Raw genomic sequence first — 53,604 nt, 5'->3', positions numbered from 1 at the left:
GCCCGGTCAGCGTGTCGTGTGCAGGGTGAACAAGCGCAGTGTGTAGGGTGGACAAGCGCAGCGCCGTCCACCAGTGGCCTGTGGCGGATGCGCTTCGCTTATCCGCCCTACCGTGCATCCGTGTAGGTTATTTCTGAATCGTGCCTTAGGGGCAAAACCAAAAAAACCGAGCCAGGGCCCGGTCAGCGTGTCGTGTGCAGGGTGAACAAGCGCAGTGTGTAGGGTGGATTAAGCGAAGCGTATCCACCGGGCTTAGACGTGTAGAGTGGATCAAGCGAAGCGTATCCACCGGACACAGGTCCTTGCCGATTGGTGGAAACGCTGCGCTTATTCCACCCTACCACTTCACTCCATCTTATCCAAACCGCTACTCCTGCTCATCCTGCAAAATATTCATTGCTCCATGCAGAACCGCAATCACATCGATCTGATCTGGCTTGATGTGATAGATAACCCTATACGAACCAGAAAAGACCTCTCTGATCTGTTCTACTTCATATTCTGGCACTCTGCGTCCAGACAGCGGAAACTCAGCGATTTGCGAAGACCGCCTTGTAATTCGATCTACCACGCGCAAAGCATAGGTTTGAGAGTTTTGCGCGATATGCGCATAAATCGCATCCAAATGCGCTTCGGCCGTGCTTGTCCAGTGGACTCTCACTCGGGCAATCCGTATTTCTTTCTAATTTCGGCGACATCTTTTGTTCTGCCTGCATGACTATCATCCAGACCTTGTTGAATCGCCTCGTGCACATAGATTTCTTGCATCAAGTCATCCCAGGTTGCATTGCAGGGAAGCTGATCAATCAATTTATGCGCATCGGCCTTGCTGACTATGCTAGACATGATAAACCTCAAGATGGATGACAGAACCAAACCCAGCTTACATTATTCCGGCTGCGATAACTCAATGCTCACCCGGCTCACCTCCAGGATCTCCTCCAGCGGGATCGGCCATAGACGCCTTCAAGTAGCCCCAAGAACCCGATGTTATCCAGCGCGATCAGAGGGCTCGTGTTGCAGATCGTGTCAGGCACGTTCGATATCCTGGGCCAAGTCCTCCGCCGGATAATTGAACAGCGCTACCTCCTGACTGCCAAGCAGCTCAACAAACCCGCGTTTTGAGAGTCCCGCCAACTGCGCAGCCTGGCCTGCCGACAGACGGCCTTGCTCGTATAACCGAGCAGCCAGGGTCAGGGCGAGCTCAGAGGGTGTCAGGTCGATATCATCGGGAAGTTGTAACGCCGCGTTCATCGAGGCCTCCTCAATCATCCTCACGAATCCAGGGAGCAATCAGGCGCCCTAGTTCGAGCTACCCGCCTCCACAGGCCCTCGACGGCATCTCAGACCACGAGGGCGACTTGCGCAAGACGCGAATCTCGGATCCCGTCAACAGCCCATCGGCATGACGGCGCGCATCGACCACGCGCGCGTGATTCCGGCGGATTTGATCCTCGAAGACGGGGTCCGCACCACAGTCACGGCAGATGTAACACTCCAATCCATGCACAACAAGCTCAGCCCCATGGTGCTGGAAGGTATCGGAATAGGTATCCGGCGTCAGCGCACCCTGCTCACACATCGGGCACAAGAGATTTTCGGTACTCATAGGCGTTTCCGGGCGAAGGCGATGTGGACCAGGCTTCCAGACATGCCCTAGCTGCTTTTTGCTCCGCATGTTCGGCCTCGATCTCCCTCGCGAGCGCCCGCATCGCGGGAGTCGGCTTTGTCGACACAATGAAAAGCGGGTAGCTCAGCTGCCGCTGTGCTTCGCTACCTTCCGAACAAACTGCGGCAGCTTCGACAGGTTCTTCCAGGCCAGCGCCGCCACGCCGCCAACGCCGTTCGAGCGCAGCGCCTGATAATCCTCCCACGACTTGCGCAGCACCTTGCCGAGCGAGCGGTTGCTGATGCCGCCCAGGCGCATGCGCACCAGCACCTCGGGCAGATACACCACCCGCCCCTGCCGTTGCATCAGCATGCGCAGCATCAGGTCATAGTCCGCGGCGATGCGATAGCGGGTCTCGAAGACGCCGAACTGCTCATACAGCGAGCGACGCAGAAACAGCGTCGGATGCGGCGGCATCCAGCCCCAGCGCAGCCGTTGCGGTCGATAGTCACCGGCGCGCCAATAGCGGATCACGCGGGCGGTATCCTCCCGCGACACATACACCAGGTCGCCATAGACCGCGTCAACCGCCGGATCGGCAAAGGCGGCGGCCACCCGCGCCAGCACCTCGCGGTCGGCATAGACATCATCGGCATGCAACAGCCCCACCACCTCCCCGGTGGCCTGGGCGATGCCCTTGTTCAGCCCAAAGTAGGTGCCGCCATCCGGTTCGCTGACCAGCACGGCCAGCTGATCGCGCCGACTCTCCAACACCGCCAAGGTGCCATCCGTGCTGCCGCCATCGATGACGATGTGCTCCCGATTGGCATACGACTGGCCTGCCACCGAGTCCAGACAGTCGGCAATCGTCGCCGCGCACTGATAGGTGGTCGTCACCACGGAAATCTTCATGGCAGGATCCATTCCTCGGGGTCAAAACCAAAAAAACCGAGCCAAGGCCCGGTCAGTGTGTCGTGTGTCGGGTGGACAAGCGCAGTGCCACCTGCGGCCGCGGCCGGTACAGCCGAAACCACAGCCGACCGTAGAACTGCACCGGGCGCAGATGGCGCAGCGTGTGCCAGTAGCGCTGCCACGTCGAACGCAGGGCCATCCTGAAACGGCTCAAGCGACGATTCGAAACTCAGTCGCCTTTGCGATCGGGCGCACATGGTTCTTTTCGCGCTTCAAATCGACGATGCCGTAGCGGGACATCGTCTTGAGCGTACGCGAAACATTTCCCGGCTTGCGGTGCGTCATCGCGGCCAGCGCCGCAATCGACTCTGGCTTCTGCTCGTTGATCACCCGCAACAGGGCACGATTGTCATCGCTCAGCACCTCGGCCAACGAGCGTATCGACGTGAACCAGATCTTTGGCTCACCAGGCTTTGGCTTTCGCTCGCCGCGGGCGATCTCGAGCATGCGCTCGCGAATCTTTTCCTGCGGCAGGATTCCGATCACGATCGGCTTCATTTTCGTTTCATCTCCTGCAGCACTCGATCCACATCTGCAAAAAAATCCGTCAGAAGCTGGGCGGCATTACTGAATTCATAGGGCACTCCCTGATCTGAGACGTGCCGATGCCGATGGTCAAATGGCAAGACCTGCCCAGCGACAATTTTCACCCAGAACCCACCCCCTTGATCCAGAATAGCCCCATCAAGGTCCAGTAATGTCTCGATTCCGGGGTCAGTCATAGTATCATCTGCTGATAGGGTTTGCCATCGCACACCCCCTGGGCGATGCCCTTGTTCAGCCCGAAGTAGGTGCCGCCATCCGGCTCGCTGACCAGCACGGCCAGCTGATCACGCCGGCTCTCCAACACCGCCAAGGTGCCATCCGTGCTGCCGCCATCGATGACGATATGCTCCCGATTGGCATACGACTGGCCTGCCACCGAGTCCAGACAATCGGCAATCGTCGCCGCACACTGATAGGTGGTCGTCACCACGGCAATCTTCATGGCAGGATCCATTTCTCAGGGTCAAAAAAAACCGAGCCAAGGCCCGGTCAGTGTGTCGTGTGCAGGGTGAACAAGCGCAGTGTGTCGGATGGACAAGCGCAGCGCCGTCCACCAGCGGCAGCTAGTCCCTCTCGCGCAGTAGCTGATCAAAATAGTCAATCGTCGGCCGCAGCCCCTCGCGCAGCGCCACCTTGGGCGCCCAGCCCAGCCGCTCGCGCGCCAGTGCGATGTCCGGCTGGCGCTGGCGCGGGTCATCCTGCGGCAGCGGCTCATGCACCAGTTCCGAACGCGAGCCGGTCAGCGCCTTCACCGCCTCGGCAAGCTCGATCATGGTGAACTCGCCGGGATTGCCCAGGTTCACCGGGCCGGTCAGATCATCGGGGCTGTCCATCAGCCGCACGAAGCCTTCGATCAGGTCATCCACATAGCAGAAGGAGCGCGTCTGGGTGCCATCGCCGTAGAGCGTGATGGGCGCATTGCGCAGCGCCTGGACGATGAAGTTCGACACCACCCGTCCGTCGTTGGGGTGCATGCGCGGGCCATAGGTGTTGAAGATGCGCGCCACCTTGATGCGCAGGTCGTGCTGGCGGCGGTAATCGAAGAACAGCGTCTCGGCGCAGCGCTTGCCCTCGTCGTAGCAGGAGCGCGGGCCGATGGGGTTGACATTGCCCCAGTAGTGCTCCGGCTGCGGGTGGATTGCCGGGTCGCCATAGACCTCGCTGGTGGAGGCCTGGAAGATCTTCGCCTTCACGCGCTTGGCCAGCCCGAGCATGTTGATGGCCCCATGCACGCTGGTCTTGGTGGTCTGCACCGGATCGAACTGGTAATGGATGGGCGAGGCCGGACAGGCCAGGTTGAAGATCTCGTCCACCTCCACGTAGAGCGGGAAGGTGACGTCATGGCGCATCAGCTCGAAGTAGGGGTTGTCGAGCAGATGCGCGATGTTGTCCTTGGTGCCGGTGAAGAAGTTGTCCAGGCACAGCACGTCGTGGCCGTCGGCGAGCAGGCGCTCGCACAGGTGTGAGCCGAGGAAGCCGGCACCGCCGGTGACCAGGATGCGTTTGCGCAGGGCGTAATTCATGGTTTCTCCATCATTGACGACGCCAGGCCGTCGCCGTTTCTTGCAAAGTGCTCGCAGCGCCCAGGGCAGTGCACAGCCTCACCGCCCCGCATGCCACCCCCAAGCCGTCTCGACAATGCGCGACAAGCTCGAATACCTCGGCTGCCAGTCCAATCGCTGCATGGCCCGCCTGGGATCGGCCACCAGCACAGGCGGATCACCCACCCGGCGTGCTGCCTCGCGCACGGGCACAGGGCGACCACTGACCACCTCGACCGCCTCCACCACCTCGCGCACCGAATACCCCTGCCCAGTCCCAAGGTTGAGCGCACCGCTCGCGCCCCCGGCCAACAGATCCTCCAACGCCTTCACATGCGCAACGGCCAGATCCGTCACATGGATGTAATCCCGCACCGCCGTTCCGTCCGGCGTGTCGTAATCGGTGCCAAAGATCGCCAGGGCCGGCTCACCGCGCTGCGCCGCCTGGATCGCCAGGGGAATCAGATGCGTCTCCGGCGCATGCTCCTCGCCGATCTCGCCATCCGGGTCGGCGCCGGCCGCATTGAAGTAGCGCAGGCTCAGGGAACGCAGTCCGTGCGCCACCTCGAAATCCGCCAGTATGCGCTCGATCATCCACTTGGACGCGCCATAGGGGTTGATCGGCGCCTGTGGCGTCGCTTCATCGATCGGCATCACTGCCGGAACCCCATAGGTCGCGCAGGTGCTGGAAAAGATGCAATGCCGCACCTGGTGATCGCGCAGCGCCTCCAGCAGCGTCAGCGTGCCGGCGACGTTGTTGCGGTAATACTTGCCGGGGTCCTGCACCGACTCGCCCACATAGGCATAGGCCGCAAAGTGCATCACCGCCACGGGCCGATAACGGGCGATCAGCGCATCCAGCCAGGCGCGATCGGCAATGTCGCCCTGCTCCAGCGGCCCCCACTTCACCGCCCACGGATGGCCGTAGACCAGGTTGTCGCAGGCAACCGGCTGATATCCCGCCTGCGCCAAGGCCTTGCAGGCGTGGCTGCCGATGTAACCGGCACCGCCGGTGACCAGGACCGATTTTGTTGGACTGCTTGTCATGCTTGCCGCGGCCCGGTGGCCGAGCCGGGACCTTGGCCAACCTGCAACTCGCGCGTCTTAAGCACGATCAGATACTCGTAGATCGCCAGCAGGCGGCAATAGGTGAATCCAGCACGGCCGTCCAGGAAGCCACGCCGCAAGACATACATGTAGAAGAACCGCAGCGAAGGCCTGAACGGCAGCCGCAACGACAGGGCCTTCAGCGCCCGACGACGGCGGGTACGATCCCGCGACCAGAACCCGCGCCAATCAAGCCCGTGGCCAGCCGACAGGGCTGCAACCGTCTCGCGCGCCTCATCGGTGGCATAGCGGTTGTGTTTGTCGAACCACTCTGTCAGGCCCTTGGAAAACGAGTAATGCAGATAAGGCTCGGTCAGCGTACCCACCCGTTCGGCCGGCAGATCCTCGCGCTGGCCGTGGCCGACCTGCTTGAACCGCAGCCGGTCCCGATGCCCAAGCCGAACCTGATAGGTCGGATACATCCCGGAATAGCGCAACCACTGACCAAAAAACACCGTCTTGGAAGGAATCCGAAAGGCATCGAAACAGCCCTCGGCGATCACTTGCCCGATCTCCGCGTACAACTCGGGCGTCACGATCTCGTCCGCATCCAGATGCAGGATCCACTCGTGCTTGAATTCGATCTGCTCAAGGGCATGGTTACGCTGGCCAGCGAAATGATCGAACCTCCGCTGATAGACCCTCGCCCCAGCCGCCTCCGCGATCGCCAGTGTGCTGTCCGAACTGAAAGAGTCCAGCACCACGATGTCATCGCACCAGTCGACTGCAGCAAGGCAAGCAGGCAGATTGGCCTCTTCGTTGAGGGTCAGCAACAAGATGGAAAAGTTCATTAGGATGACTTGTAGGCCACTGCGATCATCGCTGTCGCCAATGCCGGCACGCGCCCCACCTGCTCGAAGCAGATTGCCACAAACCCGGCCTCATGCAGCAGCTGACACAGGGTGCGCTTGGAATGTGTAACGGGTACATGTTGGCCTGCGCTTCAAACTCTATCGTATGCATCATCAAACACCGCAGGCACGTATTCCCTCTAACTCTGCTCCCAAGGCATTCTCAGCAATTTCCAAGTCATACGCAGATTGCAGATTCATCCAAAACTGCGGCGTGGTGCTGAAAAAGCGCCCCAGCCGTAGCGCGGTATCCGCTGTCATGGCGCGCCTGCCCTTCAGGATGTCGCTGACCCGCGCCTGGGGAATACCGGCGGCCTGGGCCAGTCGGGGAGCAGTGATGCCAGCGCCGTCCAGGTAATCTTGCAGGACGTCGCCCGGGGTTACGGCAGATAGCCTGTCCCCGGTGGCAATGTCAGAAAAATCCATCGTTTTCAAATCTTCAGTACGAATACCCATGATGACACTTCAATGGTAGTCAACCAATTCAACATCGAATGCGTCACCGTCGACCCAGAGAAAACAGATCCGCCACTGCTGGTTGACCCTGAAACTCCACTGGCCTTGACGGTCACCGCCTAACTTTTCCAACCTGTTTGATGGCGGTAGCCGTAGATCTTCAATCCGCACTGCGTCACCGGGGCCATGGATTTGACGGCGTCTCAATGCGTCTCCCACGCATGCAATGGCAGCATCAGCGTCATGGGGTCGGCTGGTGATGGGACAAAACCGTAATGCGTGTAGAACCTGACAGCCTGCTCGTTAAGTGCATGCACCATGAGAGCACGCACGCCGATATCCTCTGCCACGGACAAGGCCCGTTGTACAGCATCCTGCAGCAAGGCGCCTCCGACTTGCCGTCCCTGTAGGCGTTGGTCAACGGCGAGTCGGGCGAGCACCAGAACCGGCACCGGATCCGGCATGTTTCGCCGTCTCTTCCCTGGCGAGTCCTGATGCGACACTGCGCCGGCGGCAAGGGCGTAATAGGCCATGACATGCCCGGTGTCACTCGTCACCACAAAGGTCCGGCTGGCTCCGGATGCCTGGTTGGGCAGCGCCCGGCGTTGTAGCCAGTCATCGAGTGACGATTCACCGCAGGAGAAATCCTCCAGTTGGTGCTCGACCAACAACGGCTGGGGCGGCAAAAGGCCATGCATGGGTCATCGAGAATTGGCAGCCCAAGGCGCCTTGATGGCCATCAGGCGTTCCAGCCCCGGATTGGCTGCGGGCGGGGCGTCGAGCAACGCGAGGAAGTGCTCAAATTTGTCCGCATCCAGACGGAAAAACACTTGGTCGAGCAGCACTGATTGGGCGCGCTCGCAGGCGGCTTCCAGCATAAAGTCCGAGCGGTTTTTACCCAACACTGAAGCAGCCTGATCAATGAGATCTCGCTGCTCGGGAAGGGCTCTGAGGTTGATCGCGGCATCACGCATGACGACAGCCTGTATATCTGATAGATATACCGAGTATCGGCGCGTCTTTGGCTGCTGTCAATCCGGGTGCGCTCGGGAAGAACGCCGCTGAGTGTCGGTAACTCCAGGCCGGAATGACGGAAAGGTTGCTCTCCCTGCAGCGGGCCGAGGCGGCAGCCCCAGCCGGCCGCACGCTGACGCCGCGGGCGAAGGCGTTCGCAGCACAGTCTCGATCACACGGGGCGAGACAGTCAGCTAGAGTGATGTTCAGGGTTTCTGAGCAATCGCAACCATCGACTTTGCCAACGCCGGCACCCGCCCGACGCGCACGAAGCGGATATCCACAAATCCGGCCTCGCGCAGCAGTTCACCCAGGGTGCGCATCGACCAGAACTTGATATGCCCGTGATCCCACAGCGCGGTGAAGTGCGCGTCCATCTTGCCCGTCAGCGCCAGGGCGAGGTTCTTCCAGTAGCCGTGATACGGCGTGGAAATGATCACCACCCCCCCCCGACCCAATAAGTCAAATACTTTTTTCGCATAGTCTCGCGGCGCATAGACATGCTCCACCACCTCGAGACTCAGCACCACGGGAAAGCGCCCGTAGCGTCCCACGAGATCATCATAGGCAGAGCCGTTGTCCAGTTTCAGCTCCGGAAAGGCCGCCTTGGCCTGCGCAATGCCCTCCACAGAGGGATCCACCCCCGTCACCTCCCATCCGCGCTGGCTGAGCACCTGCGCCACGCTGCCATTGCCGCAACCCAGCTCGAACAGGCGCTGCTCGCCCGCTGGAAGCGCCAGGGCATCCAGCGCCTTGAAGACCGTCGGCAGCAGGTAGGCGTGATGATGCCCGGCCTGGGCATCGGCATAGCGATAGCCGGCGCTATGCGCCAAGTTGCGTGGCATGATCCAGCACCTCCGCCGTCCACTGATCCAGGGGCTTGCCGGCCCTGGTGGCGGCTAGAATCACCTTGCGGTGTTGTTCAGGCGACAGCCGGATGGTCAAACGGCCACTGAAAGGCGGATCTGGCGCCTCGCCCCGCTCGGCGCAAAACGCCAGGTAATCGTCCACCGAGGCCTCGAACGCGCGGTGCAATTCATCGACCGTCGCGCCCTGAAAGGTCACCACATCCCGGATATTGACCACCTCGCCGTGGAACAGATTCGCCTCGTCATCGAACTCGACGCGAGACAGATACCCCTTGTATTGCATCATGGCTGGACACCTGCTTCGAGCAAGAAACGGCGCATCGACATCACTGCGCCTTTATCGGTTTCCTTTTGCGGATGAGGGCGATGAAACACCGCCCTCACGCCGTTGAGCGCGATGCGAACCCTTGAGCCCCGCCCCTCGGACACCTCAGCACCGCAGGCTACAAGCAGTTTTTCAACATCGGCCCAAGGTAGGTTCGCCGGGACCGGAGACTCAAACAGCGCCTGCAAGGTTTTCTGGTGCTTGGCGTTCATTGCCGTAGGATCACTATGCGCCAGTGATCTTCGTCAGAATATACCGCCCCAGACACAACGCATCCATATTCGTCCGCGCAAAGCAGTCATAGGCCTGCTCCGGCGTATCCACCACCGGTTCGTTCTCGTTGAAGCTGGTGTTCAGCACCATGCCCACGCCGGTGCGTTGCTGGAACGCGCTGATCAGCGCGTGGTAACGCGGGTTGCTGGCCTGATCCACCGTCTGCAGCCGCCCGGTGCCGTCGACATGGGTCACCGCCGGCAGGCGCTCGCGCCATTCCGGGCGAATCTTCACCACATGCTGCATGAAGGGGCTGTCGATCTCCTGCTCGAAGTAGGTGCTCACCGCCTCCTTCAGCACGCTGGGCGCGAAGGGCCGGAACGACTCGCGCCGCTTGATCTTGGCGTTGATGGTGCCCTTCATCGTCGGGATCGCCGGGTTGGCCAAGATGGAGCGGTTGCCCAGCGCGCGCGGTCCCCACTCGCTGCGGCCCTGGTACCAGCCGGTCACCAGGCCATCGGCGATCAGGCCGGCGGCGGTCTCCACCAGATCCTGCTCATCGGCGCAGACCTTGACCAGATAACCACTCGCCTCGGCCACCTGGCGCATGCGCGCATCGGCATACTCCGGCCCCCAGAAGGCATGCTGCATGTGGAAGCGCTCGCTGCGACCCAGCACGTTGTGCCACACCCAGTAGGCCGCGCCCAGGCAGGTGCCGTCGTCCGAGGCCGCCGCCTGCAGGTAATGCTGGGTGAACGGCGTCTCGCGATGGATGCGCGCATTGGCCACGCCGTTCAGTGCGCAGCCGCCGGCCATGGCCAGTTGCGCGCTCGGCACCCGGCCTTGCAGCCGGGTCAGGCAATGCACCGCGGCCTCCTCGAAGCGCACCTGGGTGGAGCGGGCGATGTCCTTCTCGCGCTGGGTCAGCGGATCGGCGCGCTTGCGCGGCGCGCCCAGCGCGTCGATCAGCCGATCGGTATAGAACCGCCCCATGACGATGCGCTGGTCATCGTCCACCGCGCCGCTCTCGCCACCCTCGTGCATACCGAAGAACTCGGTATTCAGCCGGTACCAGTGCCTGTCATCAAAGGTGACCAACTGCCGCATCACCTCGCCGTACTGGTCCTCGCCATAGGGTGCGAGGCCCATCACCTTGTACTCTTCGCCAAAGTCATCGAACCCGATGAACTGGCACAGCGCGGTGTAGAAGAAGCCCAGGCTGTGCGGCAGGGTGACCTTGTCCAGCACCTCGATGCGCGGGCCCTCGCAGCGCGCCGCCATCATGCTGGCGAAATCACCCGACGCGTCGTAGGAGAAGCCGGCGGTCAGCGACTCGAAGGGCGACAGGTAGTAAGCGCTGGCGATGTGCGCCAGATGATGCTCGACGCCGATGATCTCGAAGGACACCTGCGCCGGGTCCTCGCCGCAGACAGCGGCCAGTTGCTCCAGCGTGCTCTGGGTGCGGCGGTTGCGCCCCAGGTGCTCCACCACCGCACCGGCCGCCTTCAGCGGGTGCTGTGCCACATAGGCCATCTTCGCCGCCCGGTTGGCCGAAGGATCGCGTGCCAGCGCGACATGGGTCACATCGCGCAGTCGCAGGCCCGCGTCCGCCAGCAGGCGACGAATGGCGTTCTCCGGAAAGGCCGGGCTGTGCTTGCGCCGCTCGCCCAGGCGCTCTTCCGCCACGGCACCGACCAGCTGGCCATCGACCAGCAGGCAGGCGGCGGAGTCGGCGTGGAAGGCATTAAAGCCCAAAATCACCGTCATTGTTTACTCCTTACCCCATGAGAGGGCGATATTGCACTCCTGCTCATCCTTGCCATGTCGTTCTCCGGTTGCCTGAGCGTCGACTTCAGCGCTCACGCCATGTCGCATTGACAGAACCCCGCATGATCAATTTAATACGCTTCTTGAGCATAGCAACGGCCTCTTTGGGGGATAACGGCCACATCCTGATCCAGTAAACGACCCAGAGCAAAAACGGGCAATCGATTGCCTTGACATCCAATTGCATCTTCCTGCGTTCATGCAGGATCTGCCGTTGCCATTTTGTTGGAATCGTATGGTCCGGCATCACATGCGCGATGTCGCGCAGCAACAAATCCCACCGACGGATACGGTCTTCTATCCAGTCACGACCACTCACCCCCCCCGGAGGCAGAAGCCGTACTGGTGCCGTAATAAAAAACCGGCTCCGGCATGAAAATCAGTCCGTCAAGGAGGGCCGCACGGCGTGCAAAAACGGGGTCATCAGCAATCAATCGTGACTGGGGTACGACCTCTCTGAACGCCTCATAGAGGGTACGCGAAACCACATATCCTGCGGAAAACACAACTGTCTTTCCATAGACCGGATCGCCTGGGGGAAAAAGCCCGACGTTAACGTCAGCCAGCACAGGCTCACCAGCCTTACCCGAAGACTCATACCAACGCAATGCGTTTGTGGCAAGGATGGAAGGTTTGTCCGGAAGGTTCCGCCAGAACTCAGCTATTTTCTCCAGACGCTGGGGCATTGAAAAATCGTCTCCATCCGTCTGCACAAATAACTCACCCTCGGCATAGCTCATCGCCGTTAGACGATTACCAACGATGCCCTGATTGTATCTTGATCGATACAAACGTATTCGGATCGAGCCAGCGTAGACTTTTAGGTAGTCCAGGGCCGCCGCCACAGTGCTGTCTGGAGATGCGTCATCGGAAATGACAATCTCGAAGTCTTTGTATGTTTGCGCTAGAAGCGATTCGATTGCCCGAACAACCGTGCCTTCAAACCGATACGTGGAAAGACAAACCGTTATGAAGGGCGCTTTCCCTAAGCCTTCGCTGTTTCTAATACCTGAGTCATAAACGAGTTCCGAGCTCATGCGCATAACCTCAGATATTGACAGGCGATCTGACGTCCATACCACTCTTTTCAAAAAAGAAGACATGGGTGTTACCGACCTTGGCGACATATTGAGCCAAGCGCAGCCGATTCTGCCGCCCCCACTGCTCGACGTCCTCGCGCGTATGAAATGAGGCCCGCGGCGTGATGATGTAGTCGTAAAAGAAGTGTCTGGCACCTTTCCAAGTCCGTCGCCCTCGGGACTTGATGAGGTGGACCAGATAATAGATCGGCAACAGGGTCGCGTGGATCAGCCAACGCCCCCAGCGTCGTCGCTCAAGCCAGCGGATGGGGATGCCCAGGTAGGTGTAAAAGTAGTAGTAATAGCCGTGGCGGCGGTAGACGCCGAGATAGAGATAGCCGCCCGGCTTGAGGATGCGCGCATTCTCCTCGAACGACCGCCTGGCATCCGGTGTGTGATGGATGACGCCATCGGAGATGACCGCATCGAAGCTGGCGTCGGCAAAGGGGAGCGACAGGTTGGTCGCTGCGGCGTAGTGTGCCGCCGGTGCGCGCCGTCGGGCCAATCGCAGCGAGCCCAGGCTCAGATCCACCGCCCAGACCTGGTGGCCGAGCCTTGTTAGATAGAGCGTCGCCCGGCCTGGACCGCAACCGATCTCCGCCACGCGATCTCCCGGTGACAAGCGCTCGCGGACGAATTCGCGAAAAGACCCCGGCTGGATCTCCTCGATCCGGGCCTCGTCCTCCGTAGTGAGAAAATCGAACGGATACTGATCGTAATGGCTGGCGGTCTGCGCTTGAAGTTTGGTCTGCCCGGAATGCGCCGTCGGCTCAGTCATGCCTTGCCCCTTGCCAAGTCGTAGAGAACGGCCAGGGTCGACTCGGCCGCTGTGTCCCAGGAAAATAAATGGCTGCGCGCCAGCGCGGCCCACGCGCGCGCCTCGTAGCCAGCGCGATCATCCATCAGCCCCGCAATCTGCTCGGCCAAGCCGCTGGCGTCATCCGCGCCAAACACGAGACCAGCATCACCCGCGACCTCACGATTGCCGGGGGTATCCGCCACCAACAGCGGCAGTCCCCTGGCCATGGCCTCGACCATCGGGAAGCCGAAGGATTCGCTGAGCGACGGGAATACGAACAGATCCAGGGTGCCGTAGACCTCGGCCACGCTGCCCTGGGGAAGATTGCCGCAGTTATCGATGCAGTCCCCGATGCCCAACGCCAGCGCCTTGGCCAGCAGGGCCGCTGCCTGCGGGTCCGACTCGTCCAGGGTCAAGACCAACGCCAGCGCGCGGCCTGTCGCCCGCAGTCGCGCCACGGCCTCGAACAGGACGCTAAAGTGCTTCTGTACCCCGGGCTTGGTGACATAGCCGAGACGCCAAGTCCGTTCACCCGGCCAAGACCGCGGTGTGTCGACCGGCTCCATCAGGCCTGGTCCGTGGGGGATGACGCGAATACGCTGGAGTGGCACCTCGGCCTGTTCGGCAATGGCCGTCGCCAGCGCCCGAGTCTGCACGGTCAACAGGGTCGCGGAACGCACCGAGCGATGGACCCAGCGTGTCTTTCCGCGCCAGGCCGCCCGCGCCGGCCAGCCATTCAGGCTCGATTCCATCAGCCGCTTGAAGGTCGTGGAGAAATGCCCGGCATGCTGCTCCAGCAGTAGCGTGGGGCAGGCCAGGGGCCGATCCGGCAAATAGTTGGTTTGGGAGAACAACACGTCGGGTCGCAACCGCCGGATAAGCCAAGGCAAGGCGATGTTGTACCAGTAGAGCAGATGAGCAGGCGTCCGCTCGGCCCAGTCGAAGGTCAACGTCCGCACCCGCTCATGCCGCGGCAATCGCGCTGCGACTGCAGGATGCACCACCACCTGCCACTCCACGCTGGGGTCCCGCTCCAGCATGGCGGCAAGCAACCGCACCAGCAACACCAAAGATCCGCCGTCCTTGATCGACACGGCATTGATCAAGACCCTCATCGCCGCCACGCCCGCGCGCGCTGCACCCAGCCCAGATAATCCCAGTCGCCGCGCACGATCGCCTTGAAATCGTCCAGCGTGTAGTCGCGGGCGACATTGATGCGTGGAAAGGCCAGCGGATCATCGCCCGCCCGCAATGGTGCATGATGACCCGCCGCGGCGTACCGATAGCCCGCCGCGTCAACCCGCGAGCGCAGCGCAGGCGAATGACGGCCCCAAGTGTAGGAGAAATGCCGGCAGTCGGCGACGCCCAGCCGTTGCTGGAGGGTCTGACGCGAGACGAGCAATTCTCGGTCCACCGCCTCTGGGGCCAGACAGGTCAGGTCCAGATGCTCTACACCATGGGAGCCGATGGTCCAGCCCTGCGAGGCCAGCTGCTCGACATCTGCCCAGTTCATGAAGGTCTCGGCTGGATAATGACCAAGCGCTGCGTCCGAGTCGCGGCGTTCTCCATCCATGATCCAGCCCGTATTAAGATAGGCCGTCGCCGTCAGACCGAGATCCTTCAGAACCGGCAGAGCCTGATCAGCCAGGCAGGCATAACCATCGTCGAAGGTAATGGCGATCGATAATGCTGATGCAGGCGACCCGTCCAAGACCTGATCAAGCGTCCCGACGGCCGCATTCGCCGCAAGCCAGGCCAGCTGGGCGCGAAAATCCTCAACGGAAATCGCCCATGGCGAGGTGCCAATGGCGTGATACAGCAGCACACAACGTCTTGGGCCGGTGGAGCGCCAGATCGGGGCCAACAACTTGCCAAGCATTCTTTTTGCAGTGATTGTGTCGTTCATCTTCGTCGGTCCATGATCAAGACCGCCAAGTTCATCGCTGCTTGCGCATCTACTTATCGCACTTCCGGCCAATCAGCACATACATCCGAGCGAGCAGATAGGCAAAGGGCAATCGAGACAGCCACAAATCCATGCCAGGATTGTGGCTGATGTTCATTGAATAGCCTTCCACCACCGAGACATCCTCAGGCAACATGCGCCTGACCTCGTGGGGAGTCAAACGTCGATAGGGTATATCCCCTTCGCACCAAGATCCAACCACATCCTTTTTCAAGCGATTTTTCAAGTTCGCATTGAAAAAGCTCAAATAGAACCATCCTCCCGGCTCCAATGCGCGCAAGACTCGACGTAAAAATCGCTGTTGTTCCGCCGGGCCGCCCAGGTGCTGCAGAAAGTCGCCCATCAGCAACAGAGAGCAGCTTTCAGTTCTGATATAAAAATCGTTCAGGTCCGCCTGCACAAAGCCCACGTGATCAGACGCCCCAACCTGAGTGGCATTGTAATCACAGGAGGCCTTGGAAAAATCCACGCCCTATACCGTCCTGCCGTGGTTTGCAAGCAGCCCGGTGTAGGGTCCGGGACCACAACCCAGATCCAGGGCCACACGGCCACCGTTGGCAGTGCGAGCCTGTTGAAGAAACCGGTTGACCCGCGCAATCTGGACAGGAAGCTTAATATGATTCAGATAGCCTGAGGCCTGCCTGTCGCGGACGCCCTTCTCGGGGATCTGCTCCAAGTGATCGAGATCTCCATAAACGAGACAACGCCCCGAAAAAGGATAGCAATGGCCCTGAGCACAACAAAGGGCTTCACTCGACGCAGACCATTCGAGCGGTGCCTGGCATTGCCGGCATTGTAGGACGGTATACGCAGAGCGAACAGGCTCAATCATTACTTTGTGTCCATGGGACGATACCCAGATTGATGAGCCACAGCGAGAGGAGGCGACCCCCTAGACGCACGAGCCACCCGATAGCGCCAATCGAAGACTTTGCCCAATCCGACACCGACACCGACCAAGGCCCAAAAGTAGGCGAACTCAACAGACCCGGGTGCGACCCACCAGCCCTCGAAAACCGATTGAACGAGCATGCCGCCAAGCATCCCGATGACCAAGGCGAACAAGACTTTTTCCTGCCGTGAATGAATCCGGCGAAATGTTTTCAAAAGCCGCCGGGAGAGCGTGATCAGAAAAATTACATAGAGAAACAAGCCAACCAATCCCATTTCTTCCATGATCGCGAGCTGTGAATTGCCCTTTTCTCGCCCGTAGCCAACGGCGCTCAGGCCACCGCCAAATGAGGTATCACCAATGGTGACACCATACCCCCCACCGAACCAACCGCCCTCCATGGCTAAGGAATAAGACTCCTCCCATACCGCCTCGCGCGTATACAATGCACCCACTTCCGGGTTGGCACCCTTGTAAATGTAACGGTGTTGTAGATTTTCAATTAGACCAGGCGTTAGGACAACGACGAACAAGCCAGACAGAAGAGCCAGGGAGGCCATCATGATACGGCGACGCAACGGGAAGGCCAGGAGCGTTATAGTCAGTGTGGCCAAAAATGCTAACAGTGAAGCACGGGAGTTAGACTGTAGCAGAGAGATAAGCACGCTGCCCAGCAAAACCATCCAAGCACGCCGCTTCCAGATTGTATTCGCTCGGTATAGCCGCCAGATCAGGATAGGAGCGGCCATCGCCATCAGTATACCCAGCGCATTCGGATTCCCTGTCAGGCCTTGGTACAACTCCAATTCACCCATACGCACAATACCGTCTGGGTCCGTCGTCCCCGCCAGGGTCGCTAAGAGCGCCACCGCGACAAACGGCAATAGATAATCCAGCGCGTGCTCCACACCTGTGACCCGCACCCACAACTGTCCGCCAATAAAGAAAGCACCCGCTACGAGCACGTAAACAAAGGCCTTCATGAGGGTCAATAACGGGACGCCAGACCAGAAGTAGGTCAGCAACGCCCAGCCCATGGACAAGAGCAGCACCCGGCCCACATCGGAGCGAAAGGCGATGCCAATATTGCTCCTCAGCAGGATTTGGCCCATCAACAGCGCCGCCAGAAACCAGCGGTTCGTGCCCGTGAAGACTTGATTGACATACTGGATCGTGGGTCCAACAAACCCAAGCAGCGCCAAGGGAAATAAAAGGCTGCTCCAAGGGAGTTTCCGAAAGAACCTCATGGCGACAAGGCCTCGCGCCATGCGGCAATCACGCGCGCAGCCTCTTCTTCCAGGGTCCAGCCAGCGATTTTTTCCAAGGCTTGCCGACTCATTGTCTCGCGGAGCGCATGATCGCGTGCAAGCCGAGATAGCGCGCTTGCCAAAGCCGAGGCGTCTTCGGCCGGCACAACCAAGCCGGTCCGTCCCGCTTCAACCAGATCCTCTCCGCAGCCGGCCCGATCTGTCACAATCACCGGCAGCCCGGCCGCCATCGCTTCGTTGACCACCAGACCCCACGGCTCGAAGCGTGACGGCAATACAAACGCATCGGCCACCGCATAGGCATCCAACAGCGACTCGCCTTGCAGCCGACCCGGCGCCTGAATTGCCTGATCAGTTGCCGCCGCGCCTGACACCAACTCACGCAATGCGCCGTCCCCGATAATCAGTAATGCCACATCGTCGTGCTGAGCCTTCACCTGCCCAAATGCCGCCAGCAGGAGATCGATGCCTTTCTCTGGCTCGAGCCGACCGACAAAGAGGAAGACCTTCGCTGAACCAGAGAGGCCGAGCCGCGTACGGATACGTGCGCGTCCAGCGGCGGAGATGCCGGTCACATGACGACTGATCGCGGTCACATCGACGGTCATCTGCGCGATCTGTATCCGTTCCAATGGCACACCGTAGTGCCGCAGATACTTGGCCTGGCGCTGCCCGCCCGGCAAGAACACCGTCGGAAGTCGAAACAACAACGGGTGGCCTAGCCGTTTGAGCCGGGTCAGCCACGATAGCGAGTCCACCATCATCTGCGTATCCGATTCCACGGCTACCACAGTCCCCTGCAGACGCGAAAGTAACATCGTCGCTAAGAGCAGCGGGTGGCCCCAGCCGGCAAGATGGACGAGGTCATATCCACCCATTACCAATTCTCGCCGAAGTCGCCCGATAGCAGCGGAGCGGCGGGCCGGGAGCAGAGTACAACTGGCCTCATCCGGCGAAAACATCCACGGCTGAGAGACACCTTTAGCTATGAAATAGACCCTTAACTCAATGTCAGGATATTGTTCACGCAGCACACGAATAAGATCCAAGATGTATGCCGCAGGTTCGATATAAACCGCTAATACGCGTAGACAGCCGACGCCCGCAGTCATGAGTCCTTACCTGACCGCTGCATCTGCATCAGTCGATAAGCAATTTCCCTTGAAGAACGATCCCAAGAAAACTTCTTTGTAAACTCAATCTGCCTGAAATGGTCCCGGAGATGGAGCTGAGAACGATAACTGGACGCCAAAATATCGGCGATCGCCCGAGGGTCTCGCGGATCGATAGTAATGGTAAAACCTCCTCCAACCTCACCCAAAGCCGAGTGATCAGGTGCTAGACAGGTCACACCACAAGCCATTGCTTCCGCGAGTTGCATACCAAACCCCTCGTGTAACGAAAGTTCCAAATAATAGTCGGCCGCAACATACAAATCACGTAGCCGCTCGCGCTCGTCGGAGCGTATGAACGGGATCAATACATAGTCGTCTTCGGCGTAGAGACCATGCGCTGTCAGTTCAGCAATCAAATCAGTGACATATCTTCCACCCGGGCTGATCCCGGCAATTGCAAAACAAGCGGGAAATCCAGATCTTCTTGCTTCAAAGATGACTGACGGCAAGATTTTATAATTTTCTCTTGGATCACCACAGGCAAATGTCAATACATAATCCCTGCAATTGTATTGTTGCAATACATGTTGGACTGCTTGATGACGGTTACCGGTATAAAATACCTCATCCACTCCGCAATATGTAATCGAAGTCCTCGCTTCAGATAGCCCGTAACGATCAATGGATTCGTTTCTAGTAAAACAAGAATTGCAAAAAACGAATTCACTATTCTGCAACCCCTTAACCCGGAAATATTCCTTGAAGGCGTCGACAAGCGCACGCGCCCAGCCTCTGCGAGTCCCTTGGACGGCAAAAATAAACTCATTGATATCGTGACAAACCGTTAACGTTTGCGTGGAATATCTCTTTCCTACGGTATCGCCAAACCGTAAGAATAGGTCCGGTCTGCATTCACGCAACAAGCGTGGCATGGTCCATAGGCCAAGCTGGAGATCGGATTGAGGGGGAATCTGAAGTATAGAGGACCTTTCTGAATCGCTTGAGACATTGCACGCCCCCCTAAAACACACCAATTGGATAGACCACGATTGTGGCAACAAATCGTCCAGCCTTGTCACAACCTCCGAGACGAATCGCCCCACCCCTTTCGCTACTGGGGAGAGGGCTGTGGCATCTACTAATAACTTCACCATATTCAACGCGGGCTTGTCACAGAAATCGCTTGAGAATTCGCTTAACAGGTCCGGGGATAAGCCTGGCCAGAATATGCGACTTGACGGCCTTCGGGGTCGCATTTGATATGTCAGCAAGTGCGCGTAAAGGAAAGCAGCCCAGGTAAGAATTATCCCTGACCGCCTCTTCGAAAACCCGACGATAACGCTCACCATGGTTTCTTAAAGAGTAGTGCTGTGCGACGCTTTCCCGAGCGGCCCGTGCAATCGATTTCCTTAATGCCAAGTCTTGGCCAGCCTGAATTATCATTCCGGCAAATCCATTAATGTCCCTCTTATTAACCAGAAAACCATTCACTGAAGACTGAATGATCCGGTCCGTGACATCCGGCAACCTAGAAACAACACAAGTTAAGCCCACGGCCATCGCCTCGACCAGCGAAAGCCCGAAACCTTCGTGGTTCGACGGCATTACCATGATATCGTATTGACTAAGTAAGTCCGGAATCTCCGCGGGGCTCACGCACCCTTTATAATGGATCACTTCATCAACTGCAGACGCCTTGAGTTGATCATAAAAACGAGTTTCATAGCCCCAATGAAAATAGCCATAAACGTCCCAAACAAAATCAAAACCCGCGGCCTTAATTTGGCTTGCTATTTTTGGAATCTTATCAGCACCCTTGGTATAGTCTTCGACTCGACCGATATAAACGATTTTGATTTTATCTTGCGGATTTGTAAACGTGGTCTTAACCTTAAAAAGGTCTACATCAATCGCATTCGTCACCAGCGAGATCTTCCAATGATCCTTAGCCGCGATCTTTTTTCTAAGCCGATTTTCCACCTGCCAGCTTACCGCGACAAATCGACTCACGCGCTGTTGATTGGCTAAGGCGATCTTTAGGGCTGAGGGTGTCACGCTATGGACTGAGACGACAACACGAATATCCTTACGGAGATAGGGTACGATGGCCGCCCAGTTCGGTGACCCGAAATGCGAAAAGACGGCACAGTCAGGGTCACTGTTAATCGCCTCCACCATGCCCCTAAAAGTCACTTCTAGCGGGGGCTCTTCTTGATCTTCAGTAATGAAGAGAGGATCGAATTCATAATACTCCGGTACAGCGATCTGACGCCACGGGTGTACTGGCTGCACCTGCAAGCCGGTCTGCCTCAACGCCTTCAACAACGACAACGCCGCCGTCCCCATACCATCTTGCATGATCGCGTTAAAGCCAAGATAAATTTTCACAACATTCACCTATCAGCAAATAGAATCAACGGTGTCCGACCCGCTCTCACAGGTAAGCCTGCAATAATGGCTTCAACTGGCGCTGGTAAAGCGCAGCAGATGCTGGTTTGAGAAAAGCGAGTTTGAAGAACCGAAGCACCTGACGGCTCAGTTTGGAGGTATGACGGTAGATTGCGCCACTCCAATCCGGGCGCTGCGTACCGACCTTGTGGTCAGCCAGCTTCTGTTGCCGACGGTCCTGTTTCTTCAGGACTTTTTGATCCTCATCGCTGTCCAGGCGGCGAGCCAGCAGCAGACGCACCAGCAGCGTGGTGATGATTGCCAGATCCGCCTGATTGGCGATCGCGACCGGCGACTTGCCCCAGGCCTTGCCGGCGGCGAAATCGTTCTTCCACTGATCATGCGATTTTTCCTGTTCCCATCGCCGGCCATAGAGGAAGGCGACCACCCCCGGCTGCAGGCTGAAATCATTGGTCAGCAGTTCGATCCGTTCGCCTGCCGGGGTGCGATAGCGGATTCGGCGCCAAAGCGCCTTGGAACTGGTGAGAGAGATGGCGAGATCCTGCTCGACGACGTCGTTGATGGGATCCGGCTCGATCGGACGACCCTCGGTGGAATCGATGACGAGATTGGATTTCATGCGCGTGATCAGGGTCGCGCCGAGGGCGCGCTTCTTGGCATCCCAGAAAGCGGCGGCGATAAAGCCGCGATCGGCAACCCAGAGCGTTCGCCGTTCGCGCGTAAGGGCGTCAGGACGTTCCTCGTAGGCGCGCAAGCACGTCAGTTCGTGCTGGCTACGCGTGTCGGTGATGACATCGTCGATGACCCCGATGCGCAGATTCTGGAACGCCAGCAGCAAGTGCCCCTTGGGATTGTCCTCGCCACCATCGCGCGGGATGCACCGCCGGAAATGGGCGCTCTCGGGTTGATAGACCCCATCGACGGCGCGCACGGGTCGATCACCGAGGCCGGGGATTTGGGCCAGGCGATCGGGCAGTGTCTGTGCGGCCTGCAGACGCAAGGCGCCGACCACCTGCCGCAGTTGCGCTTGGCGTTCGCGAGAGGCGGGGGCGTCGGACCAGGTGGATCGGGCCAGTGGTGGGCGATCGACGGCTTCGATATCCAGGTGCAAGGTTTGCTGAACCTGCTCGCGCAGGACCTGCGTGCCCTGCAGGTGGCGCAACACGCCGAGGCTGATGAAGGCCTCCATGCTGAGCACGCGCCCAAAGGCCGTCGATGGCCGGATGCGGGTGAGTGCGCGTTGCACCGGCGAGAGCAGATCGCCAAAAACGGTGTTATTGGTGAGGGTGTGCATGAGGCTGGTGAGTCGGTTTTTATTGAGCATGATCGCATTTATCATTGAGTAGGCCTATGAAAACGGCGCCCCATCCAGGCCATCAAGTCAAGCGATCAATGTTATTCTCTTGCGCTAAATCAATATTGAAAAACCAAGCCATGTGGGCGCTTCACAACCCCGGAAACCACGTTAACGCTTTGGTGCCGAAATCGATTCCAATGTGATGAGAGGCACTCTGCAGCCCCAATGCCGTTGTTGAGGATGCGACAAAACAGCTTAGTGTTGGTCGTTGACCCGGATACCGTTGGCTTCCTATAGGATGAGGCATGACCCGCGCTAAAATAAATATTGCAACAATTCGATATCCCGCTCATAAAAATCATATACAATTTTTTTTGTTTCTTTTGTATAGTAGTCTCGATAATGCGCGTGCTGCCCTACGTTCATCTTACGTAACTCATGCTCACACCCAAGCTTTTTTTCGATCAGACAGAAATCACGCTCAATTTTCTCAAATCGCCCAATGAAGTCAACTTTGATGTCACCTTCCGCATCAGCAATAAAATATGTCTGTGGCCTGAAATGAATCCATTCGCGAACGCTGTCAGTCCGCAGGCCATCATGCACAAATTCTTCGAAATTTTGATAATCCGACAGATGATCTACTGCCCAATTCGCATCTAATTGATTAACCCCGCCACGTTTTAAAAAAAAGTATGTTGACACCAGGCGATCCCAAGGGTTGCGAACAAATGTAAACTTGAAAAACTTGCGAAATTTCCGTGGGCTTGCTCTCTCATACTCAAAATAAGGTACATGTCTTGACGGCTGTTGGAACAAGGTTTGAGAAATACTGCTGCCAGCCGCCTTTGGAATGTGAATAAAGATGCATTGACAGGCATTCGCATGATGCGCATAGACCCCTCGGCCGCGAATATCCATCAATCGGTAGCGAAGCCACATTTCGCTCTCACGAATCAACCGACTTGCCATCTTCATAGACTTGCCTACGCTCCAATATGCGAAAGAACACCTCTTTCCCATTTCTGCGAAAGGCTACTCCACTCCCAGTCCTGCGCCATCGCTACTCCCTTATCACCCATGCGCCGGCGCAATTCGACATCCCCTAGCAAGTTAATCAACCGATCCATCAATTCCTCGTCGTTCCAGACGACATAACCGTTTTCTCCATCAACAACAGAGGGAGCCTCATAAAAGCCGAACAGAACCACCGGCAGACCACAAGCAGCTGCCTCTTGGGTGACCTTGGGAACACCTTCTGACTTGGATGGCAAGACAAAAATATCTGCCTTGCGAAACTCTTCAGCCAGCGCCTGCGGCGAAAGCGGGCCTGCGAAGTGGAGATTATGCAGCCCCAGTTCCCTTACCTTAGCTCTCATTTGCTCGAGCATGTCACCTGCCCCAAACCAACGGAATGCTGCTTCAGGGAATTTTTGCGCCAACTGCAAGAATGTGTCCGGGCGTTTTCCGGGATAAACGGTACCCGCCGTCACGACCACAGGCCGGTGATCGCACCTTTCGCTTGTCGATGGACGATAGTTGGCCGTGTCGACACCGAGCGGCAGAACCGAGAACTTGTCGCCATAACGCAAGCTCCCCATACGCGCCAGAAAAGGACTGATGGCAATGACATGATCGGCCGCGTGCAGGATTCCGTCCACCCGTCGCAATGTTTTAGGCGACACCCGCTGGCAGTAGACTGGATGGCCAGCAGCCTCTGTGTAAAAGCTCTCGCGATCTTCATCGCCGACATGAAAAAATATAGAGCCATCGTATCCAAGTTGTAGTGCATTGGTCTTATCGCCATAGCGGGAACGTCCTATTTTTGCCAAAAACGAGCTAATGGCAATAATCTGATCGGCGGCGGTTAATACATAGTCAACACGACGAAGGATTTGTTTTGGAACCTTATGACAAGTTACAGGATGTCCGGCGACAGCCGTATATTCCATATCCCTTGACGCATCTCCTACTAAACCTTCAAGCGTCGCCACAATTTTTGTTCGCTTACGAAACAGTTTCGTAAATTTAATACCCCAGTAATCCGCCACATCGACACCGGGATAAAAGATCAGGTCATACTTCTTGATGTATGCTAAAAACAGTCTCAATCGCCAGAAGCGCCACGGCCACAGCTTGACCAACCGAAGACGCGTCGATGGCCTAAATAGAGGATCGTCATGATAACATACCGTTATATGGACATTTTTGCTTCTCCAGCGAGATATCATGCTTTTCGCATTTAAGTTTTGCGCGTTATTAGCCCAAACGTCAACCGTTCTAGGTATCAGAATCCTGACCATAGGGGGTTTCTCAATAACTGAATAGTGTTTGCGGGTGACTTTGATTGCCTTGGGCTTTCAGCGTGCGAATAATGGCGCCCCGCGCTGCCGATGATCTCAAAGCTTTGTCAATTTGCACCTTGTCATTTGGCCAGTTTAACGTCCGTGTTACTAGCGGGTAGATCAAGTCGCGCACTGCGTCATCGTCGTTAGGAACCAGCATCACGGGAATCAAGCCATAATTCAGTGCATCCACCATTGCGGTTGAGAACCATGAAACAACGATTGCCGGTCGAACTCTTGTGAAAACTTTGGCAATGGGTTCATTGCGATCATCGATCGTCAGCCGAAATCTTGGTGACAACGACGACCAGTAATCGCTTTGTTCTTTTGGGTGACGTCTCACGAGAATTGTCATTCCAGCAGCATCAGCCCACTCAAGAAAAGGAATCACAATGTTCATTTGCGAGACAGACCCGTAGATTGACGCCACTAAGACGACACGATCACGAGTATTTTCAATTGGCTTCGCGATAGGCAGTGCTGACCGTATAACCGATCGCGGCAATGCCTTTTGTAGATATGAGGCTTCGTCTGCTGTCAGTGCACGGACCCTGGTAAAATCCGGAAAAACCCCGCTTAGACGCATCAGCCCATGTTGATAGAAATCAGATATCACTCCCGCATCGACGGCGGCGAATGCAAGGGTGTCAGGGCTGATAAGACATACCTCGGGCGCTCGCCCCAAAGCCTTGGTATAGCACTCAAACCACGTCCTGAAGAAACAATATCGCGCTACCCGCATAGTAAGATGAGTTAAAAACTCCACGCGGTATTCATGGGCGTCTAGCGGCAGCGTCGGCCACTCATTCTTGAGGCGTCCCAATGACTGAAGCACTGTTCGAAATACGTCTTTGAGGCGCATCTCGTGATCAACATTAAAGCTTTCAAGTCGCTGTTGATCCGCGCGAAAAACCCCCCTTCTATCTTCTGCAAAAATTCTGAATAACTCCTCTTCCATCCCTGCACCAAAGCCAACAAAAATATGCGGCTCAACATCTTTAGAGCAATATGTGTCGGGCTTCTGATATGCACGCCACATCTTAGCGGCTTCATAAAAAGCAACCCCTAATATTGCCAACCATTCGATCTTAACCTTCTGCGAGGCTCGTAGAATAAAGCTAAGGATGCGCCCTCGAGACCCTCGTGTTATCCGCTTTCCATGGTCGATCGACTGGTATAGCGCCGAATCAGCGAATGCCCAACGGATGTCGTTTGGCAGTGTTTGCGCCCATTGAACTAACTTTGATAGTCGTTTGACCATTGACTCCTTATACATGCGATCTCATCATCAGTGAAAAACTGCCACAGCATCCTTTGTGAAAAGGATACACACGACGCCGAGGTTCCCTTATATATGCTAAAGGCGATGGCTGATGTTCAGCTTAGCAGCGGCGTCTTAACACGTTCGCGATCACGCGTCCTCTAAGGCCCATGGGTACATAGATCTCGCCCGGCAGATCGACCTCCCGTCCCCCCATCTTCTTCTTGAACTGATAGGTTCCGGGATTACGCTCTGGATCGATACCTTCCAAATCGTAAAGCCGACAGCCTTGTGACAAGGCCCATTCGACCGCCGCCCATTGCACCGCCTCTCCAACGCGCTGCTTGGAGAAGGCACGGTCAGCCGCTCCCCAAAGATAGTGCATAGTCGTACCGCACCGCAAAACGAAGACACCAGCGGCAGGCGTACCCCGGAATCGCGCAATGAAAAGCCGGGCTTCAACCGCACCCTCCAACCCACCCTGAAGCAACGCAAGCATCTGGCCAGAAGATGCGGGCAAACGAAATCTCTTCGCTTCGCTCACTCGCTTGCAAAGGTCAAAGAATGCGTTCACCGTCTCTGTATCAGACTCGGTGTCTACGCTAACGCCCACACGCAGAGCACGGCCAACCCCATAGCGCCATTGCTTGTCAAGGCGCTGCCACAGCGCGTCACGACCCTGAGTCAGATCAATCCAGATCGTGCGGTGTCGCGAAGCACTTAAGACCGCACCCGCTCGTCTCAAGTGCGCCAGATAAGCGGAAGATTTCTCGAACCAGGGTGACATGGCCATCAGGCAAAACCCACGCTGCCCAAGCACGTCGCGCAGCTCGTCTAAAGCGGCCTCCAACTCTTCCACCGACTGTAAAACCGGTCCACGCGGGATCCAGGCAACTTTCCCCACACCAAACAATCGCCGCTCTTCAACCCGAGCGATCCAGTCTGGTCCTGCTTCACGTGTGTCGTGTAAGTACAAACTCTCGCGGCCGTGAGTATGATGTGACAATGCATCTCCCCACAACCTAGACTGCAATGGATGACCATAAAGCCTCGGCAATAGATCATCCCAACGACGAGGATGAGTACTCAAATCTGAACTAATGCCAAACATATCTTTCTAGCGCTTGATGAGGTCATGCACAGATGCGCCAAGTCTGCACTGTATGCGACGCAGCGGTGACCGAACATAGGCTTCAAGCGGCTGTTGCCAACGCTGTGCGAACCAACGGCGCCTTGCGGTCTCGCCCCAGCAAAGATCCTGGATCTGCTTCGGCAATTCAATCGCATTCGCACTTGGCCAGTTCGCCCAAGTTTGCTAACCCAACAAATCACAATTCCAGCGACATTGACTATTTTTTTGCCGCCATTTCTCTGCTTTTGCCCACATCAATTCCGAAGTTATCCAGAATTTCAATTTTTTCTCTAATTGTTCGAGCGGACAGCACTGGATGCAAGACACCTGTATCAATTTTTTCATGCAGCGTTCTCGGCCGCGATACGATTCTTTCCGGCAAAATGGTCGCCGACACATCAATGCCCGGACCACTGCCATGTTTGTACCCGTTTTTGTCAGGCACCCAATTGAATCCGGCATCAAGAAAGATCTGGTTCAGAGAATTCTGGTCGTGACCAAGATGATCACACATCTTGATGTATTGATCATAGACTCCCTTTGTTCGGGTATTTGATCGGCATAAATAGAACCCGAGGCACATTACAAAACCCCATCTATCCAATGCATTCTTGGGTGCGCCATCGGCAATTGATGTGACAAAGTCCGCGTCTTGTGATAACACAATTTGCCTAACATCTTTGAGCCAAATCGCATCAGCATCGCTATGCAAATAACTCACTCCTGCATCAAGCACTTTTCGCCGCACTTTTAATGTTTCAGTCCAGATCAGGCGGCGCGCACTCTTCTGAAAAGCAAAAATCGGAAGATACCAGTATCGAATACCCATCAACCGCGCACGTTCCGCTGTAAGCGGATCCAGCGCAATCAGCAGAATATTTTCTATGCCCAGACGGAGCATATTTCTATGCCAGATCTCGAAAATTGGGAAGTAATTATATGCCACCTGGGTCACTATCAAGTGATCATCACATATGATAGGCGAAATTAACTTCTCAAAATCACGTTGCTCTGAAAATTCATTAGATAATACAATAGCTGCAGCCAGCTTTTCGCCAGCCACATCATCTTCACCGGCGGCCAAATAGGCCTCACCCTCCTTCAAGTAGGTTTCCTTCAGAGGCTCTATCAATTTTGCATCTACCCTCCCCCAAGAATTCGGTAGGATACGATTTAGCATGGATAGCCGAGCATTGTCATCCAAATCCAGAGCTCGTTGAAAGGCCATGACACCCGACTTCAAATTCTGTTTTCGGAAAGCAGCTTTTGCACGAATTTTTTGATATTTCGAGAGAGCAAGTCGTACGAGTTTTTTCATTTTCATGAACATTTTTGTTCTGGCATGAGTGAATTTTAGTTATATTCAGGGCCAACTCGGAATGCGGCTTAATCCAGTGTCCACTGTTGCTGGGCAAGATCAGTTCGACGAACCGGTCCCCAGAAGGCTAATTTCCCGATATTCTAACTGGAAGCTCAACCTATACGTGAATAAACCGGCTTATGCCCTTCACCTTTCTCTATAATGAGCAGTGAATCATGGACATGTATACCATCGCAATATGAGCTGATCTCAGGGTGTATCTTTGCTTTACCGTGGTACCAGTGGTGCATATCGTGGATCAGCTGCAAGGTATAGCGAAAGAGATTTTTAGATGAGTGATAACCACCTGCATAAGGTGGCCAGTAAGCTGTATGCAAATCTTCAACTAGGTAAACTCCATTTTTGCTCAGCAACGGGAATAGGGTCTCTAACGATTTCCGAATGTGCTTCATATTGTGACTTCCGTCATCAATAATAATGTCCACCCCCCCCCATTTCATCCACAACAGCACGCAAAAATTTTTCATCAGCTTGGGAGCCAATCCTTACACTAGCTGACATACCATCAAAAGAAGCACACTCAGGACTAATATCAACTCCAAAAATCACCGCCGATTCGCCGAAGTATCGTCTCCACATTTGTAACCCGCCGCCGTTGGCGACACCCAACTCTAGCACCCGAGGAGATTTACCTGTAAACCTTGATAAATAACGATCATACACCGGTATGTAGTGATGCCACTTATTAATAGCACCTGAATTTCCTGATATGAATATTTCTAACAAATCACCATCATAAAGATACTTTTTCCGTATGTCATCTTTAATATCTTTCACGCAAGAAGATTCAAATTGAAAATCACCCAAAAACTTCGAAACAGGGACATAAGGGCTTTGAAATTTTTTTCGCAAAAAACCCAATACGCTATTTCCACCAAAAAACTTTATTAAATTCTTCAAATGCATACCACAAGCCTTCTTTCATTATCTGTATAGTTAAGCTATTATAAAGTTTTCATTTGCATCAGCAATGAAATCTGTCTGCGGCCTGAAATGAACCCAATCATAGATGCCGTCAGCCCGTAGGCCCTCATGTACGAATTCATCGAAAGATCGATAGTTCGACAAATGATTTGCCGCCTAGTCCGCATCCAATGAATTCACACCGCCACGTTTCAAAAAAGTATGTAGATGTAGTGCGCCTGACAACTTGGGTTAACGCTACAGAATGATTGGAATAATTATCGGCATCAATGCAATACCGATCGCCACAGCACCTAGCTTGAATGCTACCCGAGTAGCATCAACGGGATGACTCCAATAAAACCAAAACCGAGACCAAGCCCTCGGCTCCACGGAGACGTGGATCTCAGCGCTTTCATTGCCCAGACCCAACTGCTGGCAGGCCCGACCTGGAAGCAGGCATTGGTTTTGCGTCAAGCCCTCGATGCTCACCCCACGGAACAGCAGGCGAACCGATCGCGTCGCTTCGCCAGGGCGACGATACGACACCCGTACGATACCCCGCCGCCAAGGCTGTCCGCGGTCATCAGCACCAAAGCGACGGCCAAATAGTCGAGCGTACAGCCCCGGTTGCAAGCCAATCTGATCAGGATCCAGGCAGAGGTGATCGTCTTTATCGATCTGCATTGTGTGTAGCGTGATCATGAGGGTTACCGAATTTGGGCGTTATTCGTCGCGCGGGTCCGATGCATATAGTCGCATCAGTTCCAGGTTCCACTCCATGAAACCGCTGACATCGACCTGCATAGCGATAAGCTCGCGTAACGCTCGCGCAGAAAACTCGATGGCACCGATAAACAGAATTCTCATTGCGCAGGCAGATCGTAAAACTGTTTTTTTAACAGGCTTCCAAAGGACCGTTGCTCCAACACCTTGACGATGGCTTCACTAGCACCCCCATTGCCATAGGGATTTTGCACCCCTGGCAGTTGCGCCTGAAATGAGTTTGAGAACAGGCGGGCGAGTGCATTGCCTATCGCGGCACGTTCCGGCGCACAGTCGATCACGCTTTCGGCTCGCAAACGCCCACGCTGGCGATCGCCGATATTGACGGTGCCTTTCCTGAAGCTCGGCACCTCGGCCAGGCCACTGGAGGAATTACCCACCACGCCATCGACATGCTGAATACAGGAGAGATACCGCAACTGACCCAGTGAGGTGTAGGCCCGTGCATTTGGGTGACGCACGCAGAAATCCTGGATCTGACGGAAAAGCACCCTTCCCTCGGTGTCCGCATTGGGCATGGTGAAGATCAGGCCGGTATCGTCCAGTTCCGCCAGTGCCGCGAGGAGTTCATCCATCTGCGCGGCACTGGTATTGTGCTCCAGCGTCACCGGATGAAAGGTGATCAACAGATTGCGCGGCGCCAGCTTGAAATCCAGCGCGGTCTCCAGTGCTTCGCGTGTCAGCAGCTTCAGACGCAAGATGTTGTCGATACCCAACCCGCCGACCAGAAAGACGCGCTCTGGTTGCTCGCCCAGTTGAATGACCCGCTGGCGGTATTCCTCGGCGGCGACGAAATGCAGATGCGACATCTTGGTGATGCTATGCCGGATGGCTTCGTCGAAGGCGCCCTCTGTCGTTTCGCCACCATGCAAATGGGCGATGGGGAGGCGCGCGATCATGCCCGCGGCGGCCGCAGCGAAGATCTCATAGCGATCGCCCAGCACCAGGAGCAGGTCGGGCTGTAGTTGGGCAAGGGCGTCGGCGAAGCCGATCATCCCCAGGCCCATGGACTTGGTCACGCCGACGGCTGTGTCGGAGCTGAGCAGCATCTCAACCTTGCGGTCGACCTGGAAGCCGTCAGCCTCGATCGCCTCCACCGTGAGGCCAAACTCGGGTGAGAGATGCATGCCGGTGGCGATGAGCTGCAGCTCCAGCACGGGCGACTGGCGGATGCCTTCCATCACCCAGCGCAGCAGACCATATTCGGCGCGGGTGCCGGTGACGACGCAGATACGTTTAGGCTGCATCAGGGTCAGTGACAACGATAGCGGGAGAGGCTATCGCTAATCCATCACAACTGATATTTTCAGCAGGCATCATTCGGTCTGAGTCTGGGATTGAAAATAACGTTCAATTGCTTCAAGCATGCGTCTCGCATCCTCGACATCTCTGTTGGCGTCTTCTGCACTCACCAACCCGATCAAATCGTAATCGCCACTTTGTCGGTCCTCGAACAGTCGCGTCAGGATTGCGGTGAACTCGATAGGAAAAATGCCTGTCCGCACAAAATCCTTATTGAATCTTCCAATCGACTGAGCGTGAGAAGAAAATGCATTGCCTTGCGAAAGATGCAAGGCGCTAATGGCATGAAAGGCATGCGTAGTAGGCGCGCGATGCCGCGTCATCCCAGGCACCTTTTGCAGCGAGCATTTCCGCGACGCGAAGCTTTTCCGCGGCTTTATGCAGTACGGCATCGATTTGTGGCATCACAACAGCCGTCCCTCACGCTCGATGTTGAGGGCCAGCGGTGTACCTTGCCGCTGCTCCCACTCGGCTTCGCTCCTGACAATGGATGTTACCAAGGCCTCGTAGCGATCAATCAAGTCCACTTCGATGTCGAGAATTGCCGCGAGGATTTCCGGGGAGCGCGTATCAACGATCACCAACATGTCATAGTCGGAATTCACATGAGCGTCGCCTCGCGCACGCGAGCCAAATAGTCGCAGTTCCTTCAGGTGCGCACCCAGCCTCTTGCGGACTTCAAGTGCGAACACGGATGGTATGGCTTCAGGGCCCGTTTGGTGGGACATCATCATCTATTCTTCAGTTGAATCAAGCTGGTATCCTACTTTAAGACTTTCGTCTGGAAAACGTTGTGCAAATTTCGCCTCTCATGTGTCTTTACCTCAAAGCTCGATCAACTCATCAAGCGTGTAGTCCCGCCCGGCAACCCGCCCCATCACTTCATCCCAGCGCATCGGCGAGAGGCCGGTACCAGGGCGCTTGGCGGTGACGTTTTCCGGCGTGAAGGGCTCGCCGGCGCGGATCGGCTTTGCGGCAACCAGGGACTTGCGGGCGATGGGCTTGTTCTTGGCCTCGCTCGGGCTCAGGCGCTTGATGCCGTCGCCGAGCGCCTGCTCGATGTTGCGGATGGCGCGCACCATGGCGGTGAACTCGTCGGGCTCCAGGCTGGCCTTGTGGTCGGGGCCGGGCAGGTTGCGATCGAGGGTCAGGTGCTTTTCGATCACGGTCGCGCCCAAGGCCACGGCGGCGATGGGGACCTCGATGCCGGGGGTGTGGTCGGAGTAGCCGACGGCGACCTTGAAGGCCTCGCGGATGCTGCACATGGCGCGCAGGTTCACGTCCGGCATGGGCGTGGGGTATTCCGTATTGCAGTGCAGCACGGTGATGCGCGCGCGCGGGGTGCCGGCGGTCTCCAGGGCGTCGAGCGCGGCCTCGATCTCACCAAGCGTGGCCATGCCGGTGGAAAGGATCACGGGCTTACCGAAGGCGCCGACATGGCGCAGATACGGCAGGTTGGTGATCTCGCCGGAGGGGATCTTGAAGCGCTCGGCGCCGAGCGAAGCGAGATAGTCCAGGCTTGGAATGTCAAAGCCGGTGGAGAAGAAGCCGATGCCAACCTTTTCACATTCTTTAACCAGATACTCATGGTCGTTATCGCTCAACTCGAGTTTCTTCACCATTTCGTACTGTGACTCATCAGAAACGGTGGAGTCGACTTGATATCTAGCTTTTGGGGCATGCCGAGCTAAACAAAGTTCAGTCCGAAAAGTTTGGAATTTTACAAGTTGAGCACCCGCTTTCGCGGCTTGTGATATCAGTTCCGAAGCAAGATCCATCTGCCCATTATGGTTTACGCCAGCCTCTGCTATTATTAGGGTTGATAGCATTTTATTTCCTTTCTACGATTTTTGCTGGCACACCATAAGCTAGTGCTTTGTTCGGAACATTTTTGTTAGCAAAGCTGTTAGCTGATAAGGTGGCAGATTCACCTATAGTAACGCCAGGAGCCACCGTTGAGTGAGTACCAAGGAATGAGAAACTCTTACACTCAGCCTTACCGTTGAGTGTGGCATAAGGGGAAAGAGTAACGAAGTCTTCGATCTTTGCCTCGTGACCTAAGGAAGCAAATAAGTTCAATATCGAAAAGGAACCTATTTTTGCCATAGGACATACAATTGCATTAGGCAAGATCAAGTTCCCCTCGCCTAGGACTGCTGCGCGATCAACAATTGCAGAATTATGAATTAAGTTTGGGAACTCCAAACGAGACTTTTTCTTTAGGTTGGCTACTATTTTTTGTCTTAACTCGGAATTGCCAATTGCCATGTAGGCAAACCCTGATCGGCCAACAAGATCAGAATCTCTGCAACAAGATATTTCTGCCACAGGCGAAAGTAATGGCTCTCGGTCCCCAACAACAAAACTCACTGATGAAATGTCTACAGAAGAAGACAACCAACTAAAAATTTCAGCTGCGAAGCCGGATGAACCAATAATAAATCTATCTATCGATCGCTCATTAATGTTCACTTTACTACGCCTCCGACGTAGAACGTAGAACCTGTTACCAAGTCAGAGGTATTCATAACATTAATGATGATTTCTACTACATCATCTACCGTGATTTCTTTGTTTAAGACCTGTTTTTGGAGCATGTACGCCTTTTGCGCTTCGGACAGATGCGCGGTCATATTAGTTGCTATTAGCGCCGGAGCAATGCTATTGACCTTGATCTTGAAGCGAGCTAGCTCTTTTGCCATTGATTGCGTAACATGCGTTAAGGCTGATTTAGAAGCGCAATAAATAGTTTCGCCGGGTATGTCTATATCTGCAGCTATGCTAGTTATATTAATAATCGACGACCCCTTGCTTCGGGCTAGTGCTTTCAGCATCAATTTGCTTAGATAAACAGGAGCCACACAATTCACCTTAAATGCATCTGTAGCAACGTCGGGATCCATTGCGGGTACCAACATGCTTGGCATTACACCTGCTGCATTTACGAGCGCAAATACTCGTTCTTTCAAAACTCCGCTCTCAGTGATGCGACTTAATGTTTGCGAAAAATCCCTTAGGTCTGTAACGATATGCTCATAGTCTTCCGATTTTATAACTCCTGGGTGGTTTTGCTTGTCAATGCCATAAGTAAGATAGCTGCCTTCAGAAATCAATCTGTTACACAAACCTAAGCCAATGCCAGAAGCAGAACCAGTTACGACAACGATCTTTTGTTCTTTAGACATAATCCTTACCAACATTCGCGTTCAATGTTTCCTACGAGAAACTATGGCGATATTTTCTATAGAGCGGTATTTCCCATAATCGCAACGCCCATAAAGGGAGGGGTTCATAACAACCCCGCGCTAGTCGGCAGATTGATGATCCGCCGTGCCAGCGACGCCGCTTCAGGCAGCAGCGTGCGCAGGCAAATCCCAAGAGGCAATGCCCTCACCGCTGTCATAGGAGTCAACAAGCGGGCTTGGTCGGTCATAGTGTCCTGAAGCGGCATTGCTTGAGGATCTGGCTGCCGACGCCGCGCGTGATCTTGCGCAATCGGGTGCCTGCTTGGTCGGAGCCAACCAGTTCGGCATGGGCAGGATTCTGGTCGGTCGGATCAGCAAAGACGTTCAGTCGCAGCGACTGCGCGTCTTCAGGCGGCGAGCAGGCCAGGATATCGGCAACACGCGCTTCGGCCAAGGCCTCCAAGCGCCTGTCAGGTCGTTCCAAGTCTGCGCGCCAGCGTTCGACGATCGCTGCCTCGGGCAACACCGCTGGGCGGCTCAGCGAGAAGCAGTTGCCATTGCCAAAGGCGCTCGGCGTGGCGCGCTGCTTTTCGGCATCCCAAAAGGGCTCGTGCAGGGCGCGTAAAACCAGTTCCTTATCGGCTACCCGTGGACGCGCTAGCCGCGGATCTACTGGGTTGTCTTCAGCATCCGTCATGCCGGCGCGGATTCTTCAACGCGACCGGGCGAGCACATCCGATACCGCCCTCGCTTCAATCGGCAGCTCGATCTCATCTCCGGTCGATGCCATGAAGCAGGTAAAGTGGTCCCTTGCGATCTCCAGTTCCACGACTTCGCCCTGTGCGTCTGGCCAATTGACCAGTACCTGTCCATCTCGGGACAAGAAGAGCGCAACGTCCAGGCCCGACCAGTCGGCAAGGTCCAGCAAGCGCTCCAGTCCCAGCAGGCTGTCATCGGCCAGTGCGCGCCCCTGACCCTGATCCCAGCCATCGGGGTAGGTCGCGAGTCGCTGCAGTCGCCGCGCGGCCTGTGCCCCGAGTTTAGCAGCGGTTTTCGCGGCGGCGCGCTCCAGAAGCTGGTGCGAAGCGGTTCGATCGCGACGTGTGATCGGTTGGGGGTCGAGCAGTAGGTAGGTCTGACCAGCGCTCGCGGTCCACCGCAGCTGGGCGGGAGTGGCGACCTGACGTAACCGCGCTTCGGCAAAGCCCGCGATCGTTCGGTCCGGCTCAGCATAGGCTAGCCAGGCGCAGCCGGAGGACGCGAATTCCTGCACCGCGGGTCTGCTCACTGGATGATTCATCACTTTTCCTCCTGTTCGTACGCTTGCGGCTGCATCAGGTCCGCAATTGGCACGGAAAGTTCCATGAACACCGCATGGGTTATCGAGCGCGCTCGGCCAAGCGCGCGCATGATGGCCTCCGCGTCTGGCTCGACTGATTCGGTTTGAGAGACTCTCATGTCCATGATCAGCGCCGCCTCATCGCCCGCAAGCCCTTCCGCGAATTGAATCCGCATCGTCCCATCGGCGAGGGGCACGCTAAGCTGCACCAGCGTACCCGGTTCTGCGGTTGGCTTGGCATGCCGAGTAATGGCGGGCGGGATGCCGACCGCCACCCCAAGGGTTGTCCGAAGAAACCGCATCGGCGTTTGCCCATCGAGCAATGGCTCGCGGAAGGCGTCGATGTAGCGCAGGGCCACCTGGACGGGGGCGGTCGCCTCAGGTTCGGGCCTGACCGCCAACAGGGCCTCGACGCCCTTGCGAGCCGTTGGCGCGAACTCCGTCCAGGAGAGATACGGTGGGGTCGCGTTGGCCGTGAAGAGCCGTGGCCCGAGTTGAAACAGGGTATTCTGAGGCGCGCCGGATTTTTGCTTGACCCGTAACGTCGGCGCATCCAGCGGCAACGGGAATCCAGGCGGCACCAAGCGCTCGACATGCTCGTAGCCCAACGCACCCATGCGGGCAGTCCACTGCAGAAACATGTCTTCAGCGGGACCGTTCGCCCCGGGCGGGATGACCGGAATGCCGGCCTGTGCCCGTCCGGACCAGCGCAATTCCGCGATCATCTCGATCAGCGGCGGATTCCGAAAGACTGTTGTCATTGCATCGGCCTCGACATGGACTCATGGACACTCGCCAGTCCAACCAGGCACCGAACTCGTCTCATTTTACGCCAACCCCGCGCTGCTCGGGAGATTGATGATCCGGCGCACCAACGACTCCGCGACCGGCAGTGGCGCGCGCGGGCAGTCACGATAGGGTGCTAGACGATGCATCAGCGTCCAGGCTGGGCGGGTCATGAGGCCGGCGTCGTTGGTGACTGTCAGAACCGCATCGCGCTGATCGGCCACCGCCTCGTCCAGAATCAGCGTCTGCAGCCAATAGTTGCTCTCACAGCCCGGCGGTTCCTGTATCAGTCGCACCGACTCCAGGCGCGCGAAGGCGTCCAGATAGCGCACAGTCAGACGGCGCTTGGAGGCCAGGAAGTCGGGCAACTGCTCCAACTGAGCGCAGCCGAGTGCGGCATTGAGGTTGGGCATGCGGAAATTGTAGCCGATCTCGTCATGCACATATTCCCAGCGGTGCTGGCGCTTGGCCGTAGTCGTCAGGTGCTTGGCGTGGTCGGCAAGGCGTTCATCGTCCGTCAGGATGGCGCCACCCCCACCCGTGGTGATGGTCTTGTTGCCGTTGAAGCTCAGGATGCCCAGGCGGCCGAAGGTGCCAGTGTGGCGGCCATGATAGCGGCTGCCGAGGGATTCGGCGGCGTCCTCGACCAGGGTCAGCCGGTAGTCATGGGCAAGCGACAGCAGTCCATCCAGGTCGCACGGGTGACCGAAGGTATGCATCGGCACCAGCGCGCTTAGGCGTCGACCTGTGTGGCGGTGACGATAGCCACCGCCAGCAGGTTCCGCGATGCCCTTCAGCCAGTCACGCAAGGGTGCGGGATCAAGCCCCAAGGTCGCTTCAGCGCTATCAGCAAAGTGCGGCACCGCACCGAGGTAGTGGACGGCATTCGCGGTCGCCACAAAGCTGAGGGCGGGTATGAGGACCTCGTCGCCGGATTGCACACCGGCCAGTCGCAGCGCAACCTGCAGGGCTGCCGTGCCATTGACCACCGCAACCGCGCGCCGTGCGCCAGTGTAGTCAGCCAGTTGCTGCTCGAAGCGATCGACATAGGCGCCGACCGAGGAGACGAAGGTGGAGGCGATGCAGTCCTGCACATAGCGCTGTTCGTTGCCTTGAAAGCGCGGCTCGTGCAAAGGTGCCGGACCATCGCCCAGTACCGTCCGCAAGGCATCCACGATGGCGGCGGGCAGTGGGCTCATAGATTGTACTGATCTACCTTGTAGCGCCCGAGATTGGCTGGATTCGCGAACCACTGCGCCGTCTTCGCCAGCCCGCGGCGAAAGCCGTCCAGGCCGCCATAGTTGGGCGTCCAGCCGAGCAGTTCGCGCGCCCTGGTGTTATCCGCCCAGAGCCGCTCGACCTCGCTCTTGTCCGGGCGCAGGCGTTGCTCGTCGGTCAGGATCTCGATGTTGGCATCCATCACCTCGGCGATGGTGCGGGCGGTGTCGCCGATGCTGATCTCGAAATTGCTGCCGAGGTTGATGACCTCGCCGATGCCGGCGTCGCCCTCCAGTGCCTTGATGAAGCCTTGTACTGTGTCGGCGACGAAGTTGAAGTCGCGTGTCGGATGCACGGCGCCCAGCTTGATCCGCCGCTGGCCGCTGGCGATCTGGGTGATGATGGTCGGAATGACCGCGCGCGCCGACTGCCGGGGGCCGTAGGTGTTGAACGGGCGCAGCGTAACGACCGGTGTGCCGAAGGACAGGTAGAACGATTGGGCAATCTGGTCGGCGCCGATCTTGCTGGCGGAATAAGGCGACTGACCCTGCAGCGGGTGAGCCTCGGTAATGGGCACGAAGCGCGCGGTGCCATAGACCTCGCTTGTTGAGGTATGCACGACTTTGCGGACACCCAGATCCCGCGCTGCCTGCACCACATTCAAGGTCCCTTTGATGTTGGTATCAACGTAGGTGTCCGGTGAGTGATAGGAATAAGGAATCGCGATCAGTGCGGCCAGATGGAGCACGGCATCACAGCCGGCCATTGCGGTGCGCACACCGTGGGGGTCGCGGATGTCGCCGGCAAAGACCTCGAAGTGGCCGCGGACATCATCGGCACAATGATCGAGCCAGCCCCAGCTGTTGAAGGAATTGTAAAGGACGAAGGCCTTGACATCATGCCCCGCTCGGACAAGTGCTTCGGTCAGGTGTGAGCCAATGAAGCCGTCGGCGCCGGTGACAAGAATCATTTAAAATACCTGCTGCGATTTTCTCTAGAATTCGACTTGCTTCTGCGGATTTGGCGGCCATCTAAATAAACGATCGTGTTATCAGGTATTTCTACATTATTGAGAATTACGCCTGCTCCTACAATACAATTTTTTCCAACCACGGAACGTCCGATTACCTTACTGCCAGCATACAGAATGCACCCCCCCCCGAGCGAGGGGTATTCTAAATTTGGGTTGCCGCCAACTGTAACCCCTTGATAAATAACAAGCCAATCACCATAGCTTGCATTCCCGAGAATAGAACCGAGAGGATGCACAAACAAAAAATGCTGGGGAAGGCGTCTTGACGGGTATATGTCAATGTTGAACTTCAACCTGGTAAAGTAATAAATTTTTTCAGCAAGGCTCACAAACCCTTCTTGAAACAGAAGCTTCTGCAAAAATATGAAAAAATGGATGCACTGATCAACATTATAAACAGATATGTCGCTATATTTATTATTAATAGAGTTATGATTTTCGAGAAAACACTCAAAAGCATTAACTTTAACCTGCTCAAGCAGCATTACTTCTTCTTCATCAAGTTCAACCTCAGAACCAAGCCTGGCCAGCAGTATCTCGCTGAATTCAGCCCGTTTCACAATGACCACCCATCATCAACAATGATGTTCTGCCCCGTAATAAATCTCGAGTGCTCCGAGATAAGAAAAAGGAGCGTACCTACGACATCCTCGCTCTCAAGCATCCCTTTGTCATTACAGGAAGCCCGGTATTGATCCAGGAATGTTTTCGGCTGATTATCGAGAATGCCACCCGGACTGATGCAATTCACCCGAATGTGGTTACCCTTGTAGTACTTGGCCAAATAGCGGGTCATCGCGATCAGCCCGGCCTTGATGGCGCTGTACTCGATTGGCGAGACCATCTTTGTGCCTGCATAGTGCTCGAACTTAGGTGCCGCAACACCCTGGATCGAAGAGACATGAATCAGGTTGCCATGCCCTTGTTGCTTGAAATGACGCAGCATCCGCTGCGAGAACAGGATAGCGCCACCGAGATGTCTGGACAGATCTTCCGACAGAAATTCTGGCTGAAGGTCTTCAAACGCCGTTCCCCAACCCTTTGAGCGTGGATACGCTGAATGAATGGCTGCGTCCACCCTGCCAAACCGCGCGACGGCCTCGGCAATGCATCGATCCGCTTCCTCGGGCTGCCCCGCATCGGCAAGCGAAGACAGGACACACTCGGCCGGCAAATCTGCTTGCAGTGCATCGAGCCCTTCCGCGTTGACATCAACAAGCGCGACTGATCCGCCGTGCGCGATGACACCGCGCGCAGCACTCGCGCCAATCCTCCCAGCCGCGCCCGTGATCAGGACGACTTTATCTTTCAGCATGCATCTTCTCCAGCGTGACGCGCTCTCGCATCAAAAACTCGGCAACCTTGAAGTCGAATTCCGTGTCGATATCGATGGCGCGTTCTTGTGGAACCACAACGCCTCGTACGCGACCCTGCCAGAGGCTGTCATGGGACATGATGAATTCTGGCCGCATGACATAGGCGAGCGTCGTCAGATCGAAGGCCTGAGGCGCGTCCTGGCGCCGCACGATTCGGCCCCCACTATTCACCAGGACACTGAGTTGGCCTTCAGCATTCGCCTTCACCATGTTGAACCAGGGGCTACGGGCGGCCGGCGTCATGGTGACGACCGCGTCGGTATCGGCATCCAGTGCCGCCATGCATGCTCGGATGTCTTGCGCTAGGCGCATGGGTGCCGTTGCCGGCAGGCTGACAAAGCCATCGAAGTCACCCACCGTTTTTCGAACCCACTCGACCGCATGCTGCCAAGCAAGCCATTCGGGACTGTCGTCTTGGGCGATTTCCGACGGTCGCATAATGACGGTGGCACCATAGTCTTCGGCAACCGCTGCAATTTCGGCGGCATCAGTGGAGACAAAACGCTGTTCGATCTCCGGAATCTGCTTGGCGATGCTGAGTGCGTGGCCGAGCAGCGGCTTGTCGGCGAGTGGCCGGATGTTTTTGCCAGGCACGCCCTTGGAGCCGCCGCGTGCGAACACGAAGGCAAAGGTTCTCATAAATTGATAACGCGGCCTTGTCGTTGTGATTGTCTTGCGGCTTCGACCAGGGTCAGCGCAGCGATCCCGTCGGCGAGTGTGACCTTGGGTGCATCATCTTGCTCGATACAAGCGAGAAAATGCATGAGTTGCGTTCTGAACATGGCATCCCGCTCCAGCTCGAACGGCCACTGCACGGATTCTTCACACACATGCTGCAAGCGAACGGTCTTCTTGACACCATCCCAGACAAGATCACCATCCGCACCATGCGCGATGCACTGCCTGATTGCCTCTCGCCGAAGGAAATCCAGATGAATGGTGACGGTCAAGCCTGCCCGGGTGGTTAGCATTAAGTCAGCGGTATCTTCGACTGCTATACCCAGTGTGCCGCTGTTCGTCAGCGAGGCGTCAATGCTGTCGAATGGACCAAACAACCAGTGGGCGTAATCCAACTCATGACTCAGTTCCAGCAGCACACCGCCCCCCAATTCGGCACGTGCTGATGCCGTCTTGCGGTAATCCTGCTCGGGGCGCCAGTCGGGTAGGTAGGAGCCGCAGTCAATGGTGACTCCAACAAGCCTCCCTACCCGCTCTTCGCGCAGTTGCTGATGAAACCAGCGCAAGTCTGGCGAGTGGCGCAGGACGTAGCCGACCAGCACAGGGACCTGTCGTTGTTCGGCCAATTCCGCCAGTTCTGCCACGCCCTCCAGATTGTGCGACAAGGGCTTTTCGATCAGCAACGGGATGCCAGTACGCAACAATTCAAGCGCCTGCGGGACATGATAGGGGGCAGGACTGGCAATGATCGCTGCATCGATGCCCATGGCCATGGCTTCGTCTATCGAGGTGACGGACTCCGCAGCGAGTGCCTCCTCGGGCCAGCGTCCGCCGTGACCGGAGCGCACCAGGATGACGTCGATGTCAGGACGCAACTGCTTCAGCAGCCGAAGATGGCGCCGACCGATGCTGCCCAAGCCAACGAGCGCGACGCGTCTGACGCTCCGCGAGTTCACTGCCACTCTCCATGCGCCCGCTCGAGCGTCTCTGGCAAGCCCACGTCCAACCAGTACTCATGGATGGGGAATGCGCTGACGCGATGCTGCGCCCGAACGGCCTGATCGAGCAGTTGCGGCATGTCGAAGAAACAGTCGTTCGGGATCAGTTTCAGCAACTCCGGATCGAGCAGATAGATGCCAGCATTGACGTAGTGGCTGAGCACCGGCTTTTCCTCGAGTGTGAGCACGCGCAGATCATCCAGGCGCACGACGCCATAGGGAATCTGCGTGGTGTGCTCGCGCACGCAGAGGGTTGCTGCTGCCTCGTGCTCTGCATGGAACCGCAACAGGTGCTTGAAATCGACTCGCGTCAGCACGTCACCATTGAGCACCAGCAGTGGTTCGGTTGGCGATTGGGGGAGAAGGCTCAGAGCGCCGGCCGTGCCCAGTGGCTTGTCCTCTTCCAGGTACCGAATCCGTGCTTCCCAGTGCGCCCCGTCCTGGAAATAGTCTTGAATCTGCTCTTTCAGATAATTAACGGCAAGATAAAACTCCCGAAAACCGGCCTCGATGCATTGCTCAAGAATGATTTCCAGCAGCGGCTTGCCGCCGACGCGCAACATGGGCTTGGGGCAATCCTGTGTCAGTGGCCGCAGACGCTTGCCCTCGCCACCGGCCATGATGACGACGGGGTTGGAAAGGGTCTTGGGTTTGATCAGTTCATCAAGCCTGAACAGGCGAGTCACACGTCCTTGCTCGTCCAGCGCCGGGATCTGATGCAATGACGCTTTACGCATCAAGGTCAGTGCTTCCATATCGGTCGCTGTCGCCGGCAACGAGCGAAAATTGCGGAACATGATGCGTTCTACCGGTGTGTCGAGATCCTCGCCGCGCAACAATGCCCGCCGGATATCGCCATCCGTGATGGTACCCAATAAGCGGTGTTGCTCATCGGTGACCAAGGCAATCTGCACGGCTTCTCGATCGATAACGGCGATGGCCTCGCGTAACCCTGACTTGGGCGTCAGTTCAAGTGCGATGACAGACCCGGACTTCATAGGAACGATTGACTCTGCAATTTCATGATTTGCGCCGCCGAAATACCGGCAGCCGAGCCTGCGCATTCCAACCCAACAGTTCTGGACTAACAGATGTTGGCTTCAATGATCGCACCACGGCATGTGAGTTACAGTAACCAAGCAGTTCCATTCCGCGACATAGGGGTGATTGCGTACCGCACACGCGATGAAACAATCGGCACTAGAGTGCTTGCATTGCGATGAGCTTGCCGAAGCGCGACTCGTCGCAATCCCGCAGCCCTTCGTAACTGCCCTGCTCTATGAGGCTGCCTTGGTCGAAGACGTAGACCCGATCGACATTGCGGATAGTCGAGAGGCGATGGGCGATGATCACGACCGTAATCTGCCCTTTCAGCGCATCGATGCTCTGCTGAATTGCACGCTCGGATTCCGAGTCCAGCGCACTGGTGGCCTCATCCAGAATCAGCAGGTTGGGCCGACGGAACAGCTCGCGGGCGATGAACAGCCGCTGGCGCTGCCCGCCAGAGAGGCGCAAGCCCCGGTCGCCGACCAAGGTGTCGTAGCCGTCGGGCAGGGTCTCGATGAAATGGGCGATGTGCGCCTGGCGTGCAGCCTCGTGGATACCCCGCTCGAGCAGCGCGTCCTGTCGGTGATCGCCCGCCCAGAGGCTGATGTTGTTAGCGATGCTGTCGTCGAAGACGACCGTCTCTTGCGACACATAGCCGATCTGCTGGCGCCAACTGGCCAACTGGATGGCATCGCCCGGTACCCCGTCGATCAGCACCTGCCCCTCGCGTGGCTTGAGCATCAGCGTGAGCAGGTCGACCAGGGTGGATTTGCCGGCGCCGGACTCGCCGACGAAGGCCACCGAGTGGCGCACCGGGATCTCGAGGCTGATGTCCTTGAGCACGTCGCCCAGCTGCGGGTCGTAGCTGTAGTGGAGATTCTGCAGGCGGATGCCTTGGCTGAGGGGGCCGATCGGGCGCGTGCCGTCGGGTTCCTGATGCTGGCGCTGGGTGGCGAATTCCTGATGCACCAGCTCGATGCTGCCGATCTGTTCCAGGGTACCCTGCCAGCTGCCCTGGATGGCGAGCATGGCGTTGAGACCACGGTAGAACAGCAGGATGGAGACCAGGATGGGCGCCAGCGGCTGTTGCAGATAGATCAGTTGCACCAGCACGATGGCCATGATGAAGACCACGGCGATGGGCTCGCGCACGGCATCGGTAAAGGCCTGGGCGATACCGGTTCGGATCTGATAGCCTGTCAACCGGCCAATCGAGGCGTTGATACTTTGACCAAGTTTGGTGTTTTGTCCCGTTGCGGTGAGGTACTTGAAACCGTGCAGGGTTTGAATGAGTTGTTTGGCCAGGTGGCCGGTCTCGGTCGCGGTCTTTCGGGACAGGGTGCGCACGTAGCTGTTGATCCAGCGGAACAAGGCCAGCAATACCATGCCGATGGTTAAGGCCATGAGGCCGAAGCGCCAGGCAACCATGAAGGCGAGCGTAATGTAGACGGTTGCACTGATGATTTGGGTGCCCAGACCGCTGAAGCTGTTGAATGACAGCAGGGCCCGATTGATCTGGTCGTTGATCAGGTTGATGAAATGGCCGGTGTCGCGGCTGGCGTAATAGCCATAGTTCATCTTGCTGTAGGCGTTGAACAGCCGGGCCTTGAGCTGGCGCAGCAGTTGCCCGCGCAGGTAGGCGTTGAAGCCGAGCGCGCCGAAGGTGAGCGCGCCCTTGACGATGAAGGCGACGGTGATGACCAGGAGCACCGCGACGGTGGCGTTTTGCAGGTCGAAGGCCGCGAGGGCGTTGTTGAGAAAGGCGCTGATGCCGCTGAGCTCTGCCGGGGCGGTCTCGGCGCCGTTGGCGTCGAGGGTCTGTAACAGCGGCAGCAGCATCAGGATACCGACGCCCTCGGCCAGCCCCGCGACCAGGGTGAGCGCGAAGATGAGGTACATACGCGCGCCCAGATAGGTCTGGAAGATGCGCAGGTAATGCGGGATGTCGCGGGCGGTACTGCTCATGCTCAGGAGAGATCTCGTTAACTCATCACACGCTGCGGTCATAACCGATCAAATGCCGGTCAAACGACCAGATGTAGACGCGGCGGTGCGGATTTTGCGCACATAAACGCTGCCAATCCTGGATGATCGACAGATCGCCCAGGCCACTGCCGCGGCTTGCATGTTCTGGAAAGTCCTGGAGCCAGACCAGAAAATCGGGTTCATCCAGAAAGCGAAGTGGCTTGAAAGGCGATTTTCCCTCAAGCGCCAAGCGCACTTGCTCGACAAAACGCTCAGCACATTGACGGCGCTGCTGGCCATCGCCATTCTGGCCGATATGGTTGCCCGTCTCCAGCACGGTGGCCATGGGCAAAAAGAGTTCTTCGCTGTTGCTGGCAATCCGTTCGCGAAGTTGCGCAAGCGTTTCCTGATGTCGCTTGGCCTTGATCGGCACATTCAGGATTTCCACGAACACAGTCGTGTCGACCAGACAGATGGCGCTCATTTGGCGGATGCTGTGTCTTGCGTCAGCGCATCCAGCCAGGACAGCGCGGCCTCTCGGCGTTGTGCCGGGGAGGTTTCATCCTTGAGAAACCGCTCCAGAACCCGTCGCGTCATCAATTGCCCCAGCGGACCCTGAGCTACCAGTTCGCTGTAACGCTCCAGGTCTGCCAGACGGATCAGGCGGCTGTCGCCAAGTTGCGGGTCGCGGTAGCAGCACAGCACATCGGCCAGGCCGGCATCCGGCAGGGCGTCCAGCAGCGCGGGATTGTGCGAGGTCATCAGCACACGTAGCCGGCGTTGGCTGGCCAGGTCGCGGATTTGTCTCACCAGCAGGTCTGCGCGACTGGGATGGACGCCGTTATCGACCTCTTCGATGATCAATAGCGCACCCTCGGGGGCTGACAGCAAGGCGGCGCCGACGGCCAGCACCCGCAATGTGCCATCCGAGAGCAATGGCGCATCGACGAGGCGGCTTTTTTCGCCGAATGTCTCTTCGAGTTGCACCATGACGTCTTGTCGCTGCGTCTCGATGAACCGGATGTCGGTAATATCCTGCTCGGGCAGCGAGCGGATGAAATCGAGCAATGCCTGCTTGCTGTCTTTCTGTTGACAGAGCTGATAGAGCACCGCCGAAAGATTGCTGCCGTCTTCCTTGAGTTGCCGATCGCCCGCGTATTCGTAATCGCGCATCTGTGCAGGCCGCGGGTCGAGAAAGACGATGGCGCGCAGCGTTTCGCGCAAGACGCGGCTGACGGCTGGTATCCATTGTTGCGCTTCGGAGTGCGCCTGCTGAAAGCGACCGGGGGTTTCCAGTTGATAAAAGACCGCCTGGCGATTGGAGCAAGGGATGTGTGGCTTGGTTCGTCCGCGTCGGAAATTATTGTAGGCGACGCTGATCTCATCACTGTGCGCATTGGGTTCGTTATCGACTCGATACAGCGGTACTTTTTGTTCGGGGTTGGTGATTTGCTCGCCGGTCACGACAAGCTGGTCATTCAATTGACCGATGCTGATGGAAAAATCGCACCAGCCTTGCGGGGCATCAGCCAAATGCGCTTCGAGTTGGAACGGCGCTGTGGCATCCCGGAACAGGTCTCGCGCCTGCCCCCGGACGACCGCATCACCGCCCTGGATATCGCGCTCGATATCGTCCAGGCGCTTGCCTTTGGCCAACCAGTTGAGCAGCCGAATGCCTTCGATCGCGTTGCTCTTTCCCGAGGCATTGGGGCCGATCAGAAAGGTCAGCGGAGCCAGCGTCAGCTTTGCCTGCCGATAACTCTTGAAATTGGTCAGTTGAATGGATGTCAGCATGAAACGGGCCTGCAATGATGGTGCACAGGTCGGCGGAGCCAATCGACCGCTGGCGCTGTACGCTTTTCGACCATCTCAGGTTTTCCGGATCCCGGAGATGACATCAGCGGCCTGCTCCCGTGTCAACTGCGGCCCCATCGGCAGACTCAGCACCTCGCCCGCCATCCGCGTTGCGATGGGATAGCGGCCATCATCATACCCGGCATCGGCGTAACAGGGCTGCCGGTGCGGCGGGATGGGGTAATGGATCAGGCTGCCGATGCCGGCCTCGGTCAATTGGCGCTGTAGGGCGTCGCGTTGCGGGTGTCGGATCACGAACAGGTGCCAGACGGGTTCGGCCCACTCGGGCACGACCGGCAGGGTCAGCGGGCTGTCGGCCAGGCCTTGCAGGTAGGCTTCGGCCAAGGCGCGGCGGCGGTCGTTCCAGGCATCCAGGTGGCGCAGCTTGACACCGAGAAAGGCGGCCTGCAGCGGGTCGAGCCGGCTGTTGCAGCCCTGCGCCTGGTTGACATATTTCTCGCGCGAGCCGTAGTTGCGCAGCAGCCGCAGGCGTTCGGCCAGGTCGGCGTTGTTGGTGGTGACGGCGCCGCCATCGCCGAAGGCGCCGAGGTTCTTGCCCGGATAGAAGCTCCAGGCGACGGCATCGCCGTGCGCGCCGATGCGCTGGCCTTTGTAGCGCGCGCCATGGGCCTGGGCGGCGTCTTCGATGACCTTGAGCCCGTGGCGGCGGGCGATGGCGAGGATGGGGTCCAGGTCCGCCGGCTGGCCGTAGAGGTGCACCGGGAGGATGGCGCGGGTGCGCGGGGTGATGGCCGCTTCGATGCGCGCCGGGTCGATGTTGTAGGTGGCTTCGATGGGCTCCACCGGCACCGGGGTGGCGCCGACTTGGGAGACGGCGAGCCAGGTGGCGATGAAGGTGTGCGAGGGCACGATGACCTCGTCGCCGGGGCCGATGTCGCAGGCGCGCAAGGCCAGTTGCAGGGCATCGAGCCCGCTGGCAACGCCGACGCCGTGGGCGGCCTGACAGTAGGCGGCAAAGTCGGCCTCGAAGCGCTCGACTTCCTCGCCGAGGATGTACCAGCCGGAGTTGAGGACGCGGTCGGTGGCTTGCTCGATCTCAGCGGTCAATTCCTGTGTTGCCGCCTTGAGATCGAGAAAGGGAACCTGCGTTGGTTGTTTCTGATGCGACTGGATGAATCTGTCGGCGGTCAGTGCGATCTCGGGATACTGATCCAGCATGCCGGCATCGCGTGTGATGACCTTGGCGTCGATGGCCTTGGCAGATGCAATGATGAGCGAATCTTCGATGTCGTTGTCATCGATCTCCAGATAAGCGGGCGTTTTGGCGAGCGCGACCTGATTTAAGACGTCTTTGATGAAAAACAGGGTCAGTTGCTGGCGTTCTGCTGCCGTTGCTTGCGGGTAGCTTTGCTTGAAGGCTCTACTTTTGAGGAACTCAAGGTTATCCAGGCTCGAGGAGGAGATAAAAGGCCGATAGCTAGCGGATTGCGTAGCCAGATTAAATGCGGGTTTTGATGATGGGAAGCGCTTTAAACGCTCGGCATCGTAACAGTCGAGAATGATGTTGATGTCAAGAAGAATGTTTTGCACTGAGGTAGGCCCCATAGTCTTCTTGTAACACCGCGTCGTCATCCTCTAGCGGATTGGGCGAGGTGGTGATGATGAGCTCGCGCCAGTGCTGATCGATATAGCCATCGGCAAAAAAAGGTGTTTGTTCTTGATGCGGCTTTGCGGTTTGGTCGTTTGCCACTGAATCTTCAACCCATGCGACCACCTTGACGTGCTTCGACTCCATTGCATGGTATTGACTGGGTAGCTTGATGGCCCCGTCCTGAATGTTGGCTTCAAATTCGATTGCTTGCATGCGTCATCCCCTGTGTTGTGACACCTTCAGCTGTTGGCGCTCGTAGCGCCTCACGCACCGCCCCAACGGGCGCGCATGAATTCGGCGTAGTCGCGGTAGTAGTCGTCCTCGTCGTAGCGGTTGGAGGCGAGCACCATGCAGACCGAGCCGGAGGAGAAGTTGTCCAGCTCGCGCAACATCATAGGGCAGACGTAGAGGCCGCTGTAGGAGCGATTGAGGTGGTAGCGGACCTTGTCCTTGCCGTCGTCAAGAACGATGTCGAAGCTGCCGGACATGGCGATGATGAGTTGCTGCAACGCCTTGTGCGCATGCCCGCCCCGCTCTGCCCCGCCCGGCACGTCGTACAGGTAGTAGACACGCTGGATGTCGAAGGGGATGTGGTTGCCGCCTTCGATGAAGGTGAGGTTGCCCTGGTGCTCGATGATGAAGTAGGCCTGGTCGGTCGCGGTTGCATAGCGCTGTAGCCAGGATCGCTGGGCATCGAGGTCTGGCGCGGTGGTGCTCAGATAACGCGATTTTTTCTCGTCGGTACGCAGCGAAAGGATAAAGGTGGCATCTTCCGGCATCGCGTCTCTGAAGATCAGCGTCTTACCGATCACCTGTCGCGCCTTGAGGATCCGTGGAGCCGGAGTCATGACCCGGCTCCAGCGTGCCGATGATCCGTGCCGGATTGCCCACCACGGTGGCCCCGGCCAGCACCGACCGGGTGACCACCGCACCGGCGCCGACCATCGCCCGCTCGCCAATGGTCAGGCCAGGCAGGATCACCGCCCCCCCCCCGATGGAGGCCCCGCGCTTGACGATGGTCGTGGCGAAGCGGTCCGGGTACTGCTTGCTGCGCGGGAAGCGGTCATTGGTGAAGGTGACGTTCGGCCCGATGAAGACATCGTCTTCGATGCGCAGGCCATCCCACAACTGCACGCCGGATTTGACCGTGACCCGGTCGCCGATGACCACGTCGTTCTCGATGAGGCAGTGCGCGCAGATGTTGCAGTCGGCGCCGATCCGGGCGCCGGGGAGGATGACGACAAACTGCCAGATGCGGCTGCCCTCGCCGATCCGGTGGGTCTGGACGTCTGAGAGCGGATGGATGGAATGCGTCATGTGGACAAGGGAAACAGGTTAAGCGTTCACACTCTTTTCAGCTGGCTCGCCGCTGGCGGGGTCGACGTCGAAGCCAGGACAGTGGAATGGCGAGCACTTTCGCGGCAAGGACGCGATTCAGTGGTGGGCGAGCCAGGCCTCGAGGTCGGCGGGGCCGGTGACGCTGGTTTATGCGTGGACAATGTTTTCGGCCGGTTCCTGATAGCGCCCGCGCGTGTCGACGATGAGCGGCGCGTGGCGCTTGATGAGCGCGTAGTCGAAGCGATCGTGGTCGGTGGCGAGCAGCACGCAGTCGGCGGCGGCCAGGGTCTCGGGCGTGAGCGGCACGGATGCCAGGTCGAAGTCGTGCCGGCGCATCTTGAGGAAGCGCGGCACGTGCGGGTCGGAGTAGCTGATCTCGGCACCCTTGGCCTGCAGCAGTTCCATGAGCGCGATGGACGGCGATTCGCGGCGGTCGTCGACGTTCTTCTCAACCCCAAAGCCGAAGGGCTTGGTGGCGGCGGCGCGGATGACCTCGTGGATGTCGATGTCCATGCGGTCGCAGACGATCTTGAGCTCGTTGACCAGGCCGATGTTGACGGCGCGGTGGATGTTTTCCAGCAGCTTGGTCATCTCGGCGGCGCGGGTGGAGCTGAGTGTCACTACCTGGTCGATGACCTGGCCGTAGAGGGCCTGGCCGGCGCGGGTGCAGGCGGGGGTGAGGCCGCCGAGCACCTTGGGGATGGTGCGGGTGCTGTAATTGGGGTTGCCGGGGTCTTCGCGCTCGGGGGAGAAGACCAGGAAGAGGTCCTGGCCGAGGGTGAGGCCGCTTTTTTCCAGCCGGGGCTTGAGCGCCTCGTCGGTGGTGCCGGGCCAGGTGGTGCTCTCCAGCGAGACGATCTGGCCGGGGCGCAGGTGCGGGACGATGGCCTCGGTTGTAAGCAAGATCAAACCGGCTTTCCAGCGCATGATGGTAGCGCTGCGCCTGTTCAAGCCCGAAATCTTGGGCGCCTGCAATGTAAATCTGAATCAGATCTTCTTCAGCGGATTTGCTGAGAACGTACTTCACGTTTGACCTGCAATACGCCCCAAGGCTTCGGCCTGAATCTCGGCCATGCTGCGCGTGCCCTCGCCGCCTTCAAGCGCTTCGTCGATGAGGCCTTGCAGCTGCGCGATTTTCGCTGCGTTCACAATGACGGCCTACCGACAAATCACGTCACTGCGAGGGCCTAAGGCCCGCGGCAGTCCACTGCCAAAGGCAGCTCGCCTCAGTGGCTCCACTCTTCAACCGCAAGGCCCGGCACACGATAAAACTCACGCGCGTTATTGGTGATCACAACCGTATCTTCCGCAAGCGCATGCGCTGCAATCATTAGATCCATATTGCCGATCGGTTGCCCTTGTTTTTCTAGCGTATAGCGCACTGCAGCGTAGTGATTGGACGCCTCAACAGGCCAAGGACGCACTTCAAATCCCGCAAGCCACGTCTCAATCACTGTTTCGAATTTATCTGAGCCGAGTTTCGTCGCACCAAAACGAAGTTCGGCAGCCACAATGGCTGAAATCCATACTTCGCTCGCTCTCAGCGCAGAAAACCGATCAATCATGCTCTCGGGCCTCTTTCGCAAGATGTAACTGCATATGTTGGTATCAAGCGTACGCAGCATTTCTTAAGACCAGTCACGATCCTGCGGCAGCGGATCCTCGCGTTTCGCTAGAAACTCTTCCGGGAGCGATTCAGTGGAGGCGTAAAACCCACGCAACCATTCTCCAAGATTCTGCGTCGGTTCCGTTCGGGGCTTGATCAGGTAGGCATCACCCACTTGCTCGATCAGGACTTCGCTCGCGGCAATGCGCAATTTTGCTGGCCAGCGAATGGCTTGACTGCGCCCACTCATAAATAACTTCGCTAACGTCGACATCGCGCACCTCCAAAATTGATTCCCAGCTTGGCAGAAACAAATGTAATATTACATTGTAATACTACATCTGGGGCAGCTTTGTTGACAAGAGAAACCTCATCATGCCGACTTCCGAGAGGATGGTCTTGCCCAGATCCGCGCTGTGGCGGTTCAAGAACCAGCTATACGGCTGGTGCAGATAGCCCTCGACCAGCCGCTTGCCGATGCTGTATTCGCGCATCAGGGTGAAGCGCAGCTGCGCGTATGTGGTCAGCGCCTTGAAGGCCAGCGAGCTGACCAAGAGCACAAAGACGCCGATGCCGAGCACGAAGAGAAACTGCTCGGGGGTCTCAACGCCGAAGTTGCTTGCGGCGGCGTAGGCGGTGTTGAGGACCGCGTTGGTTTCCACCAGCCCAGGGTCCGCCAGCACCGCCATAAACGGCATGATCGACGCCACGCCGAGCATGTCCAGTAGCGCCATCACCAGGATCATGCCGAGCAACAGCCCCGCGCGCTTACGCTCGTGGGGGGGTTAAGAGGTCGAGGATTTTCTTGAGGGTATTCAAGGGATTCTAATTTGGCTTCTTGACGTGCGTCGGCGCAATTTTTCCGCCAGGGCCTGCTTGGCGCCAGCATCAGGTGCTGTCGTTGGGGTTGCCGGGCCAAGCTTCGCGGGTGTTGAGTGTGTTGATGACGTCCATTGGGTGTTGTCTCCTGACGCGGCGGCTAGCGCTGCTGCGGCAGCGGGTCTTTTGCCGGTGATTGCGTTTGGGCCTGCTGCTCGCGGGTCAGTTGTTCGATGAAGGCTTGCAGCTCGGCGTGTTCCTGGCGCTTTTGGGCGATGAGCGCGTTGAGGACCCTGAGCTTGGCCTGGGCGCCTTCGGGCGTGAGCAGGTAGAGGTAGCGCTGCTTGGTCTTGCTGCGGGTGAAGTTTTCCATCTTCACCCAGCCCTTCTCGATCACCGCGCGCAGGCAGTAGTTGGTGCTGCTGAGGCTCAAGCCCACCAGCTTGGCCAGCTCGCGCTGGCTGGCGCCGGGGTGTTGTTCCAGGTGGCGCAGGAGGCGGTATTGGTGTTCGTCTTTGATCATTACGGCGGGGGCGAGGTTTCAGGCACGCTACCGCCCTGCCTGGTCACTTGCCGGCATGGGCTGTGTGGGATTCGGATTGTGTCGCTCTGGCGTTCGCGGCCGAAACGAAAGGCGTGTATTAGAACATCCGGGTGTCAGGTTTTGCAAGGACTGGTCGTGCCTTTCGTGTGGACGCTGTCGGCGGCGGCCAGGGTAGCGGGCGTGAGCGCATTCAGGCCTGAGCAGAGGGCATTCATGCGCGTGACCACGGGAGCGCATTCGGGGCGGGGTGACGCTGTCGGGGGCGTGCATCGCCAGGGATGGCGATGCTCGAGCGTCCCATGGATGGGCTCGCAGCGTCCCCCGCACAGCGGCACACCGCCCCGAAGGCGCGGGTGTTGGCGACGGAGCTTGCCGCCAAGCGTTTCAGTGTTGGCGAACAGTGCGTCAGTGGCGGGCGAGCCAGGCCTCGAGGTCAGCGGGGCCGGTGAAGTCCAGCAGGTCTTCGCCGAGGGTTTCGATCTGATCGACCGGGAGCGATTCGATGCGCTGCCGATACGCGTCCGGCACTGACCCGACACGGCGGTTCAGTAGTCGGAGTACCAAGTGAGTCTCGCCCTGCTGGCGACCCTGTTCGGTGAATCTGGCGGCGAATCCGGTCGCCAGACCGAAGGCGCGGGAGTGGGCTGCTGAGGTTGCCGCCAACCGTTTCAGTGTTGGCGAAGCGCCTGGATTTCTGCCAGCGTGAGCCCTGAAACCGTCGCGATCTGCTCGTCGCTGAGCAGGTTCATGGACAGCAGATTTCTCGCGACCTCTTCACGGCCTTCTTCACGGCCTTCTTCACGGCCTTCTCGCTTCGCCTCGTTGATGAGCGAGACCTCGTCGTGCAAGGCGCGCTCGCGCACAAACGCCAGGCGACGCGCCTCCTCATCCGCGCTGAGTTCGCGGATCCGATTCATGGCTTGCTTGACCGGCTCGTGCGT

General features: G+C 57.5%; 69 protein-coding genes and 1 pseudogene. All 70 read right to left on the bottom strand.

Going from position 1 to position 53,604, the window contains the following annotated elements:
* Positions 1-367: 367 nt before the first annotated feature.
* Positions 368-661 (bottom strand): type II toxin-antitoxin system RelE/ParE family toxin, encoded by a 294-nt coding sequence (locus tag F2Q65_RS14280; RefSeq protein ID WP_150094082.1) that lies wholly within the window; start codon positions 659-661, stop codon positions 368-370.
* Positions 658-846 carry a hypothetical protein gene (locus F2Q65_RS14275; RefSeq protein WP_150094081.1) on the bottom strand — a complete coding sequence of 63 codons (189 nt, stop codon included), beginning with the start codon at positions 844-846 and terminating at the stop codon, positions 658-660. The genes F2Q65_RS14280 and F2Q65_RS14275 overlap by 4 nt, the downstream gene beginning before the upstream one ends.
* Positions 847-1,029: 183 nt before the next feature.
* Entirely contained in the window at positions 1,030-1,272 is a 243-nt protein-coding gene (locus F2Q65_RS14270) for a UPF0175 family protein (RefSeq protein ID WP_211354046.1), read from the bottom strand.
* Positions 1,273-1,312: 40 nt separating this feature from the next.
* Complete coding sequence (locus F2Q65_RS14265; protein ID WP_246156236.1) at positions 1,313-1,582, bottom strand: hypothetical protein; 270 nt, start codon at positions 1,580-1,582, stop codon at positions 1,313-1,315.
* Positions 1,583-1,753: 171 nt separating this feature from the next.
* The gene (locus F2Q65_RS14260; RefSeq protein ID WP_150094079.1) at positions 1,754-2,521 is read right to left on the bottom strand and encodes a glycosyltransferase family 2 protein; all 768 of its coding nucleotides are present in this window, start codon (positions 2,519-2,521) and stop codon (positions 1,754-1,756) included.
* A gap of 52 nt (positions 2,522-2,573) precedes the next feature.
* Positions 2,574-2,720, bottom strand: coding sequence for a hypothetical protein (locus F2Q65_RS19520; RefSeq protein ID WP_170265742.1), 147 nt, complete (start codon positions 2,718-2,720; stop codon positions 2,574-2,576).
* Between the two features lie 11 nt (positions 2,721-2,731).
* Positions 2,732-3,079, bottom strand: a complete 348-nt coding sequence (locus F2Q65_RS14255) for an HVO_A0114 family putative DNA-binding protein (RefSeq protein WP_150094078.1) — start codon at positions 3,077-3,079, stop codon at positions 2,732-2,734.
* Positions 3,076-3,303: a hypothetical protein gene (locus F2Q65_RS14250; protein WP_150094077.1), complete on the bottom strand. Its 228-nt coding sequence runs from the start codon at positions 3,301-3,303 to the stop codon at positions 3,076-3,078. The genes F2Q65_RS14255 and F2Q65_RS14250 overlap by 4 nt, the downstream gene beginning before the upstream one ends.
* Positions 3,300-3,569 (bottom strand): glycosyltransferase, encoded by a 270-nt coding sequence (locus F2Q65_RS14245; protein ID WP_150094076.1) that lies wholly within the window; start codon positions 3,567-3,569, stop codon positions 3,300-3,302. Before F2Q65_RS14245 ends, F2Q65_RS14250 begins: the two co-directional genes overlap by 4 nt.
* A 121-nt stretch (positions 3,570-3,690) precedes the next feature.
* Positions 3,691-4,650, bottom strand: a complete 960-nt coding sequence (locus F2Q65_RS14240; RefSeq protein WP_150094075.1) for a UDP-glucuronic acid decarboxylase family protein — start codon at positions 4,648-4,650, stop codon at positions 3,691-3,693.
* A 78-nt stretch (positions 4,651-4,728) separates the two neighbouring features.
* Positions 4,729-5,715 (bottom strand): UDP-glucose 4-epimerase GalE, encoded by a 987-nt coding sequence (gene galE, locus F2Q65_RS14235; RefSeq protein ID WP_150094074.1) that lies wholly within the window; start codon positions 5,713-5,715, stop codon positions 4,729-4,731.
* A complete protein-coding gene (locus tag F2Q65_RS14230) occupies positions 5,712-6,551 on the bottom strand; it encodes a glycosyltransferase family 2 protein (RefSeq protein ID WP_170265740.1) in 840 nt (279 codons plus the stop codon). The genes galE and F2Q65_RS14230 overlap by 4 nt, the downstream gene beginning before the upstream one ends.
* A gap of 189 nt (positions 6,552-6,740) precedes the next feature.
* Positions 6,741-7,082: a HigA family addiction module antitoxin gene (locus F2Q65_RS14225; protein WP_150094072.1), complete on the bottom strand. Its 342-nt coding sequence runs from the start codon at positions 7,080-7,082 to the stop codon at positions 6,741-6,743.
* 9 nt (positions 7,083-7,091) lie between these two features.
* Entirely contained in the window at positions 7,092-7,253 is a 162-nt protein-coding gene (locus tag F2Q65_RS14220; RefSeq protein ID WP_425473418.1) for a type II toxin-antitoxin system RelE/ParE family toxin, read from the bottom strand.
* A 32-nt stretch (positions 7,254-7,285) separates the two neighbouring features.
* Positions 7,286-7,750: a GNAT family N-acetyltransferase gene (locus tag F2Q65_RS14215; RefSeq protein WP_246156235.1), complete on the bottom strand. Its 465-nt coding sequence runs from the start codon at positions 7,748-7,750 to the stop codon at positions 7,286-7,288.
* A 33-nt stretch (positions 7,751-7,783) separates the two neighbouring features.
* Positions 7,784-8,056: a type II toxin-antitoxin system TacA family antitoxin gene (locus F2Q65_RS14210; protein ID WP_150094070.1), complete on the bottom strand. Its 273-nt coding sequence runs from the start codon at positions 8,054-8,056 to the stop codon at positions 7,784-7,786.
* 246 nt (positions 8,057-8,302) lie between these two features.
* Positions 8,303-8,929, bottom strand: a complete 627-nt coding sequence (locus F2Q65_RS14205) for a class I SAM-dependent methyltransferase (RefSeq protein ID WP_246156234.1) — start codon at positions 8,927-8,929, stop codon at positions 8,303-8,305.
* The gene (locus F2Q65_RS14200; protein ID WP_150094068.1) at positions 8,919-9,251 is read right to left on the bottom strand and encodes a type II toxin-antitoxin system HicB family antitoxin; all 333 of its coding nucleotides are present in this window, start codon (positions 9,249-9,251) and stop codon (positions 8,919-8,921) included. Before F2Q65_RS14200 ends, F2Q65_RS14205 begins: the two co-directional genes overlap by 11 nt.
* Positions 9,248-9,502: a type II toxin-antitoxin system HicA family toxin gene (locus F2Q65_RS14195; RefSeq protein WP_150094067.1), complete on the bottom strand. Its 255-nt coding sequence runs from the start codon at positions 9,500-9,502 to the stop codon at positions 9,248-9,250. Before F2Q65_RS14195 ends, F2Q65_RS14200 begins: the two co-directional genes overlap by 4 nt.
* 13 nt (positions 9,503-9,515) lie before the next feature.
* Complete coding sequence (locus F2Q65_RS14190; protein WP_150094066.1) at positions 9,516-11,270, bottom strand: carbamoyltransferase family protein; 1,755 nt, start codon at positions 11,268-11,270, stop codon at positions 9,516-9,518.
* An 85-nt stretch (positions 11,271-11,355) separates the two neighbouring features.
* Positions 11,356-11,601, bottom strand: a complete 246-nt coding sequence (locus F2Q65_RS14185) for a hypothetical protein (RefSeq protein ID WP_150094065.1) — start codon at positions 11,599-11,601, stop codon at positions 11,356-11,358.
* 34 nt (positions 11,602-11,635) lie between these two features.
* Complete coding sequence (locus F2Q65_RS14180; protein ID WP_170265738.1) at positions 11,636-12,367, bottom strand: glycosyltransferase family 2 protein; 732 nt, start codon at positions 12,365-12,367, stop codon at positions 11,636-11,638.
* Between the two features lie 10 nt (positions 12,368-12,377).
* Positions 12,378-13,187, bottom strand: coding sequence for a class I SAM-dependent methyltransferase (locus tag F2Q65_RS14175; RefSeq protein WP_150094063.1), 810 nt, complete (start codon positions 13,185-13,187; stop codon positions 12,378-12,380).
* Positions 13,184-14,323: a glycosyltransferase gene (locus tag F2Q65_RS14170; RefSeq protein WP_150094062.1), complete on the bottom strand. Its 1,140-nt coding sequence runs from the start codon at positions 14,321-14,323 to the stop codon at positions 13,184-13,186. Before F2Q65_RS14170 ends, F2Q65_RS14175 begins: the two co-directional genes overlap by 4 nt.
* On the bottom strand, positions 14,320-15,114 hold the full coding sequence (locus F2Q65_RS14165) for a polysaccharide deacetylase family protein (RefSeq protein WP_150094061.1): 795 nt from the start codon (positions 15,112-15,114) through the stop codon (positions 14,320-14,322). Before F2Q65_RS14165 ends, F2Q65_RS14170 begins: the two co-directional genes overlap by 4 nt.
* Positions 15,115-15,163: 49 nt before the next feature.
* Entirely contained in the window at positions 15,164-15,643 is a 480-nt protein-coding gene (locus tag F2Q65_RS14160) for a class I SAM-dependent methyltransferase (RefSeq protein ID WP_150094060.1), read from the bottom strand.
* A gap of 362 nt (positions 15,644-16,005) precedes the next feature.
* Complete coding sequence (locus tag F2Q65_RS14155) at positions 16,006-17,268, bottom strand: O-antigen ligase family protein (protein WP_150094059.1); 1,263 nt, start codon at positions 17,266-17,268, stop codon at positions 16,006-16,008.
* Positions 17,269-17,309: 41 nt separating this feature from the next.
* Entirely contained in the window at positions 17,310-18,446 is a 1,137-nt protein-coding gene (locus tag F2Q65_RS14150) for a glycosyltransferase family 4 protein (protein WP_150094058.1), read from the bottom strand.
* Positions 18,443-19,603, bottom strand: coding sequence for a glycosyltransferase (locus F2Q65_RS14145; RefSeq protein ID WP_342782245.1), 1,161 nt, complete (start codon positions 19,601-19,603; stop codon positions 18,443-18,445). Before F2Q65_RS14145 ends, F2Q65_RS14150 begins: the two co-directional genes overlap by 4 nt.
* A gap of 16 nt (positions 19,604-19,619) precedes the next feature.
* Positions 19,620-20,837, bottom strand: coding sequence for a glycosyltransferase family 4 protein (locus F2Q65_RS14140; RefSeq protein ID WP_150094056.1), 1,218 nt, complete (start codon positions 20,835-20,837; stop codon positions 19,620-19,622).
* 46 nt (positions 20,838-20,883) lie between these two features.
* On the bottom strand, positions 20,884-22,182 hold the full coding sequence (locus F2Q65_RS14135; protein ID WP_170265734.1) for a transposase: 1,299 nt from the start codon (positions 22,180-22,182) through the stop codon (positions 20,884-20,886).
* A 288-nt stretch (positions 22,183-22,470) separates the two neighbouring features.
* The gene (locus F2Q65_RS14130) at positions 22,471-23,133 is read right to left on the bottom strand and encodes a sulfotransferase family 2 domain-containing protein (protein WP_170265729.1); all 663 of its coding nucleotides are present in this window, start codon (positions 23,131-23,133) and stop codon (positions 22,471-22,473) included.
* Between the two features lie 8 nt (positions 23,134-23,141).
* Complete coding sequence (locus F2Q65_RS14125; RefSeq protein ID WP_170265726.1) at positions 23,142-24,299, bottom strand: glycosyltransferase family 4 protein; 1,158 nt, start codon at positions 24,297-24,299, stop codon at positions 23,142-23,144.
* Between the two features lie 169 nt (positions 24,300-24,468).
* Positions 24,469-25,776, bottom strand: coding sequence for a polysialyltransferase family glycosyltransferase (locus F2Q65_RS14120; RefSeq protein ID WP_150094052.1), 1,308 nt, complete (start codon positions 25,774-25,776; stop codon positions 24,469-24,471).
* Positions 25,777-25,882: 106 nt separating this feature from the next.
* Positions 25,883-26,620 carry a lipid II:glycine glycyltransferase FemX gene (locus tag F2Q65_RS14115; protein WP_170265724.1) on the bottom strand — a complete coding sequence of 246 codons (738 nt, stop codon included), beginning with the start codon at positions 26,618-26,620 and terminating at the stop codon, positions 25,883-25,885.
* A 490-nt stretch (positions 26,621-27,110) separates the two neighbouring features.
* A complete protein-coding gene (locus F2Q65_RS14110; protein WP_170265722.1) occupies positions 27,111-28,217 on the bottom strand; it encodes a putative nucleotide-diphospho-sugar transferase in 1,107 nt (368 codons plus the stop codon).
* Positions 28,218-28,366: 149 nt separating this feature from the next.
* Entirely contained in the window at positions 28,367-28,666 is a 300-nt protein-coding gene (locus F2Q65_RS14105; RefSeq protein WP_150094049.1) for a hypothetical protein, read from the bottom strand.
* 16 nt (positions 28,667-28,682) lie between these two features.
* Positions 28,683-29,180: a hypothetical protein gene (locus F2Q65_RS14100; protein ID WP_150094048.1), complete on the bottom strand. Its 498-nt coding sequence runs from the start codon at positions 29,178-29,180 to the stop codon at positions 28,683-28,685.
* A gap of 255 nt (positions 29,181-29,435) precedes the next feature.
* Entirely contained in the window at positions 29,436-29,882 is a 447-nt protein-coding gene (locus F2Q65_RS14095) for a hypothetical protein (protein WP_150094047.1), read from the bottom strand.
* 161 nt (positions 29,883-30,043) lie between these two features.
* The gene (gene neuC / locus F2Q65_RS14090) at positions 30,044-31,225 is read right to left on the bottom strand and encodes a UDP-N-acetylglucosamine 2-epimerase (RefSeq protein ID WP_246156233.1); all 1,182 of its coding nucleotides are present in this window, start codon (positions 31,223-31,225) and stop codon (positions 30,044-30,046) included.
* 54 nt (positions 31,226-31,279) lie between these two features.
* Positions 31,280-31,588, bottom strand: a complete 309-nt coding sequence (locus F2Q65_RS14085) for a HEPN domain-containing protein (RefSeq protein ID WP_211354045.1) — start codon at positions 31,586-31,588, stop codon at positions 31,280-31,282.
* Positions 31,589-31,669: 81 nt separating this feature from the next.
* On the bottom strand, positions 31,670-31,957 hold the full coding sequence (locus F2Q65_RS14080) for a nucleotidyltransferase family protein (RefSeq protein WP_246156232.1): 288 nt from the start codon (positions 31,955-31,957) through the stop codon (positions 31,670-31,672).
* Positions 31,958-32,089: 132 nt separating this feature from the next.
* Positions 32,090-33,094, bottom strand: a complete 1,005-nt coding sequence (gene neuB, locus F2Q65_RS14075) for an N-acetylneuraminate synthase (protein ID WP_150094046.1) — start codon at positions 33,092-33,094, stop codon at positions 32,090-32,092.
* A gap of 1 nt (position 33,095) precedes the next feature.
* Positions 33,096-33,737 (bottom strand): acetyltransferase, encoded by a 642-nt coding sequence (locus tag F2Q65_RS14070; protein ID WP_150094045.1) that lies wholly within the window; start codon positions 33,735-33,737, stop codon positions 33,096-33,098.
* Positions 33,734-34,450, bottom strand: coding sequence for an SDR family NAD(P)-dependent oxidoreductase (locus F2Q65_RS14065; protein WP_170265721.1), 717 nt, complete (start codon positions 34,448-34,450; stop codon positions 33,734-33,736). The genes F2Q65_RS14070 and F2Q65_RS14065 overlap by 4 nt, the downstream gene beginning before the upstream one ends.
* 244 nt (positions 34,451-34,694) lie before the next feature.
* On the bottom strand, positions 34,695-35,147 hold the full coding sequence (locus tag F2Q65_RS14060; RefSeq protein WP_150094043.1) for a hypothetical protein: 453 nt from the start codon (positions 35,145-35,147) through the stop codon (positions 34,695-34,697).
* Positions 35,148-35,162: 15 nt separating this feature from the next.
* Positions 35,163-35,750, bottom strand: a complete 588-nt coding sequence (locus F2Q65_RS14055) for a hypothetical protein (RefSeq protein ID WP_150094042.1) — start codon at positions 35,748-35,750, stop codon at positions 35,163-35,165.
* Positions 35,750-36,550 carry a TIGR04255 family protein gene (locus F2Q65_RS14050; RefSeq protein WP_150094041.1) on the bottom strand — a complete coding sequence of 267 codons (801 nt, stop codon included), beginning with the start codon at positions 36,548-36,550 and terminating at the stop codon, positions 35,750-35,752. Before F2Q65_RS14050 ends, F2Q65_RS14055 begins: the two co-directional genes overlap by 1 nt.
* Positions 36,551-36,616: 66 nt before the next feature.
* Positions 36,617-37,774, bottom strand: a complete 1,158-nt coding sequence (locus tag F2Q65_RS14045; RefSeq protein WP_150094040.1) for a LegC family aminotransferase — start codon at positions 37,772-37,774, stop codon at positions 36,617-36,619.
* Positions 37,771-38,763 (bottom strand): NAD-dependent 4,6-dehydratase LegB, encoded by a 993-nt coding sequence (locus F2Q65_RS14040; protein ID WP_150094039.1) that lies wholly within the window; start codon positions 38,761-38,763, stop codon positions 37,771-37,773. The genes F2Q65_RS14045 and F2Q65_RS14040 overlap by 4 nt, the downstream gene beginning before the upstream one ends.
* Entirely contained in the window at positions 38,760-39,386 is a 627-nt protein-coding gene (locus tag F2Q65_RS14035) for an LbetaH domain-containing protein (RefSeq protein WP_150094038.1), read from the bottom strand. Before F2Q65_RS14035 ends, F2Q65_RS14040 begins: the two co-directional genes overlap by 4 nt.
* Entirely contained in the window at positions 39,383-40,141 is a 759-nt protein-coding gene (locus F2Q65_RS14030) for an oxidoreductase (protein ID WP_150094037.1), read from the bottom strand. The genes F2Q65_RS14035 and F2Q65_RS14030 overlap by 4 nt, the downstream gene beginning before the upstream one ends.
* Complete coding sequence (locus F2Q65_RS14025) at positions 40,128-40,841, bottom strand: acylneuraminate cytidylyltransferase family protein (protein WP_150094036.1); 714 nt, start codon at positions 40,839-40,841, stop codon at positions 40,128-40,130. Before F2Q65_RS14025 ends, F2Q65_RS14030 begins: the two co-directional genes overlap by 14 nt.
* Complete coding sequence (locus F2Q65_RS14020) at positions 40,838-41,836, bottom strand: Gfo/Idh/MocA family protein (protein ID WP_150094035.1); 999 nt, start codon at positions 41,834-41,836, stop codon at positions 40,838-40,840. The genes F2Q65_RS14025 and F2Q65_RS14020 overlap by 4 nt, the downstream gene beginning before the upstream one ends.
* Positions 41,833-42,942: a nucleotidyltransferase family protein gene (locus F2Q65_RS14015; protein WP_246156231.1), complete on the bottom strand. Its 1,110-nt coding sequence runs from the start codon at positions 42,940-42,942 to the stop codon at positions 41,833-41,835. The genes F2Q65_RS14020 and F2Q65_RS14015 overlap by 4 nt, the downstream gene beginning before the upstream one ends.
* Before the next feature lie 136 nt (positions 42,943-43,078).
* Complete coding sequence (locus F2Q65_RS14010) at positions 43,079-44,890, bottom strand: ABC transporter ATP-binding protein (protein ID WP_150094034.1); 1,812 nt, start codon at positions 44,888-44,890, stop codon at positions 43,079-43,081.
* A 25-nt stretch (positions 44,891-44,915) separates the two neighbouring features.
* Positions 44,916-45,374 carry a PIN domain-containing protein gene (locus tag F2Q65_RS14005; RefSeq protein ID WP_150094033.1) on the bottom strand — a complete coding sequence of 153 codons (459 nt, stop codon included), beginning with the start codon at positions 45,372-45,374 and terminating at the stop codon, positions 44,916-44,918.
* Complete coding sequence (locus F2Q65_RS14000; RefSeq protein ID WP_150094032.1) at positions 45,371-46,684, bottom strand: AAA family ATPase; 1,314 nt, start codon at positions 46,682-46,684, stop codon at positions 45,371-45,373. Before F2Q65_RS14000 ends, F2Q65_RS14005 begins: the two co-directional genes overlap by 4 nt.
* A 75-nt stretch (positions 46,685-46,759) precedes the next feature.
* Positions 46,760-48,295: a DegT/DnrJ/EryC1/StrS family aminotransferase gene (locus tag F2Q65_RS13995; RefSeq protein ID WP_281291043.1), complete on the bottom strand. Its 1,536-nt coding sequence runs from the start codon at positions 48,293-48,295 to the stop codon at positions 46,760-46,762.
* Positions 48,276-48,569, bottom strand: a complete 294-nt coding sequence (locus F2Q65_RS13990) for a hypothetical protein (RefSeq protein WP_150094031.1) — start codon at positions 48,567-48,569, stop codon at positions 48,276-48,278. The genes F2Q65_RS13995 and F2Q65_RS13990 overlap by 20 nt, the downstream gene beginning before the upstream one ends.
* Positions 48,570-48,619: 50 nt before the next feature.
* Positions 48,620-49,204 carry a sugar 3,4-ketoisomerase gene (locus F2Q65_RS13985; RefSeq protein WP_211354044.1) on the bottom strand — a complete coding sequence of 195 codons (585 nt, stop codon included), beginning with the start codon at positions 49,202-49,204 and terminating at the stop codon, positions 48,620-48,622.
* The gene (locus F2Q65_RS20225) at positions 49,158-49,673 is read right to left on the bottom strand and encodes an acyltransferase (RefSeq protein ID WP_150094030.1); all 516 of its coding nucleotides are present in this window, start codon (positions 49,671-49,673) and stop codon (positions 49,158-49,160) included. The genes F2Q65_RS13985 and F2Q65_RS20225 overlap by 47 nt, the downstream gene beginning before the upstream one ends.
* 168 nt (positions 49,674-49,841) lie before the next feature.
* Entirely contained in the window at positions 49,842-50,603 is a 762-nt protein-coding gene (locus F2Q65_RS13975) for a nucleotide sugar dehydrogenase (protein WP_281291042.1), read from the bottom strand.
* Positions 50,604-50,717: 114 nt separating this feature from the next.
* On the bottom strand, positions 50,718-50,843 hold the full coding sequence (locus tag F2Q65_RS20220; protein ID WP_281291041.1) for a hypothetical protein: 126 nt from the start codon (positions 50,841-50,843) through the stop codon (positions 50,718-50,720).
* A gap of 77 nt (positions 50,844-50,920) precedes the next feature.
* Positions 50,921-51,319 carry a PIN domain-containing protein gene (locus F2Q65_RS13970; RefSeq protein ID WP_150094028.1) on the bottom strand — a complete coding sequence of 133 codons (399 nt, stop codon included), beginning with the start codon at positions 51,317-51,319 and terminating at the stop codon, positions 50,921-50,923.
* Between the two features lie 3 nt (positions 51,320-51,322).
* Positions 51,323-51,574 (bottom strand): antitoxin, encoded by a 252-nt coding sequence (locus tag F2Q65_RS13965; protein ID WP_150094027.1) that lies wholly within the window; start codon positions 51,572-51,574, stop codon positions 51,323-51,325.
* Positions 51,575-51,635: 61 nt separating this feature from the next.
* The gene (locus tag F2Q65_RS13960; protein WP_150094026.1) at positions 51,636-52,055 is read right to left on the bottom strand and encodes a 6TM ABC transporter family protein; all 420 of its coding nucleotides are present in this window, start codon (positions 52,053-52,055) and stop codon (positions 51,636-51,638) included.
* 224 nt (positions 52,056-52,279) lie between these two features.
* Positions 52,280-52,642 carry a MarR family EPS-associated transcriptional regulator gene (locus F2Q65_RS13955; protein WP_150094025.1) on the bottom strand — a complete coding sequence of 121 codons (363 nt, stop codon included), beginning with the start codon at positions 52,640-52,642 and terminating at the stop codon, positions 52,280-52,282.
* A 426-nt stretch (positions 52,643-53,068) separates the two neighbouring features.
* On the bottom strand, positions 53,069-53,326 hold the full coding sequence (locus tag F2Q65_RS20215; RefSeq protein WP_281291040.1) for a DUF4351 domain-containing protein: 258 nt from the start codon (positions 53,324-53,326) through the stop codon (positions 53,069-53,071).
* Between the two features lie 5 nt (positions 53,327-53,331).
* Positions 53,332-53,604: pseudogene (locus F2Q65_RS13945) on the bottom strand (Rpn family recombination-promoting nuclease/putative transposase); the annotation flags it as partial.

Source organism: Thiohalocapsa marina (assembly GCF_008632335.1).
Classification (GTDB): domain Bacteria; phylum Pseudomonadota; class Gammaproteobacteria; order Chromatiales; family Chromatiaceae; genus Thiohalocapsa; species Thiohalocapsa marina.
Note: the sequence above shows the minus strand (reverse complement) of the source record. Positions and strands in the feature narration are given on the sequence as shown.

Coding starts and splice junctions, on each gene's coding strand:
- F2Q65_RS14275 (WP_150094081.1), bottom strand. CDS start 846: ATGTCTAGCATAGTCAGCAAGGCCGATGCGCATAAATTGATTGATCAG.
- F2Q65_RS14270 (WP_211354046.1), bottom strand. CDS start 1,272: ATGATTGAGGAGGCCTCGATGAACGCGGCGTTACAACTTCCCGATGAT.
- F2Q65_RS14265 (WP_246156236.1), bottom strand. CDS start 1,582: ATGTGTGAGCAGGGTGCGCTGACGCCGGATACCTATTCCGATACCTTC.
- F2Q65_RS14260 (WP_150094079.1), bottom strand. CDS start 2,521: ATGAAGATTTCCGTGGTGACGACCACCTATCAGTGCGCGGCGACGATT.
- F2Q65_RS19520 (WP_170265742.1), bottom strand. CDS start 2,720: ATGGCCCTGCGTTCGACGTGGCAGCGCTACTGGCACACGCTGCGCCAT.
- F2Q65_RS14255 (WP_150094078.1), bottom strand. CDS start 3,079: ATGAAGCCGATCGTGATCGGAATCCTGCCGCAGGAAAAGATTCGCGAG.
- F2Q65_RS14250 (WP_150094077.1), bottom strand. CDS start 3,303: ATGACTGACCCCGGAATCGAGACATTACTGGACCTTGATGGGGCTATT.
- F2Q65_RS14245 (WP_150094076.1), bottom strand. CDS start 3,569: ATGAAGATTGCCGTGGTGACGACCACCTATCAGTGTGCGGCGACGATT.
- F2Q65_RS14240 (WP_150094075.1), bottom strand. CDS start 4,650: ATGAATTACGCCCTGCGCAAACGCATCCTGGTCACCGGCGGTGCCGGC.
- galE (WP_150094074.1), bottom strand. CDS start 5,715: ATGACAAGCAGTCCAACAAAATCGGTCCTGGTCACCGGCGGTGCCGGT.
- F2Q65_RS14225 (WP_150094072.1), bottom strand. CDS start 7,082: ATGGGTATTCGTACTGAAGATTTGAAAACGATGGATTTTTCTGACATT.
- F2Q65_RS14210 (WP_150094070.1), bottom strand. CDS start 8,056: ATGCGTGATGCCGCGATCAACCTCAGAGCCCTTCCCGAGCAGCGAGAT.
- F2Q65_RS14200 (WP_150094068.1), bottom strand. CDS start 9,251: ATGATGCAATACAAGGGGTATCTGTCTCGCGTCGAGTTCGATGACGAG.
- F2Q65_RS14195 (WP_150094067.1), bottom strand. CDS start 9,502: ATGAACGCCAAGCACCAGAAAACCTTGCAGGCGCTGTTTGAGTCTCCG.
- F2Q65_RS14190 (WP_150094066.1), bottom strand. CDS start 11,270: ATGACGGTGATTTTGGGCTTTAATGCCTTCCACGCCGACTCCGCCGCC.
- F2Q65_RS14180 (WP_170265738.1), bottom strand. CDS start 12,367: ATGAGCTCGGAACTCGTTTATGACTCAGGTATTAGAAACAGCGAAGGC.
- F2Q65_RS14175 (WP_150094063.1), bottom strand. CDS start 13,187: ATGACTGAGCCGACGGCGCATTCCGGGCAGACCAAACTTCAAGCGCAG.
- F2Q65_RS14170 (WP_150094062.1), bottom strand. CDS start 14,323: ATGAGGGTCTTGATCAATGCCGTGTCGATCAAGGACGGCGGATCTTTG.
- F2Q65_RS14165 (WP_150094061.1), bottom strand. CDS start 15,114: ATGAACGACACAATCACTGCAAAAAGAATGCTTGGCAAGTTGTTGGCC.
- F2Q65_RS14150 (WP_150094058.1), bottom strand. CDS start 18,446: ATGACTGCGGGCGTCGGCTGTCTACGCGTATTAGCGGTTTATATCGAA.
- F2Q65_RS14145 (WP_342782245.1), bottom strand. CDS start 19,603: ATGGTGAAGTTATTAGTAGATGCCACAGCCCTCTCCCCAGTAGCGAAA.
- F2Q65_RS14135 (WP_170265734.1), bottom strand. CDS start 22,182: ATGCTCAATAAAAACCGACTCACCAGCCTCATGCACACCCTCACCAAT.
- F2Q65_RS14130 (WP_170265729.1), bottom strand. CDS start 23,133: ATGAAGATGGCAAGTCGGTTGATTCGTGAGAGCGAAATGTGGCTTCGC.
- F2Q65_RS14120 (WP_150094052.1), bottom strand. CDS start 25,776: ATGTATAAGGAGTCAATGGTCAAACGACTATCAAAGTTAGTTCAATGG.
- F2Q65_RS14110 (WP_170265722.1), bottom strand. CDS start 28,217: ATGAAAATGAAAAAACTCGTACGACTTGCTCTCTCGAAATATCAAAAA.
- F2Q65_RS14105 (WP_150094049.1), bottom strand. CDS start 28,666: ATGAAGCACATTCGGAAATCGTTAGAGACCCTATTCCCGTTGCTGAGC.
- F2Q65_RS14100 (WP_150094048.1), bottom strand. CDS start 29,180: ATGCATTTGAAGAATTTAATAAAGTTTTTTGGTGGAAATAGCGTATTG.
- F2Q65_RS14095 (WP_150094047.1), bottom strand. CDS start 29,882: ATGATCACGCTACACACAATGCAGATCGATAAAGACGATCACCTCTGC.
- F2Q65_RS14085 (WP_211354045.1), bottom strand. CDS start 31,588: ATGACGCGGCATCGCGCGCCTACTACGCATGCCTTTCATGCCATTAGC.
- neuB (WP_150094046.1), bottom strand. CDS start 33,094: ATGCTATCAACCCTAATAATAGCAGAGGCTGGCGTAAACCATAATGGG.
- F2Q65_RS14065 (WP_170265721.1), bottom strand. CDS start 34,450: ATGTCTAAAGAACAAAAGATCGTTGTCGTAACTGGTTCTGCTTCTGGC.
- F2Q65_RS14060 (WP_150094043.1), bottom strand. CDS start 35,147: ATGACGGATGCTGAAGACAACCCAGTAGATCCGCGGCTAGCGCGTCCA.
- F2Q65_RS14055 (WP_150094042.1), bottom strand. CDS start 35,750: ATGAATCATCCAGTGAGCAGACCCGCGGTGCAGGAATTCGCGTCCTCC.
- F2Q65_RS14050 (WP_150094041.1), bottom strand. CDS start 36,550: ATGACAACAGTCTTTCGGAATCCGCCGCTGATCGAGATGATCGCGGAA.
- F2Q65_RS14045 (WP_150094040.1), bottom strand. CDS start 37,774: ATGAGCCCACTGCCCGCCGCCATCGTGGATGCCTTGCGGACGGTACTG.
- F2Q65_RS14040 (WP_150094039.1), bottom strand. CDS start 38,763: ATGATTCTTGTCACCGGCGCCGACGGCTTCATTGGCTCACACCTGACC.
- F2Q65_RS14030 (WP_150094037.1), bottom strand. CDS start 40,141: ATGCTGAAAGATAAAGTCGTCCTGATCACGGGCGCGGCTGGGAGGATT.
- F2Q65_RS14025 (WP_150094036.1), bottom strand. CDS start 40,841: ATGAGAACCTTTGCCTTCGTGTTCGCACGCGGCGGCTCCAAGGGCGTG.
- F2Q65_RS14015 (WP_246156231.1), bottom strand. CDS start 42,942: ATGCGCAGGCTCGGCTGCCGGTATTTCGGCGGCGCAAATCATGAAATT.
- F2Q65_RS14010 (WP_150094034.1), bottom strand. CDS start 44,890: ATGAGCAGTACCGCCCGCGACATCCCGCATTACCTGCGCATCTTCCAG.
- F2Q65_RS14005 (WP_150094033.1), bottom strand. CDS start 45,374: ATGAGCGCCATCTGTCTGGTCGACACGACTGTGTTCGTGGAAATCCTG.
- F2Q65_RS14000 (WP_150094032.1), bottom strand. CDS start 46,684: ATGCTGACATCCATTCAACTGACCAATTTCAAGAGTTATCGGCAGGCA.
- F2Q65_RS13990 (WP_150094031.1), bottom strand. CDS start 48,569: ATGCAAGCAATCGAATTTGAAGCCAACATTCAGGACGGGGCCATCAAG.
- F2Q65_RS13985 (WP_211354044.1), bottom strand. CDS start 49,204: ATGACTCCGGCTCCACGGATCCTCAAGGCGCGACAGGTGATCGGTAAG.
- F2Q65_RS20225 (WP_150094030.1), bottom strand. CDS start 49,673: ATGACGCATTCCATCCATCCGCTCTCAGACGTCCAGACCCACCGGATC.
- F2Q65_RS13970 (WP_150094028.1), bottom strand. CDS start 51,319: ATGCTGCGTACGCTTGATACCAACATATGCAGTTACATCTTGCGAAAG.
- F2Q65_RS13965 (WP_150094027.1), bottom strand. CDS start 51,574: ATGTCGACGTTAGCGAAGTTATTTATGAGTGGGCGCAGTCAAGCCATT.
- F2Q65_RS13955 (WP_150094025.1), bottom strand. CDS start 52,642: ATGATCAAAGACGAACACCAATACCGCCTCCTGCGCCACCTGGAACAA.